General features: G+C 70.9%; 35 protein-coding genes and 1 pseudogene. 8 read left to right on the top strand and 28 right to left on the bottom strand.

Annotated features, from left to right (window positions below):
* Positions 1-165: 165 nt before the first annotated feature.
* A complete protein-coding gene (locus ACTOQ2_RS33845; RefSeq protein ID WP_440104889.1) occupies positions 166-1701 on the bottom strand; it encodes an MFS transporter in 1536 nt (511 codons plus the stop codon).
* An 87-nt stretch (positions 1702-1788) separates the two neighbouring features.
* Here ACTOQ2_RS33845 and ACTOQ2_RS33850 point away from each other — a divergent pair, with 87 nt between their 5' ends.
* The gene (locus tag ACTOQ2_RS33850; RefSeq protein ID WP_440104890.1) at positions 1789-2289 is read left to right on the top strand and encodes a MarR family winged helix-turn-helix transcriptional regulator; all 501 of its coding nucleotides are present in this window, start codon (positions 1789-1791) and stop codon (positions 2287-2289) included.
* 68 nt (positions 2290-2357) lie between these two features.
* Here ACTOQ2_RS33850 and ACTOQ2_RS33855 read toward each other — a convergent pair whose 3' ends face one another.
* The 7 genes from ACTOQ2_RS33855 to ACTOQ2_RS33885 form a co-directional block, all read right to left on the bottom strand.
* On the bottom strand, positions 2358-3638 hold the full coding sequence (locus ACTOQ2_RS33855) for a thymidine phosphorylase (protein WP_440072581.1): 1281 nt from the start codon (positions 3636-3638) through the stop codon (positions 2358-2360).
* Positions 3639-3640: 2 nt separating this feature from the next.
* Positions 3641-4060: a cytidine deaminase gene (locus ACTOQ2_RS33860; protein ID WP_440104913.1), complete on the bottom strand. Its 420-nt coding sequence runs from the start codon at positions 4058-4060 to the stop codon at positions 3641-3643.
* A 95-nt stretch (positions 4061-4155) separates the two neighbouring features.
* Positions 4156-5436 carry an ABC transporter permease gene (locus tag ACTOQ2_RS33865; RefSeq protein WP_440072580.1) on the bottom strand — a complete coding sequence of 427 codons (1281 nt, stop codon included), beginning with the start codon at positions 5434-5436 and terminating at the stop codon, positions 4156-4158.
* Positions 5433-6581 (bottom strand): ABC transporter permease, encoded by a 1149-nt coding sequence (locus ACTOQ2_RS33870; protein ID WP_440104891.1) that lies wholly within the window; start codon positions 6579-6581, stop codon positions 5433-5435. The genes ACTOQ2_RS33865 and ACTOQ2_RS33870 overlap by 4 nt, the downstream gene beginning before the upstream one ends.
* Before the next feature lie 121 nt (positions 6582-6702).
* On the bottom strand, positions 6703-8226 hold the full coding sequence (locus ACTOQ2_RS33875; RefSeq protein WP_440104914.1) for an ABC transporter ATP-binding protein: 1524 nt from the start codon (positions 8224-8226) through the stop codon (positions 6703-6705).
* A 100-nt stretch (positions 8227-8326) separates the two neighbouring features.
* Entirely contained in the window at positions 8327-9406 is a 1080-nt protein-coding gene (locus ACTOQ2_RS33880; protein ID WP_440104892.1) for a BMP family lipoprotein, read from the bottom strand.
* Between the two features lie 300 nt (positions 9407-9706).
* The gene (locus tag ACTOQ2_RS33885) at positions 9707-10948 is read right to left on the bottom strand and encodes a M20 family metallopeptidase (RefSeq protein ID WP_440072577.1); all 1242 of its coding nucleotides are present in this window, start codon (positions 10946-10948) and stop codon (positions 9707-9709) included.
* A 536-nt stretch (positions 10949-11484) separates the two neighbouring features.
* On the opposite strand from ACTOQ2_RS33885, the gene ACTOQ2_RS33890 reads away from it, so the two are divergent.
* Positions 11485-12909, top strand: a complete 1425-nt coding sequence (locus tag ACTOQ2_RS33890) for a peptide ligase PGM1-related protein (RefSeq protein WP_440104893.1) — start codon at positions 11485-11487, stop codon at positions 12907-12909.
* Here ACTOQ2_RS33890 and ACTOQ2_RS33895 read toward each other — a convergent pair.
* The gene (locus ACTOQ2_RS33895) at positions 12868-13068 is read right to left on the bottom strand and encodes an SCO4848 family membrane protein (protein ID WP_440104894.1); all 201 of its coding nucleotides are present in this window, start codon (positions 13066-13068) and stop codon (positions 12868-12870) included. The two genes, ACTOQ2_RS33890 and ACTOQ2_RS33895, sit on opposite strands and share 42 nt — an antisense overlap.
* Before the next feature lie 105 nt (positions 13069-13173).
* Between ACTOQ2_RS33895 and ACTOQ2_RS33900 the strand changes: the two genes are divergently transcribed.
* Positions 13174-14445: a D-alanyl-D-alanine carboxypeptidase family protein gene (locus ACTOQ2_RS33900; RefSeq protein ID WP_440104895.1), complete on the top strand. Its 1272-nt coding sequence runs from the start codon at positions 13174-13176 to the stop codon at positions 14443-14445.
* 87 nt (positions 14446-14532) lie between these two features.
* Here ACTOQ2_RS33900 and ACTOQ2_RS33905 read toward each other — a convergent pair whose 3' ends face one another.
* The 5 genes from ACTOQ2_RS33905 to ACTOQ2_RS33925 all read right to left on the bottom strand — a co-directional run bounded on the left by ACTOQ2_RS33905 (position 14533) and on the right by ACTOQ2_RS33925 (position 19676).
* Positions 14533-15585 carry a hypothetical protein gene (locus ACTOQ2_RS33905; protein WP_440104896.1) on the bottom strand — a complete coding sequence of 351 codons (1053 nt, stop codon included), beginning with the start codon at positions 15583-15585 and terminating at the stop codon, positions 14533-14535.
* Positions 15586-15670: 85 nt separating this feature from the next.
* Positions 15671-16024 (bottom strand): PadR family transcriptional regulator, encoded by a 354-nt coding sequence (locus tag ACTOQ2_RS33910; protein ID WP_440104898.1) that lies wholly within the window; start codon positions 16022-16024, stop codon positions 15671-15673.
* Between the two features lie 64 nt (positions 16025-16088).
* Positions 16089-17021, bottom strand: a complete 933-nt coding sequence (locus tag ACTOQ2_RS33915) for a YihY/virulence factor BrkB family protein (protein ID WP_440104900.1) — start codon at positions 17019-17021, stop codon at positions 16089-16091.
* A gap of 184 nt (positions 17022-17205) precedes the next feature.
* On the bottom strand, positions 17206-18210 hold the full coding sequence (gene trpS / locus ACTOQ2_RS33920) for a tryptophan--tRNA ligase (RefSeq protein ID WP_440072571.1): 1005 nt from the start codon (positions 18208-18210) through the stop codon (positions 17206-17208).
* A 152-nt stretch (positions 18211-18362) separates the two neighbouring features.
* Entirely contained in the window at positions 18363-19676 is a 1314-nt protein-coding gene (locus ACTOQ2_RS33925; RefSeq protein WP_440104901.1) for a hemolysin family protein, read from the bottom strand.
* A gap of 122 nt (positions 19677-19798) precedes the next feature.
* On the opposite strand from ACTOQ2_RS33925, the gene galE reads away from it, so the two are divergent.
* Positions 19799-20758, top strand: coding sequence for a UDP-glucose 4-epimerase GalE (gene galE, locus ACTOQ2_RS33930; protein WP_440072569.1), 960 nt, complete (start codon positions 19799-19801; stop codon positions 20756-20758).
* 87 nt (positions 20759-20845) lie between these two features.
* Here galE and ACTOQ2_RS33935 read toward each other — a convergent pair whose 3' ends face one another.
* The 3 genes from ACTOQ2_RS33935 to ACTOQ2_RS33945 all read right to left on the bottom strand — a co-directional run bounded on the left by ACTOQ2_RS33935 (position 20846) and on the right by ACTOQ2_RS33945 (position 25677).
* Positions 20846-21685, bottom strand: coding sequence for a hypothetical protein (locus ACTOQ2_RS33935; protein ID WP_440104902.1), 840 nt, complete (start codon positions 21683-21685; stop codon positions 20846-20848).
* A gap of 306 nt (positions 21686-21991) precedes the next feature.
* Entirely contained in the window at positions 21992-22969 is a 978-nt protein-coding gene (locus ACTOQ2_RS33940) for a malate dehydrogenase (RefSeq protein WP_440087904.1), read from the bottom strand.
* 230 nt (positions 22970-23199) lie between these two features.
* Complete coding sequence (locus ACTOQ2_RS33945; RefSeq protein ID WP_440104903.1) at positions 23200-25677, bottom strand: protein kinase domain-containing protein; 2478 nt, start codon at positions 25675-25677, stop codon at positions 23200-23202.
* 275 nt (positions 25678-25952) lie between these two features.
* On the opposite strand from ACTOQ2_RS33945, the gene ACTOQ2_RS33950 reads away from it, so the two are divergent.
* Positions 25953-27503, top strand: a complete 1551-nt coding sequence (locus ACTOQ2_RS33950) for an RNA polymerase sigma factor (protein ID WP_440104904.1) — start codon at positions 25953-25955, stop codon at positions 27501-27503.
* 639 nt (positions 27504-28142) lie between these two features.
* Positions 28143-28925: a class I SAM-dependent methyltransferase gene (locus tag ACTOQ2_RS33955; RefSeq protein WP_440104905.1), complete on the top strand. Its 783-nt coding sequence runs from the start codon at positions 28143-28145 to the stop codon at positions 28923-28925.
* 128 nt (positions 28926-29053) lie between these two features.
* Here the strand turns inward: ACTOQ2_RS33955 and ACTOQ2_RS33960 are convergent, their stop codons facing one another.
* The 3 genes from ACTOQ2_RS33960 to ACTOQ2_RS33970 form a co-directional block, all read right to left on the bottom strand.
* Positions 29054-30271 carry an NADP-dependent isocitrate dehydrogenase gene (locus tag ACTOQ2_RS33960; protein ID WP_440072565.1) on the bottom strand — a complete coding sequence of 406 codons (1218 nt, stop codon included), beginning with the start codon at positions 30269-30271 and terminating at the stop codon, positions 29054-29056.
* A gap of 116 nt (positions 30272-30387) precedes the next feature.
* Positions 30388-30675 carry a hypothetical protein gene (locus ACTOQ2_RS33965; RefSeq protein WP_440104906.1) on the bottom strand — a complete coding sequence of 96 codons (288 nt, stop codon included), beginning with the start codon at positions 30673-30675 and terminating at the stop codon, positions 30388-30390.
* Positions 30676-30709: 34 nt separating this feature from the next.
* Positions 30710-31831: a citrate/2-methylcitrate synthase gene (locus tag ACTOQ2_RS33970; protein ID WP_440072563.1), complete on the bottom strand. Its 1122-nt coding sequence runs from the start codon at positions 31829-31831 to the stop codon at positions 30710-30712.
* Positions 31832-32012: 181 nt separating this feature from the next.
* Here ACTOQ2_RS33970 and ACTOQ2_RS33975 point away from each other — a divergent pair, with 181 nt between their 5' ends.
* Entirely contained in the window at positions 32013-32669 is a 657-nt protein-coding gene (locus tag ACTOQ2_RS33975; RefSeq protein WP_344749230.1) for an FHA domain-containing protein, read from the top strand.
* Between the two features lie 26 nt (positions 32670-32695).
* Here ACTOQ2_RS33975 and ACTOQ2_RS33980 read toward each other — a convergent pair whose 3' ends face one another.
* From ACTOQ2_RS33980 to purN, 4 genes are all read right to left on the bottom strand, one after another.
* Entirely contained in the window at positions 32696-33556 is an 861-nt protein-coding gene (locus ACTOQ2_RS33980; protein WP_440104907.1) for a bifunctional methylenetetrahydrofolate dehydrogenase/methenyltetrahydrofolate cyclohydrolase, read from the bottom strand.
* A gap of 58 nt (positions 33557-33614) precedes the next feature.
* Positions 33615-33797, bottom strand: a complete 183-nt coding sequence (locus tag ACTOQ2_RS33985; RefSeq protein WP_362678706.1) for a hypothetical protein — start codon at positions 33795-33797, stop codon at positions 33615-33617.
* A gap of 150 nt (positions 33798-33947) precedes the next feature.
* Positions 33948-35492 carry a bifunctional phosphoribosylaminoimidazolecarboxamide formyltransferase/IMP cyclohydrolase gene (purH, locus tag ACTOQ2_RS33990; protein WP_440072561.1) on the bottom strand — a complete coding sequence of 515 codons (1545 nt, stop codon included), beginning with the start codon at positions 35490-35492 and terminating at the stop codon, positions 33948-33950.
* A gap of 46 nt (positions 35493-35538) precedes the next feature.
* Positions 35539-36159: a phosphoribosylglycinamide formyltransferase gene (gene purN, locus ACTOQ2_RS33995; RefSeq protein WP_440104908.1), complete on the bottom strand. Its 621-nt coding sequence runs from the start codon at positions 36157-36159 to the stop codon at positions 35539-35541.
* Between the two features lie 79 nt (positions 36160-36238).
* On the opposite strand from purN, the gene ACTOQ2_RS34000 reads away from it, so the two are divergent.
* Complete coding sequence (locus tag ACTOQ2_RS34000) at positions 36239-36649, top strand: hypothetical protein (RefSeq protein WP_440072559.1); 411 nt, start codon at positions 36239-36241, stop codon at positions 36647-36649.
* Positions 36650-36867: 218 nt separating this feature from the next.
* On the opposite strand, the gene ACTOQ2_RS34005 is transcribed toward ACTOQ2_RS34000, so the two are convergent.
* The 4 genes and pseudogenes from ACTOQ2_RS34005 to ACTOQ2_RS34020 all read right to left on the bottom strand — a co-directional run.
* Positions 36868-38283 (bottom strand): hypothetical protein, encoded by a 1416-nt coding sequence (locus tag ACTOQ2_RS34005; protein WP_440104910.1) that lies wholly within the window; start codon positions 38281-38283, stop codon positions 36868-36870.
* Entirely contained in the window at positions 38270-38788 is a 519-nt protein-coding gene (locus ACTOQ2_RS34010; protein ID WP_440104911.1) for a SigE family RNA polymerase sigma factor, read from the bottom strand. The genes ACTOQ2_RS34005 and ACTOQ2_RS34010 overlap by 14 nt, the downstream gene beginning before the upstream one ends.
* A 210-nt stretch (positions 38789-38998) precedes the next feature.
* Positions 38999-40660 (bottom strand): cell division protein PerM, encoded by a 1662-nt coding sequence (locus ACTOQ2_RS34015; RefSeq protein WP_440104912.1) that lies wholly within the window; start codon positions 40658-40660, stop codon positions 38999-39001.
* A gap of 256 nt (positions 40661-40916) precedes the next feature.
* Positions 40917-41015 (bottom strand): annotated as a pseudogene (locus ACTOQ2_RS34020) (succinate--CoA ligase subunit alpha); the annotation flags it as partial.

Below are 41015 nucleotides of genomic sequence, written 5' to 3' on the forward strand. Positions count from 1 at the left end.
GAGGGGAGAGTCAAGCACCCCGGTCGTGGCGGGGAGTGCCGCGGGTCGCGAGGAGGGCCGCCGCCGGGCCCCGGTATCCGGCGGCGGCACCTCCTCGCGTCCCGCGGGGCTCGCGTCCCCGTCCCCGTCCCCGTGCGGGACGGTGACGCGAGCGGCACGCCGGACCTAGACGGTCTCCAGCGCCTTCTCCCTCTCCCTCTCCCCCTCGGCCGCGGCGGACGTGCGGCGGGCACGGAGGCCGGTGAGGGCGATCAGCAGGCCGACCACGGCGAGGATCCCCGAGACCGTGATCGCGGCACGGAAGGTGCCGATCGGGTCGGCGCCCGTACCCGAGGTGAGGACGGCCGTCACGACGGCCAGCACGACCGCCCCGCCGACCTGTCCGGAGGTGTTGAGCAGCCCCGAGGCCAGGCCCTGCTCGTCGTCGGCCACCCCGTTGGTGGCCTGGATGTTCAGCGAGGGGAAGGACAGGGCGAACGCGATGCCCAGCAGGACCATGCCGGGGATGATCAGCGTGGCCAGGCTGGGCTCGCCGTTGATCCGGAGGAAGAACGCGTACCCGGCGGCCAGCGCGGCCGAGCCGATCACGATCAGCCGGGCGGTGCCGAACCGGTCGGCCAGCTTGCCCATCCTGGTGGAGGTCACCGCCACCAGGAGTCCGGCGGGCAGGAAGGCCAGCGCGGTCTCCAGGGCCGACCAGTGCAGGAAGTTCTGGAAGTACTGCATGGCGACGAACTGGAAGCCGACGTAGGAGCCGAACAGGATCACGAGTCCCAGGTTGGCGCGGACGATCGGGCCGGAGCGCAGGATGCCGAGGCGTACCAGCGGGTGCTTGACGCGCTGCTCGGTGAGGACGAAGACGGCCAGCAGCAGAGCGGCTCCCAGCAGCGAGGCGATCGTGCGCGGCGAGCCCCAGCCCGCGTCGGGTGCCTCCACCACGGCGTAGACGAGCAGCAGCATGGAGCCGGTGATGGTGACGGCGCCGATGAGGTCGTGGCCGCCCTCGGCGCGCTCCTCCCGATGCTTGGGGAGGAACTTCAGGGCCGCGACCAGCGCGATGATCGCGACGGGGACGGGCATGAGGAACGTCCAGCGCCAGCCGAGCTCGGTCAGGAATCCGGAGATGACCAGGCCCAGGGAGAACCCGCTGGCGCCGGAGGCGGTGAAGACGCTGAGAGCCCTGTTGCGGGCAGGTCCCTCGGCGAAGGTCGTGGTGATGATGGAGAGCGCGGCGGGCGCGGTGAAGGCGGCGCTGACGCCCTTGACGAAGCGGGCCGCGATCAGCAGCGTGCCGTCGTTGACGAGACCGCCGAGGAGCGAGGCCACGGCGAAGACCGCGAGGGCGACCAGGAAGACCCTGCGACGCCCGAGCAGGTCGGCGGTCCGGCCGCCGAGGAGGAGCAGCCCGCCGTAGCCGAGCACGTAGCCGCTGACCACCCACTGCAGGGAGGACGTGGACAGTCCCAGGTCCGCCTGGATGGACGGCAGGGCGACCCCCACCATCGAGACGTCGAGCGCGTCGAGGAAGATCACGGCGCAGAGCACGGTGAGCGCGGCCCACAGGCCCGCGCCCCAGCGCTCGTCGGGCGGCGAAACCGGCGGAACCGGCGGAACCCGGGGAACAGAAGCGGCAGGTGAAGCGGTTGGAACGGGTGCGACCGACGGATCGGGTGGAGCCGTCGAGGTCGATGAAGAGGTCATGTCGTCCGACAATACATGCAAGCGCATCTAATGCAAAGGCATTTAATGCCTGTGCATTTAATGTTCACGCATGGTACGATCCGCGGCATGAACGAGGAGGACCCCGTCCGAGCGTGGCGTGAGGCGCTCGCCAAGTACGCCACGACCGCCTGCGCGCTGGAACGCGAGCTCTCCGAACGGCACCGGCTCGGCATGAGCGAGTTCGAGGTCCTGGAGCGGATGGTCGAGGGCGGCCAGGGCAAATACCGGGTCCAGGAGATCGCCGACGCGGTCCATCTGAGCCAGAGCGCCTGCTCCCGGCTGATCGCCCGCCTGGAGAAGGCGGGCCTGGTGACCCGCCGCATCTGCGAGGACGACCGGCGCGGCATCTTCGTCGGCATCACCGAGGACGGCCGCGAGCGCCACGCGACCGCCCTGCCCACCCACCGCGCCGTGATCGGCGAGATCTTCGGCTCACCTGCCCGCCACGCGGAACAAAAGAGTGTCCCGGCCCGCGAGACGGACCGGGAGGGCGTCGCGGCCCGCCACGCGGAGCAAAAGGGCGTCCCGGCCCGCGAGACGGACAAGGAGAGCGTCCCGGTCCGCTAGTCCGCCAGGCGAAGCGGAAGGTGCCCCGGCCCGCGAGACGGGCCGGGAGAGCGTCCCGGCCGCCGGTGTCAGGCGGTGACGCGGTCGATCACCAGGGGCAGCAGGTCCGGGTCGGCGGCCTCGCCGACGGTGTAGGCACCTTCCAGGGCGGCGAGCGCCCGCTCGAAGCGCGCGGTCTCGTCGGCGTGCAGCGTCATCAACGGCTGCCCCGCGCGGACCAGGTCCCCCGGCTTGGCGTGCAGCACGATGCCCGCCCCGAACGACACCGGGTCCTCCTTGCGCTCCCGGCCCGCGCCGAGCCGCCAGGCCGCCAGTCCCACGCCGTACGCGTCGAGCCTGGACAGCACGCCGGACGAGGGCACGGTGATCTCCATCGTCTCGGCGGCCCTGGGCAGCAGGGCGTCGGGGTCGCCGCCCTGGGCGGCGATCATCCGGCGCCAGGCGTCCATCGCCGAGCCGTCCTCGAGGGCGCGCTCGGGGTCCTTGCCCCCCGACAGGCCCGCCGCCTGGAGCATCTCCCGCGCCAGCCGCACGGTCAGCTCGACCACGTCGGCGGGCCCGCCTCCGGCGAGCACCTCGACCGACTCGGTGACCTCCAGGGCGTTGCCCACGGCCCGGCCCAGCGGCCGGTCCATCGCGGTCAGCAGCGCGACGGTGTTGACCCCGGCGTCGGTGCCGAGCTCGACCATGGTCGTGGCCAGCTCGCGGGCCTGCTCCACGTTCTTCATGAAGGCCCCGGAGCCGACCTTGACGTCCAGGACGAGCGCGCCGGTGCCCTCCGCGATCTTCTTCGACATGATCGAGGATGCGATCAGCGGGATCGCCTCGACGGTGCCGGTGACGTCGCGGAGCGCGTACAGCTTCTTGTCGGCGGGGGCGAGGCCGTCGCCGGCCGCGCAGATGACCGCTCCGGCCTTGCCGAGCACGTCGAGCATCCCGTCGTTGGACAGGGACGCCCGCCAGCCGGGGATGGACTCCAGCTTGTCCAGGGTGCCGCCGGTGTGGCCGAGCCCCCTGCCGGACAGCTGGGGCACGTACCCCCCGCACGCGGCGACCAGCGGCGCCAGCGGCAGCGTGATCTTGTCACCGACACCGCCGGTGGAGTGCTTGTCGGTGGTGGCCCCCGGCAGCGACGACCAGTCCATCCTGGACCCGGACCGGATCATGGCCTGGGTCCACTCGGCGATCTCCCGCCGGTTCATGCCGTTGAGCAGGATCGCCATCGCGAGCGCGGACATCTGCTCGTCGGCGACGACACCCCTGGTGTAGGCGTCGATCACCCAGTCGATCTGCTCCGCCGACAGCTCCCTGCCGTCCCTCTTGGTGACGATGACGTCGATCGCGTCCATGCTCAGGCCCCCCGGCTCAGGTCGTCGGGCCCGAAGGCGTAGGGAAGGATCTCCGCCATCGGCTTCGGGCCGTCGATGGTCTCCAGCAGCAGCTCCGGGCCGCCGAACTCGTACAGGAGCTGGCGGCACCTGCCGCACGGCATGAGGAGCTCCTCGTGCCCGTCGACGCAGGTGAACGCGACGAGACGGCCGCCGCCGGTGGTCTGCAGCGAGGACACCAGCCCGCACTCGGCGCACAGCCCGATGCCGTAGGAGGCGTTCTCGACGTTGCAGCCGGACACGATCCGCCCGTCGTCCACCAGCGCGGCGGCACCGACCGGGAACTTGGAGTAGGGGGCGTAGGCGTGGCCCATGGCCCGCACGGCCTCGGCCTTCAGCGCCGCCCAGTCGATGCCCGTCCCGATGCCCGTCCCGGTGCTCATCTCACTACCCGTCTCGGCACCCGCTTCGGCGCCCGTCTCATTGCCCGTCTCGGTACCCATCGAATCAGATCCGCTCGTGAGGTGCCGCGTGATGGTCACTTACCCTGTCCCCTGCGGTACGGCACGCCGTCGGCGGCCGGCGGGCGGAGCCGCTGCGCCGCCAGCGACAGCACCAGCAGCGTGGTGATGTGCGGGGTGACGGAGGTGAACTCCGAGGGGATGGAGTCGGTCAGCGCGAACACCACGAACACGGCGACCGCCGCGACCCCGGTGATCAGCGCGGCCCGTGTCCGGTTCTGCCGTACGAGCTGGTAGACGGCGACCGCGGCGAGCAGGATCGTCACCACGAGCAGCAGTGCGTGCACCGACTCGCCACCCCTGCGCAGCTGGAGCGCGTCGGTGTAGCCGAACAGCACGGCGCCCCCGGCCAGCCCTCCCGGCCGCCAGTTACCGAAGATCATGGCGGCGAGGCCGATGAAGCCGCGCCCGCCGGTCTGTCCCTCGCGGTAGGCGCTGGAGGCCACCTGCGCCAGGAACGCGCCGCCCAGGCCCGCCAGGGCGCCGGAGACGAGCACCGCGATGTACTTGTAGGTGTAGACGTTGACGCCCAGCGACTCCGCGGCCACCGGGCTCTCCCCGCAGGAGCGCAGGCGCAGGCCGAACGCCGTACGCCACAGCAGGTAGTACGAGAGCGGGACGAGCAGGATCGCCAGGATCGTCAGCAGCGAGACGTTCGTGGTCAGGCCGCGCAGGATGCCCGCGACGTCCGACAGCAGGAACCACTGCTTGGCCTCCAGCGTCCTGAGCGGGTCCCCGATCCACGGCACGCTCACCACGCCGGGTTTGGGCACCGGGGGCGACTGGGAGTCGCCGCCGCCCGGCATCTCGGCGAAGGTGACCTTGGACAGGAACTGGGTGACGCCCAGGCCCAGGATGTTGATCGCGACACCGGAGATGATGTGGTCGACGCCGAACGTCACGGTGGCGATCGCGTGCAGCAGGCCACCCAGCGCCCCGCCGATCGCGCCCGCGACGACGCCCGCCCACGGGTTGCCGAACTGGATGGCGCCCCAGGCGCCGCACCAGGTGCCCAGGATCATCATGCCTTCGAGGCCGATGTTGACCACTCCGGCCCGCTCGGCCCACAGGCCGCCCAGACCGGCCAGGCCGATGGGGATGGCCAGTGCGACGGAGGCGTTGATCGCGCCCGCTGAGGTGAGGTCGACGGCGCCGGTGACGGTCCGCGCGAACGAGAGCAGCAGGACGAGCGCGCCGAGGGCGAGCAGCAGGACCCGCCAGGTGACCCTGAACCTGCGGGCGGGGGTCTTCGGCTCCACGAAGGGAGCCTCCGGCGTGGTGAGGGCGCCCTGGCTCATGCCGGCGTTCCTTCCCTGGTCGGGGTGGTGCCCGCCAGCTGGCGGCTCACCCGGCGCTGCTCGGCGGAGATCTGGTAGCGGTGGACCAGCTCGTAGGCGATGATCACCGAGAGCACGATCGTTCCCTGCATGATGGTGACGATGTCCGGGGAGATCTTCTGGATCTGCAGGATGCCCGCGGAGGTGTCGAGGAAGGCCCACAGCAGGGCGCCGAACGCGATGCCGACCGGGTGGTTGCGGCCGAGCAGCGCGATCGCGATGCCGGTGAAGCCGAGCCCGGTGGGGAAGTCCAGGCTGTAGCTGTAGGAGGCGCCGAGCAGCTGCGGCATGCCGACCAGGCCCGCCACCGCGCCGGACAGGATCATCGAGACGAGGACCATCCGCTTGACGTTGACGCCGCTGGCCACCGCGGCCGACTCCGAGCGGCCGGTGGCGCGCAGGTCGAAGCCGAAGCGGGTCCGGTTGATCACCACGTGGTAGAGGACGCCCATCACGACCGACAGGATGATCAGGCCGAACACCTTCGTCTGGGTGCCGGCGATGACCTCCAGCCCTGGCACCTGGCCGGAGGGGCCGATCGGCTTGGTGCCGATGTTGTTGCTGCCCGCGACCTCGACGGCGAGGCGCTCCTTGTTGAGCAGCCAGGCACCGAGCGCGGTGGCGATGGCGTTCAGCATGATCGTGGAGATGACCTCGCTCACCCCGCGCCGCACCTTGAGCAGCCCGGCGATCGCCGCCCATCCCGCGCCGACCAGCACGGCGACGAAGATGATCAGCGCGATGTGCAGCGGGGCAGGCAGGGTGACCGCGCCGCCGACGGCCGCGGCGGTGAGCGCCGCCAGGCGGTACTGGCCGTCGACGCCGATGTTGAAGAGGTTCATCCTGAACCCGATCGCCACCGCGAGCGCGGACAGGTAGTAGGTCGTCGCGGCGTTCAGGGTCAGCACGATCGAGCGCGGCCGGATGCCGTACTCGCCCATGATGACCAGCGTGTCGAGCGGCGGGGCGCCGGTGATCGACAGGATGACCATAGTGATCAGCGCCGCGAACACGATGGCGACGAGCGGGGCGGCGAGCGAGAGCAGCCCCGCCGGCGAGACCCGTCCGAGCAGCCGGTCGGCGAAGGTGGACTTTTCCCGGCTCATCCGCGCGTCCCGGTGGGCGTGTGCGCTACCTGGGTGTTCATGCCGCGCGTCCCGGTGGGCGTGTGCACTACGAGGGTGTTCATGCCGCGCGTCCCCGGGGGTGTGTGCGCTACGTGGGTGTTCATGCCGCCTCTCCAGCACCCGTCATGGCCGAACCGAGCTGCTCGGGTGTCACGTCCTTGGGATCCACCTCGGCGACGATCCGGCCGCGCAGGATCACCTTCAGGGTGTCCGACAGGCCGATGAGCTCGTCCAGGTCGGCCGAGATCAGCAGGACCGCCAGGCCCGCGGCGCGCGCCGCGCGCAGGTGGTCCCAGATCGCGGCCTGGGCGCCCACGTCGACGCCGCGCGTCGGGTGGGACGCGATCAGGAAGACCGGCTCCCCGCTCATCTCCCGGCCGACGATCAGTTTCTGCTGGTTGCCGCCGGACAGGGCCGAGGCGTCCACGTCGATGCCCGGGGTCCGCACGTCGTACTCCTCGACGATGCGCCGGGTGTCCTCGCGCGCTCCCGCGCGGTCGATCCAGGGGCCCTTGACGTTGGGCCGCCGGGTCTGGTGGCCGAGGATCCGGTTCTCCCAGAGCGGGGCCTCCAGCAGCAGGCCATGCCGGTGACGGTCCTCGGGGATGTAGCCGATGCCGGCCTCGCGGCGGCGCAGCGTCGTCCAGGCGGAGATGTCGTGCTCGCCGAGGCGGATCTCGCCCTCGGCCGCGCGCATGCCCATGATGGCCTCGACCAGCTCGGCCTGGCCGTTGCCCTCGACCCCGGCGATGCCGAGCACCTCGCCCTTGCGGATGTCGAAGGTGACGCCGTCCACGACGCAGCGGTCCTCGGCCGAGTGGACGTTCAGGCCGCGCACCGACAGCGCCACCACGTCGGTGACGGTGGACTCGCGGGTCTCCGGGCTGGGCAGCTCGCTGCCGACCATCAGCTCGGCCAGCTGCCTGGCGGTCACGTCCTTGGGATCCACGCTGGCCACGGTCGTGCCGCGCCGGATGACGGTGATGGCGTCGGCGACCGAGAGCACCTCGTCCAGCTTGTGCGAGATGAAGATGATCGTCAGTCCCTCGCGGACCAGCTCTCGCAGGTTGGCGAAGAGCTCGTCGACCTCCTGCGGCACGAGCACGGCGGTCGGCTCGTCCAGGATGAGGATCCGGGCGCCCCGGTAGAGGACCTTGAGGATCTCCACCCGCTGGCGGGCCCCGACGCCCAGGTCCTCGACGGTGACGTCGGGGTCGATGCCGAGGCCGTAGGATTCGGAGATCTCCCGGATCCTCTTCCGCGCGGCGCCGAAGTCGAGGGCGATCCCGCCCTTGCGGGGCTCGCTACCGAGGATCACGTTCTCCAGCACGGTCAGGTTGTCGGCCAGCATGAAGTGCTGGTGGACCATGCCGATGCCCACGGCGATCGCCTCCCCGGGGGAGCGGAAGCTCACGTCCTGGCCGTTGACGCGGATCCGTCCCTCGTCCGGGCGCTGCATGCCGTACAGGATCTTCATGAGGGTGGACTTGCCCGCGCCGTTCTCGCCGACGACGGCGTGCACGTGCCCCTGCCGTACGGATAGGGAGATGTCGCGGTTGGCGACGACGCCGGGGAATCGTTTGGTGATTCCCTCGAGCTCGACGGCCGGTGCCGAGGTGCTGATGACGGCCTCCTCCGTACGGATGCCCCGATACGGAACGTGGTGGTCAGAGAGGACAAAGGGCCCGGGGGAAATGTCCACCGGGCCCCTCATTAGTACCAGGTCAGGAGGTCTTGTCCGGAACGGTGATCTCGCCGGAGATGATCTTCTGCTTGTACTCGTCGAGCTTGGCCTTGATGTCGTCGACCTGGCCACCGGTGGTGGAGTAGTCGACGCCGTTGGCCTTGAGGTCGTAGATCGTGCTGCCCGACTTCACGGAGTTGGTGGTGAAGCTCTTCAGGAAGTCGAAGACGGCGACGTCGACCTTCTTGAGCATCGAGGTCGCGATGACGCTCTGCAGCTCGGGGGCGGCGGTCTTCGCCTGGTCGGAGTCGACGCCGATGGCCAGGCCCTTGGCGGCCTTGGCCGCCTCGAACACGCCGCCACCGGAGCCGCCCGCGGCCTGGTAGACCACGTCGGCACCCGCGTCGAACATGCCCTCGGCCGCGGTCTTGCCCTTGGCCGGGTCACTGAAGCCGGTGAAGTCCGGCGGCTGGGTGAGGTACTTGACCTCGATCTTCACGTCGGACTTGACCGCCTTGGCGCCCGCGGCGAATCCGGCCTCGAACTTGTTGATCAGCGGCACCTGGACGCCGCCGACGAAGCCCACGTGGTTCTTCTTGCTCTTCAGCGCCGCGGCGGCGCCGACCAGGAAGGAACCCTCGTGCTCGGCGAACAGCAGGTTCGAGATGTTGGGGGCGGCGGCCGCCGCGTCGTCGACGATCGCGAACTTGACGTCGGGGAACTCGGCCGCGACCTTCTTGACCGGGTTGGAGTACGCGAAGCCCACGGCGATGATCGGGTTGAAGCCGCCGTCGGCGAGCAGGCGCAGCCGCTCCTCCTTGGCCGCCTCGGTCTCGCCGTTACCGGCCTCCAGCTCGCTGACCTCGGCCAGGCCCAGCTCGGCCTTGGCCTTGTCGATGCCCGCCGCCGCGGAGTCGTTGAACGACTGGTCGCCACGCCCGCCGATGTCGTACGCGAGACCGACCTTCGGTCCCGTCGCGGCCGGCGCCGCACTGCTGGCGGCCTCGCTCGGCTGAGCCGACGTGGCCGGTTCCTCGCTTCCACCACACGCGGCAGCTCCCATGAGCATGCTGCCCGCCAGTGCGGTCGCGGCCAGCTTGCCGAATCGGTTCTGAAGCAAGATGGACTCCCTTCGCGTTTCAGTGCACGCGCGAAGAGACGCACGGCAACCCTGCACGGAAGATAGTTGGTCCATCAGGGTTGACCAAACCAGCACACAAGTCCGCAACAGGTCCGTTATCCAGCTCACGCCACCTTGTGACCCAGGAGGCGGGGCGGGACTACCCGCCGGTAGCCCTGGATGGCCGACGCGGCCTGGCGTTGGCACTCCTGTCCGGCGGTCGACGATCGTCTTCGGGGATCATCGACCGGTTCCTCAGGATATGTCCGGACTTTTCGGCTGACTAGATGTCAGGACTCACTAGTTGTCGGCGTTCAGGGCCATGAGCGGCTCGCCCGCGAGGGGACGCTGCCCCTCCCACAGGGCCGTCAGCGCGGTCGCCGCCAGGAAACGCACCCCGGCGCCGATGGCGGTCTCGTCCACGTCGAAGGTGCCCTGGTGGATGTCGGCCAGGTGCGTCGACCCCGGCTCGCGGGTGCCGAGCCTGGCGAAGGCGCCGGGAATGGACTCCAGGTACCAGCCGAAGTCCTCGCCGCCCAGGCTCTGCTCCGTCGGCACCGGAGCGCCCTCGCCGAGCACGCCCTCCGCGGCCTCGGCCAGCATCTGCACGCTGACCTTGTCGTTGACCACCGGCGGCACGCCGCGCACGTACTCCATCTCGGCCTCGACGCCGTACGCGCCGGCGACCGACTCCAGGAGCGACTTGATCATGTCGGGGGCCGCGTGCCAGGCCGCCTCGTCCAGGCAGCGCACGGTGCCCTCGGCGACGCCGTCGTCCGGGATGGCGTTGGCCACCGAGCCCGCCTCGACCCGGCCCCAGACCAGGCTGAGCGAGGAGCGGGGGTCGATCCGGCGCGAGAGCGCGGCGGGCAGCTCGGTGAGGATCTTGGCGAGCGCGAAGACGAGGTCGGCGGTGAGGTGCGGCCGGGCGGTGTGCCCGCCGGGACCGCTCACCCTGATCGTGACCCTGTCGCAGGCCGAGGTGATGGGACCGGCCTTGAGGCCGACCTTGCCGACGTCCAGCCGCGGGTCGCAGTGCAGGCCGAAGATGCGGTCGACACCGCTGATGCCGCCCGAGGCCATCACCTCCAGCGCGCCGCCGGGAAGCTCCTCGGCGGGCTGGAAGATCAGCCGGACCCGGCCGGGCAGCAGACCGGCCTCGGCCTGCTGGGCGAGGAAGAGCGAGGTGCCGAGCAGGATCGCGGTGTGCACGTCATGGCCGCAGGCATGGCACACGCCGGGGACCGTCGAGCTGTAGGAGACGTCCTTCTCGTCCGGCACGGGCAGCGCGTCGATGTCGGCCCGCAGCGCCACGGTCGGGCCGTCGCCGCTGCCGACGTCACAGAGCAGGCCGGTGCCGCGCGGCAGCACCGAGGGGACCAGCCCCGCGGCGGTCAGGCGCTCGGCGACGCGCTGCGTCGTGCGGTATTCGGCGAACGCGAGCTCGGGATGCATGTGCAGGTCTCGACGGAAATTGATCAGTTCCTGCTCGCGACCGGCGAGGAACGTGTCGAGTTCTCCCCGCAAATTACGCCCCCGCATTGCTCACCGTCCCATCCGCGCCGGCGGGCCTGGATCCTCGACGCACCGTGCCACTGCCCAGGATCTCGAAACCCATGAGGCAGTCTCGAAAAAAAGCGATCGCCGCACCGACGGGCCGGAGTGGGGTCTCACGGGCCGCATCAGCGCGGGCTGGTCGGTCGCCGACGCGAAAACGGCAGGCCGGTGACCCGGCGAAGCCGTCGCGTTGGCGATGACAACGACTTTATCTCTCCCCCCGAGCAGCTCGCCGACATCCAGGCCAAATGTTTTGTCACCCCATGCCCCACTCGTACACCTTCCGACCCGGGAGGACCAGGAAAGATAGCCCAAATTGACTATGAGACGATGGTTAGGTAGGGGGGCGGACGATCCGGTAGACGGTAGCCGCCGGGCCATTTCCAAACGTCGCCGACCTGGCAATTTACGTGACCTCAGGTGCCGGTCATCGAACCCGGCGGAGTGATGCAAACGGGAGGAATGCGTGTTTCACTCCTCACATGATCACTAACATCCCATTCGGGGAGAGGCAGTCGCGTTTGAGCATATTTGAACCGGACGAGGGCACCCTGGTGGTCCTCCCCTCGTTGTCGCTTCCCCAGGATGAGCTGCGCAGGATCACCGGCCCCCTCTGCTACGAGGAGCGTCTGCTGTTTCTCCTCCTCACCCTGAGGAAGCCGAAAGTCGAGGTCGTCTACCTCACCTCGACGCCGGTGGACAGTGCGGTCGTGGACTACTACCTGGGCTTCCTCGACGATCCCGACGAGGCCCGTACGCGCCTGCAAATGATCAGTTTGGATGATCCCGACACGCACCCGCTCACCGAGGCGCTCCTGCGCCGCCCGGACGCGATCGCGCGCATCCGCGCCGCCCTCGGCGGCCACCGGGAGGGCGACGCCACCGCCGGGGACGGCGGGGACAGCGGCAACGGCAGGGCCGCCTGGATGGTGCCGTTCGTGGTGAGCGAGTACGAGGAGCGCCTCGCCGGGATCCTCTCCCTGCCGGTGTACGGCCCCGCCACCTCCCTGGCCCACCTGGGTTCCAAGAGCGGCGGACGCACGGTCGGCGACGAGGCCGGGGTGCCGCTGGTCAGGGGCTTCGGCGACCTGCGCTCGCTGATCGAGGTGGAGCACGCCGCCCGCGCGATGGGCCCCACGGGCAAGCTGATGGTCAAGCTCAACAACAGCTACTCGGGACTCGGCAACGCCGTCGTGACCAAGGACGACCGGCCGCTCGCCTCCTGCCCCACGAGCTTCTCCGCGTCCGGCGAGAACTGGACGACGTTCGCCGAGAAGGTCGCCGAGCGGGGAGCGGTGATCGAGGAGTTCATCGAGGACCGGCCCCTGTACTCCCCCAGCGCGCTGGCACGGATCACCCCCGGCGGCGTGTACGACGTGGTCGCCACCCACGAGCAGATCCTCGGCGGCCCCAACGGCGACGTCTACCAGGGCTGCACCTTCCCCGCCCGGCAGGAGTACCGGGCCGAGCTGGGCGCGCACGCGGAGCGGATCGCCAGGATCCTCGCGGGCCGCGGCGTGGTGGGGCTGTTCGGCATCGACTTCTTCGCCGTCAAGACCGACGGCGGCTACCGCACGCTGATGTGCGAGATCAACCTGCGCATCGGCGGCACCACCCACCCGTTCGGCGCCGCGGTCCTGACCACCGGCGCGTCGTACGACCCGGAGACCGGCACGCTCGTGCACGCGGGCCGGCCGAAGTACTACGTGGCGACGGACAACTGCGCCGCGCCCGCCCTGCGGGGCCGTACTCCCGGGGAGGTGGTCAAGCTGGTCCACGACGAGGGCCTCGGCTTCGACCGCGAGCGCCGTACCGGGAACGTGCTGCACATGCTGGGCGGGATCCCGAAGTACGGCAAGCTCGGCTTCACCAGCATCGGCGACTCCGCGGAGGAGGCCGCCGAGCTACACCGGAGGACGCTGGCCACGCTGCGCCAGACAGCGTAGGCCGATCACGCCGAGCACGGCCGCCAGCACGAGGTTGACGGCGATCAGGATTCCGTGGACCACGTAGAAGGCCGTCGGGTGGCCGTCCGCGAGATTGAAGCCAAGGGTGATCCATTCGAAGATCATGAAAGCGGCAAGGCCGATCAGAAAAACGGCCATCTTTCGCGTTATTTGCATGATGTCAGTATTCCGCCGAGTGGTTCGTACCTGGTCAGGGCACCTGTAACTCCATGCGAACCGGTACGAAGCTACCCTGAGATCATCATGGGGATCAAACATGTCGCGCCCGTCGGGGTGCTGCTCGCGGCGACCGCCCTTCTCGGCGCGCCCGCACAGGCCCGGGTCGCGAACGTGCCCGCGCACGGTGGGCTCGACCTGCGCGCGGGCGCCGGTCCGCTGGACGCGGGCACGGGGGCCGGTATACCGGATTCGCGCACCGGCGCCGGTTCGGCGGACGCGCGCACGGATGCCGGTTCCGCGGCGGGCCCGCGCACGCGCCGCGAGCGGGAGCCGGTCGGCGGCACCCGGCTCGGGGGGCGGGGCCTCGTCGTCCCCGCGGGTGTGAAGGCCCCTCCCAAGACGGCCGCGAAGGCGTACGTGATCGCCGACGCCGAGAGCGGCGAGGTGCTCGCCGCCAAGGACGCCCACGGGCGCTACCTTCCCGCGAGCACGCTGAAGGCGCTGACCGCCCTCACCCTGATCCCGAAGCTGGACAAGGACCGGAAGGTCACGCCGAGCAGGCGCGCCGTGAACGAGGAGGGCAGCGCGGTCGGCCTGGTTCCCAAGCCCCTCTACACCGTCGAGGACCTGTTCAAGGCGCTGATGCTCGTCTCGGGCAACGACTGCGCGATGGCGCTGGCCGAGGCCAACGGCGGGCTGGCCACGACCCTGGCGGACATGAACGCCGAGGCCAAGCGCCTGCAGGCGTTCGACACGGTGGCCAAGACCCCGAGCGGGCTGGACAAGCCGGGCCAGAGCAGCTCGGCCTACGACCTGGCGCTGATCGCCCGCGCCGGCCTGGCCAACGCCGATTTCCGGCGATATATCAGCACGAAGACTGACAAATTCCCGGCTCCCAAGGGCTACTACGAGATCGGCAACCACAACAAGCTGCTCTGGCGCTACAAGGGCATGATCGGCGTCAAGAACGGCTGGACGTCCAAGGCCCTGGGCAGCTTCGTCGGCGCGGCCAAGCGCGGCGGTCACACCGTCATCGTGTCGATCATGCGTCACGACGGCTACTTCTGGGAGGAGGTCGCCGACCTGCTCGACTGGGGCTTCGCCAACCGCGGCAAGGTCCTCCCGGTCGGAAAGCTGGTCGACCCGGTCCCCGAGCCCGCCCCGCTGCCCACCGGGCCCGCCGCCTCGGCGACCCCCGCCGCCCCGGCCCCCGTCTCCGCACAGGACCCGGCCGCGGCCGCCAGGCCCGCCGACGAGGGCGCCCCGATCGGCTACTACTCCCTCGGCGCCGCCCTGCTCGGCGGCCTGACCTGGCTGGCGTACGGCCTGCGCAGGCGCTCCCGCCGGGAGCGGTGATCCGGGCACCCTCGCCGTGCCCGGGGCGCCCGCCCCGGGCCGGGTGGACGCCCCGCCGCGACGGCTCGCCCGCCCCCGGCGACTCGGTCACCCCCCGGCCGGTCCCCCGCGGCTCCTGGCCGGTGCGGCCGGGAGTGTCCTGACCCCCAGGACGGCGCTCCAGGCGGCGAAGGCCAGGAGCAGAGCCGCCTGGCCGAACATGCCGAGCGTGATGATCCGGCTCGTCTCGTCGGCGAGGTCGGCGCCGTGGTTCAGCCCGGCCAGACGGACGCACAGCACCGGCAGCGCCAGGATCGCCAGGGCCAGCGGCCACGACGGGGTGCGCCGCGCGGGCGCGTACACGTGCACGCAGGCGTACGCGACGCCCGCACCCAGGATGAGCCCGCTCGCCAGGCCGGGATCGTCCAGCCACGGCCATATCCAGGCGGCGGTCGTGGGAGAGGCGACCGCCTCGTACAGCGCGACGAGAGCGGCACCGGCGGCGAGGGGAGGCAGCAGGAGCCACAGCGGCCGGCGCACGGGCCGCGCGTCCCGGTGGAAACCGGCCCACAGGGCCAGCACCGTGACCAGGGGCGGCAGCAGGCCGACCGGCGCGGGGCCGGGGAACGCGGTCAGGAACACCTGGACCAGGCCCGGCAACTCCGGCACGAGCGCGAGGAGCGCGAGCGCCCTGGCGGCGCGCGGACGCCCGGCGAGGAGCGCCGCGAGCGGGGCGAACCAGAGGGCGCCCGCGAGGCCTCCCAGGATGGCCGCGAGCCGCTCGGGCGATCCCGGGGGCCCGGCCGCCTGGGCGAGCAGGGGCGCGGCCTCGCCGATCACCCCGTACGCGCGCAGGGTGCTCGTGACGGCCAGGGCTCCGAGGAACGCCTGCAGGCCCACCCCCAGCAGGGCCGCGAGGCGGACCGTCTCCCCCCACGCGAGGAACCTCGGCGCCGTGTGCCCCGCTCCCCCGAGACGGACCCGGACCGCCAGCGCGACGACGCTGGCGATCTCCGACCAGCGAGGCCGGGGCCCGTCGGCGTCGGAGACGCCCGGCGAGCCCTCCAGGAACACGGAGACCATCTCCTCCTCTCGCTCGGCGCGGTAGGAGGCGGGCAGCAGGCGCAGCCAGTGGCGGTAGCGCTCCTCCAGCAGGCTCATCGGCGCGCCGCCCTCCCGCTCGTCCCCTCACTCGCCATCACGTGGAACCTCACGCCCACCCTCACGCGGGACTTCACATCCGCCCTCACGCGGTGCCTCCGGCGGCGGCCGTCCGGCCATGCCGGGCGCGGAGCCGGTCGACGGCGGTCCTGGCGTTCTCCGCGAGCCGGACGGCCTCGGCCTCCAGCGTCCGCGAACCGGAGTCGGTGAGCCGGTAGTAGCGGCGCAGCCGCCCCTGCTGGACCTCCTCGCGGTCGAGGGTCACCAGCCCGTCGCCCGCCAGCCGGTCGAGCACGCCGTAGAGTGTGCCGACCTTGAGCTGGACCCGCCCGCCGGACAGCCGCTCGACCTCCCGCACGATGCCGTAGCCGTGACACGGCTCGTCGACCAGCGCGGTGAGGATGAGGAACGCGGGCTCCGTCATCGTCCTTGGAGTCATGCTTTGCAGCATATATCGGAAAGCAAGATATGCCGAGGGGTGGATCTCGCGTGACGCCGGGCGTTCAGGCGCGGATGGCGGTCGCCGGGACCGGGGTGGGGTCGGGCGGAGGGCCCAGGGAGGCGGTCGCGGTCCAGGCGGCGGCGTACATGATCACCCGGGCCGAGAAGTTGATCCAGACCAGCAGGCCGACCACCACGGCGAACACCCCGTAGACGGGGTTGTTCAGGGTGCCCGAGAGGATCAGTGCGGCGAGCTGCTTGAGCAGGGCGAAACCGGCCGCGCCGAGCAGGGCTCCGCGCAGCAGCACCCGCCACGGCTGCCTGGACCGGCCCAGCCCGCGCAGGATGACCAGGAAGACGACGACGTCGGTGAGCACGCTGACCGCCAGCCCGGCCAGCCAGATCGTGGCGGTGGCCACCGCCGACCCCGACAGGCCGAGCCATCCGGCCACGACCCCGCTGGCCTGGGTGGCGAAACCGGCGACCAGCGCCGAGGCCACCATCGTCGTGCCGACGGTCACGAGTGCGGCCAGGTCTCTCAGCTTGGCCAGGGCGAAGTTGAGCGGCGCCTCGGTCGTCATGGAGATCTCGCGCAGCGCGCCGCGCAGGGCGTCGATCGCGCCGAGCCCGGCGTAGAGGAGCCCGAGCAGGCCGATGATCCCGACGCTGGTCCGGGAGTCGGCGATCTGCTTGATCGGCAGCTTGTCGGCGAGGCCGGGCAGGTACTGGTTGATCGCCGTCTGCAGGGCCTGGGTGGCTTCGGGCCTGGTGGAGAGGAAGTAGCCGAAGACCGCGAAGGCCAGCGCGATGATCGGGAAGAACGACAGGAAGGCGAAGTAGCTGACCGCTCCGGCGAGCCGGTCGCCGGACTGGATCTGGTAGCGCTGGAAGGTCCTGACCAGGTGATCGAGCCAGTGCCACCTGACCCGGGCCGTGCCGAGTGTCCTTCCGAACCGCTCACGGGCCGCTTGGATACGTTCCAGCACGCTTGTCACGTGCGCCCCCTACCCAATCGCCGCCGTCCCGACCGTGGACGGCGGCGGAAAAGCAGCCGTGCGCGCACGGGGGACCACGGAGCGGACGGAAGGCCGCCGGAACCCTACCGCGAAGGAGACTCCGGCCGTACGGGAGAACGTCGCGGCCCGGGCGGGAACCCCGCCCGGGCCGCGCGAAGGAGGATCACGGGGTGGGCAGGAACCCCACCCGGTCGCGCACCCTGGCCATGGTCTCGGCGGCCACCGCGCGGGCCCGGGTGGCCCCGACGGCGAGCATCCGGTCGAGCTCGGCCTCGTTGGCGAGCAGCTTCTCGGTGCGCTCGCGGATCGGGGTGAAGGTGTCGACCACGAGCTCGGCCACGTCCTTCTTGAACGTGCCGTACCCCTGCCCGGCGTAGCGGGCCTCCAGCTCGGGGATCGGGACGCCGCTCAGCGCGGACTGGATGCGCAGCAGGTTGGTGACGCCGGGCTTGTTCTCGTCGTCGGCGAGAACCTCGGAGCCGGTGTCGGTGACCGCGCGCATGATCTTCTTGCGGAGCGGCCCCGGCTGCTCCAGCAGGTCGATGATCCCCGTGGGCGAGGAGGAGGACTTCGACATCTTCGCCGTGGGCTCCTGGAGGTCGGTGATCTTCTCGACCCCCTTGACGATGTGCGGCTCCGGCAGCGTGAAGGTCTCGCCGAAGCGGTGGTTGAAGCGCTGCGCGAGGTCGCGGGTGAGCTCCAGGTGCTGCTTCTGGTCCGCGCCGACCGGAACCCGGTTGGCCTGGTAGAGCAGGATGTCGGCCGCCTGCAGGATCGGGTAGGTGAACAGCCCGACACTTGCCGAGCTCTCACCGGCCTTGGCCGCCTTGTCCTTGAACTGGGTCATCCGCCCGGCCTCGCCCATGCCGGTGAGGCAGATCAGCACCCAGGCCAGCTCGGTGTGCTCACGGACGTGGCTCTGCACGAAGACCGTGGAGAGCTCGGGGTCGAGACCGGCGGCGAAGAGCTGGGCCGCGGCGACCCTGGAGCGCCTGCGCAGCACGTCCGGCTGGTAGTCCACGGTGATCGCGTGCAGGTCGACGACGCAGTAGAAGGCGTCGTACCCCTCCTGCAGTGCGACGTACTGCCTGATGGCACCGAGGTAGTTTCCCAGGTGGAAGGAGTCTGCGGTGGGCTGGATTCCCGACAGGACACGAGGACTGGCCATAGCAGCCAATTCTGTCAGCTACCGGGAGTGGTTGGCGCGCCGATCACGGCACCTCGCCCGCGGACCTCGCCCGCGGCCCCGCTCACGGTCTCGCTCGCGGTCTCGCCGAAGAACCCCGCTCACGGCATCCCGCTCACGCGGGGCGCTCCCCGTCAGCTCTCGGGCGCGGGCGGCGCCTCCGGCCGCGACGTGCTCCGTTTGATCCTCACCCGGGCGACCCTGCGCCCGTCCATCTCGGTGACCGTCAGGTCGAACCCTGGGATCTCCACCCGCTCCCCCAGCGCGGGAAGGTGGCCGAGCGCCCACATGACGAACCCCCCGAGGGTCTCGTACGGGCCGTCGGCCAGGCGGATCCCGCTCTCGGTCGCCACCTCGTCGAGGTTGGCCAGCCCGTCGAGCTCGACCTCCCCGGCGGGCAGCGCGACGTGCTCGTCCGCCACGTCGTGCTCGTCGCGGATGTCGCCGATCAGCTCCTCGACGAGATCCTCCAGGGTGACGATGCCCGCCGTGCCGCCGTACTCGTCGACCACGATCGCCAGGTGGTGGCCCTCCCTGCGCATCTCCGACAGCGTGGCCATCAGCCGCTTGCTGGTGGGGACCAGCTTGACCGGGCGGATCGGCACCAGCTCGCTGATCGGCTCGATGGACCCGGTCAGCACCGGGTCGAGCAGGTCGCGAATGTGGACGAAGCCCACGACGTCGTCGTAGGAGTCGCGGTAGACGGGGAAACGGGAGTGCGGCATGGCCGCGGCCAGGATCGCCGCCTCGGCCAGCCGCGTGTCGGCGGACATGAACTCCACCTCGGTGCGCGGCAGCATCACCTCGCGGAGTTGCCGCTTGCCCGCCGCGAACACCTCCCCGATCAGGTGGCGCTCGTCGGCGGTGAGCTCCTGGTGGCCCACCACCATGTCGCGCAGCTCCTCGGTGGAGATCTCCTCGCGGTCGGCGTCCGGGTCGCCGCCGAGCAGCTTGACGACCCCGTCGGTGGACTTGGACAGCGCCCAGATGATCGGCCGCGACAGCGCGGCCATCCGGTCGAGGAACGGCGCGACCAGCAGGGAGATCCCCTCGGCGCGCTGCCTGGCGATCCGCTTGGGGGCCAGCTCGCCGAAGACCAGCGAGGCGTACGAGATCGCCAGCGTCACCAGCACCAGGGAGAGCGGGGCCGTCACGGCCTCCGGCACCCCCCAGCCGGTCACCACGGGGACGAGGTCCTGGGCGAGGGTGTCGGCGCCGAAGGCGGCCGAGAGCATCGTCGCCACGGTGACGCCGATCTGCACCGCGGACAGGAAACGGTTGGGGTCGCGGGCGAGCTTGGCCGCCCTCGCCCCCCTGCGACCCTGGGTGCTCAGCCGCGCGACCTGGCTCTCCCTGAGGGAGACCATGGCCATCTCGGCCGCGGCGAAGAACCCCCCGATCAGTACGAAGAGCATGACCAAGGCGATGTTCGCCAGGACGCTGTTCACGAGATCGTCTCCGTCATGGCGGTCGCCTGTTCCGGCGGTGGCCGATATTTGATGTACCAGCATATGCTGGCGATAGACTTACAAAAGTAAACAAGTACAAACATCATCAAACAGGAGGCTCCGTGAAGCTGCTCGTCACCGGAGGCGCCGGATACATCGGCGGGGTCGTGGCGGCGCAACTCGTCGAGGCGGGCCACGAGGTCACCGTGCTGGACGACCTCTCCACCGGCCACGCCGACGCGGTGCCGCCGGGTGCCCGCTTCGTCGAGGGGTCGATCACCGAGGCCGCCGGCCTGCTGCCCGGCACGGACGCCGTGCTCCACTTCGCGGCGAAGTCCCTGGTCGGCGAGTCCGTGGAGCGGCCCGGCCTCTACTGGACGCACAACCTCGGCGGCACCCTGGCCCTGCTCGACGCCATGCGGGGCGCCGGGGTGGGCCGGATCGTCTTCTCCTCCACCGCCGCGACGTACGGCGAGCCGGAGCGCTCCCCGATCGAGGAGACCGACCCGACCCGGCCGACCAACCCCTACGGCGCGTCCAAGCTCGCCGTCGACACCGCGCTGAGCGCGTTCGCCGGGCTGTACGGCCTCGCCGCGGTGAGCCTGCGCTACTTCAACGTGGGCGGCGCCTACACCGCCGGAGACGGCAGGGTCTACCGCGAACGTCACACCGTGGAGACCCACCTGATCCCTAACATCCTCGCCGTCGCGCTCGGCGGTCGCGAGTCGGTCAGCGTGTTCGGCACGGACTACCCCACTCCCGACGGCACATGCGTGCGCGACTACATCCACGTGGCCGACCTCGCCAGAGCCCACCTGCTGGCGCTGGACGCCTGCTCGCCGGGCGAACACAAGATCTACAACCTGGGCAACGGGACGGGCTTCTCGGTCCAGGAGGTGCTGTCGGTCTGCCGCGAGGTGACCGGCCACGAGATCCCCGCGGTCGTGCGCGAGCGCCGCGCCGGTGACCCGGCCGTGCTGGTGGCCTCGTCGGACAAGATCCAGCGCGAGCTCGGCTGGAAGCCCGAGCACCCGTCGGTCCGCGACGTCGTCGCCGACGCCTGGGCCGCCATGCTCGGCTGACACCACCCGCTCCGCTCCGCCGCCCCGGCCGCGCCACCGGTCTCGGAAACCTGCGACCGGGGCCGGGCGCGGACCGGCCGGCCGCGCCTACCCCAGGCTGAAGCGGGCCGTGTTGTTTGCCGGGTGGCGGTCGCCCAGCCGGAGGGAGTAGACGGTCGCCTCGGCCCGTGGCGCGTGCGCGCGGGCCACGAAGGCGAGCATGAAGCTCACCCGCCGGCCCGCGCCGACCGTACGAAGCCTGCACCCGACGTAGGCGGGATGGGAGTCGCACCGCGCGCCCCTCGCCGACACGAGACGCGCCCCGCCGGTGTCGAAGAGGACCCCGGCGTCGTGGACGCGCCGCGGCCCGCGGTTGCGTACCACGGCGGCCACCGTGACCAGGCGGCCCGCACGCGTCGCGCGCGACAGCCTGACGGCCAGGTCCGCACCCTCGTCCACCTCGGTGAGCGTCTCGGAGAAGTTGTCCGTCTCGTCGTCGTCCACGACCTCGGAGGAGAGCGTGGCGCTCGCCCTCAACGGGCCCCGCGCGTCGGACCCCACCATCCCGGTGATCGTCACCCCGCCGGTCTGCCCGGCCAGGACGTCCGTCGGCGAGGGGCAGACCACCTCTCCGGCCGCGGCGCCGGGAAGGCACTCGGCGACGTTGACGCCGGCCACCGCCACCTTCTCGGGCAGTCGTACGGTGAGCAGCGGGAGCACCGCGTCGCCGGGACCGTCGTTGCGCACCTCGGCCCGGTAGGTCAGCGGCCGCCCGGGCTGCGCGCGCTTCGGGGAGACCGTCAGCCGCACCGACAGGTCGGCGCCGCCCCAGCCGTCGTCGTCGGGGGAGGCGAGCGCCCCCCGGGGGGTCGCCACGAGCGCGAGACAGATCATCCCGGCGACGATCCGCACCGCGGCGTACTCCCTGAACACCGATCCCCCGACCACAAGTGATCATTGAACGCCGGGTCGCGCCGCTCCGCGATGATCGACACGCCGCCTTTTCCTCCGCCTTCCCCCCGCCGCCCACGCGGCGAGAGGCCCGGGGAGCCGCGAAAGACCGGGAGGCCAGTAGGCCGGGGGGGTCGGGGGGGTCGGGAGGGCCGGAACCCGGGAACCCGAACGAGCCGGAACCCGGGAGGCCGGGAACGCGAAAGGGGCTCCGGCACGCCGGAGCCCCTTTCGCGTGGCGACCCAGATCAGAACGGCTCAGATCAGAACGGCTCGGATCGGGACGGCTCGGATCGGGACGGCTCAGATAAGACCGAGCTCGCGCACCGCGGCACGCTCCTCCTCCAGCTCGCGCACCGTGGCGTCGATGCGCTCGCGGGAGAAGGCGTCGATCTCCAGGCCCTGGATGATCTCCCACTTGCCGTCGCGCGAGGTGACCGGGAAGGACGAGATGAGCCCCTCCGGCACGCCGTACGAACCGTCGGAGGGAATCGCGGCCGAGGTCCAGGCGGTGCCGTTGACCCAGTCGAAGACGTGGTCGACCGCCGCGTTGGCGGCGGAGGCGGCCGAGGACGCGCCCCGGGCCTCGATGATCGCGGCGCCGCGCTTGGCGACGGTGGGGATGAAGGTGTCGCGCAGCCAGGCCTCGTCGACCAGCTCGGCGGCGATCTTGCCACCGACCTCGGCGTGGAAGAGGTCGGGGTACTGAGTGGCGGAGTGGTTGCCCCAGATCGTCATCTTCTTGATCTCGGTGACCGGGACCTGCAGCTTGGCGGCGAGCTGGGACAGCGCGCGGTTGTGGTCGAGGCGGGTCATCGCGGTGAAGCGCTCGGCCGGGACGTCCGGGGCGTGCTGCTGGGCGATGAGCGCGTTGGTGTTGGCCGGGTTGCCGACCGCCAGCACGCGGATGTCGTCGGCCGCGTTGTCGTTGATCGCCTTGCCCTGCGGGCCGAAGATGCCGCCGTTGGCCTGGAGGAGGTCGCCGCGCTCCATGCCCTTGCTCCGGGGACGGGCACCGACCAGCAGCGCGACGTTGGCGCCGTTGAACGCCACGTTCGGGTCGTCGGTGATCTCGATGCCGCTCAGCAGCGGGAACGCGCAGTCGTCGAGCTCCATCGCGGTGCCCTCGGCGGCCTTCACGGCCTGCGGGATCTCCAGGAGGCTCAGCGTGACCGGGACGTCGGCGCCCAGCAACTGGCCCGAGGCGATGCGGAAAAGCAGCGCGTAGCCGATCTGACCGGCGGCGCCGGTGACGGTGACCTTTACGGGAGTCTGGGCCATGACCTTCCCCCACTCGAAGGATGAATTGTGACGCTCGGATGCTACCCGTCCACGGTGGACGACCGTCCGGCGAGTGCCCCGATCCACGCTCCGGGCGGCGGGACCGGCAGTCGGCCGGCAGTCGGCCGGCAGGGCGAGCAGGACGAACGCCCCGCGACGGCGAGGCACGGCCCTGACACCGGCCCCGTGCCAGGATCCCGGCGGAGGTCTCCGCGGAGGCCCTGGCACGGTCAGGTGCAGGCGGCCATGGTGGGGGCGTCGTTCTCCCGCCCCGGGAACTCGACCCTGGAGAAGTGCTTGTCGAGCAGCGTGCGGATCGTGCCGCTCCGGTAGAGGTCGGCGATCGCCCCCTTGACGGCCTCGCAGGTGCGCACGTCGCCCCTCTTGAGGGCCACCGCGTAGCGCTCGTCGGTGAGCTTCAGGCCGAGCAGCTTGTAGCGGATGCTCTCCCGGTTGGCGAAACCGGCCAGCAGCAGGTCGTCGCCCGGGATCGCGTCGACCTCGCCGGCCTGCAGCATGTTGACGCACTCGGAGTATGTCTCGGCGGCGACCAGCCTGAGCTGTTCGACCGCGCCCTGCAGGACGGCCACGGCCGCGCTGGAGGCAGGCTGGCACATCCGGCCGCCCTCCAGGCCTTTCAGGTCCACGATCGGCGAACCGTCCTTGACGAGGGCGTCGACGTGGGCGAGGTAGTACGGTCCGGCGAAGGTGACGTCGTCGGTGTCGTTGATCGAGTACGTCGCCAGGACGAGGTCGACGTCTCCGTCCGCCAGCAGTTTCGGCCGTTCGGGGCGGCCGGTGCCCCGGAAGGTGACACCGCTCGCCGGCACTCCCAGCGCCTTGGCGATCTCCAGGGCGAGATCGATCTCGAAGCCGCTCCACCTGCTCTGGTTCTGCAGGGCGATACCGGGCAGGAAGTCGCGCACGCCGACGACGAGCCTGCCCGTTTTGGCGGCCTTGTCCACCACGGAGGTGAACGCGGTGGGGACGGGTTCCCCCGGCCCGCTCTCCGGGTCGGCCCCCGGCCACCAGCGGACCGCGGCGGCCCCGCCGGCGATCAGCAGCAGCACGGCCACGGCGGCGGCGATCCAGCGCCCCCCGCGCGGGCGCGGCGGCGTTTCCGGGGCCCCGACGAGGGTCGTGGACGCCTGCCAGCTGGGCGGCGGCACCTCGCCCCCGTGCTCCGCGTACCCCGTGCCGTCGCCGTACGCGGGAGGCGGAGGGTGGTCCCAGTAGTCCGGCGACGACGGGTGGCCGCGATGCACCGGTGAGCGGCGATCCGGAGAGAGGTGATCCGGTGGACTCTGCCGCGGGAGGCGACGCTCCTCAGGGCGCGACTCGGGAAAGCGCTGGTCCGGGAAACGCTGGTCGGGGAAGCGCTGGCCGGGGAAGGACGGATGCTCCGCGGGAGGAGGGGCGGGGGTGTGCGACGGCCCGCCATGGGCGGCGGGTGCGCGACGCTCGCCCTGGCCCGGCCCGGTCTCCCGATGAACCCCCTGACCGCTCCGGCCGCTCTGATCGCCGTGCCCGGGGTGGGAGCCCTGGTCGTGGACGGGGTGGGGGTGCTGGTCGTGGACGGGGTGGAAGCCCTGGTCGTGCCCGGGGTGGGAGTCCTGGCCGCGCCCGGGGTGGGAGCCCTGGTCGTGGACGGGGTGCCGGGCCTGGAATCCCGTGGACGGGAGGGGCAGCTCGCCCGAGACGCCGCCCGTCCGGGGCTTCGGGGTGCGCATGGGACTGGTGGCGTCGTTGTCGCGGCCCTGATCGCCGTCGTCGGCGTGTCCCCGGTCACGGCCCTGCTCACGGCCCTGCTCACGGGATCGGGATTCGTCGCGGGGCGGCTCGGGGACGGCGACCTTGGCGCCCTGGGTGAGGATCGCGGGCGAGGCGTTCACCGTCTCCGGGTGGCCGAGCAGCCGGAGCAGGAGCTGGTCGGCCGAGGGACGCGTGGCGGGCGACTTGGCCAGCGCCGAGCCGACCACGCCGCGCAACGGCTCCGGCAGCGTGCCGAGCTCGACCTCGTGGTTGAGGATGCGGTTGAGCACCACGGCGATCGAGCTTCCGGCGAAGATCGTCTCGCCGGTCGCGGCGAACGCGATGGTCGCCCCCCAGGCGAAGACGTCGGTGTGCGGTCCGACCTCGGAGCCGGAGATCTGCTCCGGCGCCATGTACGCGGGGGTGCCGATGGCCCGGCTGGTGATCGTGCCGGTGGAGTCGAGGATGCGGGCGATGCCGAAGTCGACGACCCTCGGGCCGTCGGCCGCGATGAGCACGTTGTCCGGCTTGAAGTCGCGATGCACGATCGAGGCGTGGTGGATCGCGGTGAGCGCGGTGGCCGTGCCGATCGCCAGCCGCTGCAGCGGGGCGCCCTTGAGGGGGCCGTCGGTCTCCACGACCTCGCGCAGCGACCTGCCCTCGATGTACTCGCTCGCGATGTAGGGGGTGTCGCCTTCGAGGTCGGCGTCCATCACGCCCGCCGTGCAGAACGAGGCGACCCGCTGGGCCGCCCTCGCCTCCCTGGCGAACCGGGACCTGGCGACGGCGTCGCCGGAGAACTTCACGTGCAGCAGCTTGATCGCCGCCCGCTCCCCCGCGGCGTTGATCCCCAGGTAGACGATGCCCTGCCCGCCCTCGCCGACCCGCCCGACGACGCGGAACGGCCCGAGCTGGCGCGGCTCTCCCGCTTCCAGTGGCGCGATCTCCGGCATCATCGTCCCCACGGTCTCGTAATCTTCGACGTGGCAAACTTTACGGCGCCATGACCCGCCCTCTCCCCCTGTTATCCCGACGTGACCTCACATCTCTCATGACAACGACCCGCCTCCCGCCCGTATCGCGATGAGAAACGGCAGACGCTCTCACCCCCCAATCTCCGACATTCACCCCAATCTGGCGCTCCAGCCGCTTAGATCGCTACCGTTGTACGTCCCTCAGGCAAGCCGGAGCTAAAACTTCCATGCGCCGATATATCGGTTATCGCGAGTTCGTGCAGCGCGATCAGCGTTCCCTCGTCGGCACCGCCCTTCTCCTCACCGGCAGCCACGAGCAGGCCATCCGCCTCACCCTGCGCTCCTTCCACACCGTCGCCCTCTCCTGGCCGCCACCGCTGTGGGAGAACCCCACCACGCACGCCCAGATCGCGCTCTACCGCCGCTTCCTCCAGCGGCCGAGCGCCGCCGGCCCGACGGCCCTGGTACGGATCCCGCCCCGGCAGCGGCTCCTCGTGGTCGCCTGCCTGCACGACGGCAGGTCCCGCGCGGAGATGGCCTCCCTTCTCGGGCTCCCGGAGGAGACCGTGAAGTCGGAGATCGCCGAGGCGGTCGACACCCTCACCAAGGGCAGCGAGAGCCGTCTGGTCACCAGGATGGCCACGGCCGCGGGTGAGGCCTCGGTCCCCGATCTCACCGTCCGGTCCATGCGCACGCTCAGGCGGCGTCGCGCCAGAGGTGCCCTCCTGGCCGTGGCGGCGGCGCTCGTGCCGGTCGGCCTGATCGCCGCCTTCGTTGTTTCCCAGCAGGGCGAGGTGTGGAACTCGGCGCTGGGCGAGCGCAGCCGGCCGCACGCGGCCGAGGCCCAGGAGCCCGTACGAGCGGTCTCCAGCCCGGAACCGGGCGGCTCGGGGCCGGGCGGCGAGGAACCCGGCGCCGTCCCGGCACCGTGGCAGGCCCCGCGGACATCCTCGGTGATCCGCTACGCGGTCCCCGGGCCGTGTCCCGACGCCCCCGTCGGGACACCTCCCGCGCGCGCCGGAGACGTCACCTGCGCGGGCTGGACGCTGACGATGGTCTCCGGCGGCCCCGAGCGCCCCGCTCCCGGCCTCGCCGGGTGCGAGGGCCGCGAACCCTGCGAGGCGACACTGCGCGTCCCCGACGCCGCCCAGCGCCTCGCGCACGGCGATGGGAGGGAGCGCCCGCGGCTCGCCCCCGCCATCAGCCGCGACGGGCGCCGCATCGCCTACCTGAGCGCGGCAGAGCGACGGTACGTGGCCCACGACCTCGGCAGCGGCGTGAAGCGCTACCTGTCACCGGTCCTCGCCCCCGCCGACACCGAGAACGGCACGCTGGTGAGCGTCTCCGCCAACGGCCGCCACTTCACCGTCGCCCTCGGCGAGCGGCGGCTGCGGACCGACTTCACGACCGGCGCCCTGACATCTGTGCCCGCAGGACAGATGCCTCCGGCGCAGCGGATCGCCACCTGGCTCCAGAAGAGGTATGGGACCTGGTCCGACTCTCCCGGCGGACGGCACTCCGCCGCGGTCGTCGCCGGGAAGGGCGAGGACCTCCACAGCCTCCACGTCATCGACGCCGCGTCGCGACGGGTCTTCAGGCGGCTCCCGCTCCCCGAGACGAGGCGGCCCGCCACGGCCGAGGTCGTGAGCTGGCTGAACAACCGCGAGGTGGTCGTGCGGATGAACGCCAGGGCCGGGGGCGGCCTTCTCGGCTTCTACCGGGTGGACGCCGTCACTGGGCGGTCGCACCGCGTGCCCGGCCTCCCGGCGGACGCCCCCCTCGTCCTGGGGGCCGTGGCGGCACCGTGACCGGCCGCCCGGCGCCGTGACGACGACCCCGAAGCGGGCCGGCCGCGGCCGGTCCGGTCAGGGGCCTCCACCGGCGCGGTGGGGAACCGCTCGCCTTCCGCGCGAGCGAGATCGCACCGCGCCTCCCCACCTCCGGTCACCACCTATGGTCATCGGCCGGTCACCGGCTCTGATCATCGGCGGAATGTGCGGGGCGCCTCCCTTCCGCGGCTTTCCCGCGAGACATTCAATGGCGGATCGTCGGCGAATTGACGTCCGGAATCGCGTACCGTCGCCACGCATGTTCACACCGTGTCAGCTGGACGGGAGAAAGCGTTTGCGGGCGCGAGGTCTTCGGCTTTCCCCTGCCGCCCATTCCGCCCGTTCGCCCAGGTCACGAGCCCTTTCCGCGCCCGACGCATCCGCCGCACACATCTCATCACATGTCCTTACCTCCACTCTTGACACTCGAATCACAATATAGGCATACTTTCTTTTGGCGCGCCTGAAAATACATTTCAGGCGAAACCGCATTTCCGCTGTGAAGCGTTGACCTCTTGGGGAGGGGGAAAAATGCGCGACCTCATCTGGACTTAGGAGAACCTCCGCGGCGAGCTGGTGCTCCACAGTGTCAGCTCGCCGCGCGTCCGATGGACTTTCTTGCTGGTCGACGAATTCTGGACGGCGATGAACTCCGGTCACCCGTATCCCGAGGGCCCTCGCATCGGTGACGCGTTCGGCGAGCTCTATTTCAGGTCCGTCATGGGCGAGAGCGCCATGGAGATCTACGAGCGGGACGACGGGTATCTCATAGTCAGCGACGTCGCCAAATACGTCGCGCCCCCCGGCGACTGGCCTCAGGTGGAGCAGTGGGCGTTGGAAAGGGTGAGCGGGCGTATTCTCGACGTCGGCTGCGGCGCGGGCCGAGCGGCGGTGCCCTTGCAGGAGCGCGGCGAATTCGTCGTCGGCCTCGATATCTCCCCCGGTGCCGTCGAAGCGGCCCGCAAGCGCGGCGTACGGAGGCTTTTCAAGGGAACGGTGCGCGAACACGCGGCCGGATCGCCCCGCTACGACACGTTTCTCCTGCTCGGCGGCAATCTAGGGTTGCTGGAAAGCGCGGAAAAAGCCCCCGAGTTCCTCTCCGCCCTCAGCGCGATGTCAGCGCCCGGCGCCCGGATCATCGGGATAGGCACCGACCCCTACGGATCGACCAATCCGCTCGCGACGAGCTACAACGAGCGTAATCGGCGTCTTGGCCGCATGGCCGGCCAGCTTCGGGCCCGGATCAGATTCGAGGATCTGGCCACCCCCTGGTTCGACTACCTCAGGTGTTCCCTGGACGAACTGAACGAACTCCTGACCGGCAGCGACTGGCGGCTCGGCGACGTGAACACGGATTGGCATCCGCACTACTGCGTCGAACTTCATCTGCGACGGGCATGACGCCGAACATTCGAAAGCCCGTGGCCGCCGCGCATTCCTCCGTTCCACGCTCGCCGGAAGCCGTGACGGCCCGGAAAGAGGAAAAGGCCGCTACCCGGCACGGTGAGTGCGGGTAGCGGCCGTTTCGACTACAGGCTCATCTTCTTCTTCAGGTTCTCGTCCAGGGCCGCCAGGAAGTCCTGGGTGGTCAGCCACTTGGCGTCGCCGCCGACCAGCAGGGCGAGGTCCTTGGTCATCTGGCCGCCCTCGACGGTCTCGACGCAGACCTGCTCCAGCTTGTCGGCGAAGTCGATCAGCGCGGGGGTGTTGTCGAGCTTGCCGCGGTGCTGCAGGCCCCGGGTCCACGCGAAGATCGAGGCGATCGGGTTCGTGGAGGTGGGGTTGCCCTTCTGGTGCTCGCGGTAGTGGCGGGTCACCGTGCCGTGGGCGGCCTCGGCCTCGACGGTCCGGCCGTCGGGGGTGAGCAGGACCGAGGTCATCAGGCCGAGCGAGCCGAAGCCCTGCGCGACGGTGTCGGACTGGACGTCGCCGTCGTAGTTCTTGGCGGCCCAGACGTATCCGCCCTCCCACTTGAGCGCCGCGGCGACCATGTCGTCGATGAGACGGTGCTCGTAGGTGATCCCGGCGGCGTCGAAGTCGGCCTTGAACTCGGTCTCGAAGACCTCCGCGAAGATGTCCTTGAAGCGGCCGTCGTAGACCTTCATGATCGTGTTCTTCGTGGAGAGGTAGACCGGGTAGCCGCGCGACAGGCCGTACCGCATGGAGGAGCGGGCGAAGTCGCGGATCGATTCGTCCAGGTTGTACATCGCCATCGCGACGCCGGGGCCGGGGAAGTCGTAGACGTCGAGCTCGATCGGCTCCGAGCCGTCCTTGGGGGTGTAGGTGAGGGTGAGGCTGCCCTCGCCGGGGATCTTCAGGTCGGTGGCGCGGTACTGATCGCCGAACGCGTGACGGCCGATGATGATCGGCTTGGTCCAGCCGGGGACGAGCCTCGGCACGTTGGACATGATGATCGGCTCGCGGAAGATGACGCCGCCGAGGATGTTACGGATGGTCCCGTTCGGGGACTTCCACATCTTCTTGAGGCCGAACTCCTCCACCCGAGCCTCGTCAGGGGTGATCGTGGCGCACTTGACGCCGACACCGTACTGCTTGATCGCGTTCGCGGCGTCGATCGTCACCTGGTCGTCGGTGGCGTCGCGGTGCTCGATCCCGAGGTCGTAGTACTTCAGGTCGACGTCGAGGTAGGGAAGGATCAGCTGGTCCTTGATGAACTGCCAGATGATCCGGGTCATCTCGTCGCCGTCAAGCTCGACGACGGGGCCCTCTACCTTGATCTTGGGCATGCGTGTGGTTCCCCTTCTGAACTAAATTGGCCAGACAGTCCTTTTTGAGGCTCACTGGCCGTTGAGGCTATCGGACGTGGTCGACCACCTCGCGGCGCACCCGGTCATCCGACCCGTCACATCGGTATGTGGTCCTTGAACTCAAGGATGATCCCGGCCACCGCCAGCACGACGCCGAGACCTCCCAGCGTGACGACGTCGGTGGCCTTGCGGCGGACGGCGAGCCGCCCGCCCCCGGCCAGCCGGGCGAGCGCCCCCAACATCATGACGGCGCCCATGGCGATTCCGCCCCAGTAGGGCAGGCCAAGCATCACGGCGAGGACCAGCGCGACGAGCGCGCCGCCCACCACCAGGGGGTAGGCCCCCCAACGTTCCCTGTTCGCCTCGACCGCTCGCGCGTTCACCGGCCCACCACCCGCTCTCGCCCCTGACGTCGGCTCATCGCTCGGAGATCGGCTTCCACTTCTGGTCGCGCTCGCCGATGTACTCGCTGTCCGGGCGGATCAGCCGGTTGTCGGCGTGCTGCTCGATGACGTGTGCGGTCCATCCTGACATGCGGCTGACCGAGAAGACCGGAGTGAACAGATCCGTCGGGATGCCGAGATAGTGGTAGACGGTCGCCGCGTAGAAGTCGACGTTCGGGTAGAGGCCCTTCGTCTCGAAGACGACCTCCTCCATCTCCTTGGACATCCGGTAGTACGTGTCGTCGCCGGAGGCCTCGCCGAGTTCCTGCGACATCTTGCGCAGGTGCGTGGCGCGCGGGTCCTCGGTCTTGTAGACGCGGTGCCCGAAGCCCATGATCTTCTCGCCGGCGGCGAGCCTGTCCCGGACGGCCTGGGCCACCGAACCCGCGTCGAGCGACTCCAGGGTGCGCATGACCTGCTCGTTGGCACCGCCGTGCAGGGGGCCCTTGAGGGTGCCGATCGCCGCCACGACCGCCGAGTGCATGTCGGACAGGGTCGCGGCACAGACGCGGGCGGCGAACGTGGAGGCGTTCATCGTGTGGTCGGCGTGCAGGACCAGGCAGGCGTCGAAGATCTCGACCTCGCGCTCACCGGGGGTACGGCCGGTGATCTGGAGCAGGAAGTTCGCCGCCACGCTCAGCTCGGGGTCCGGATCGGGCACGGTGGCCCCGGTCCTGGCCGCGTGGTAGCGGGCCACGAGGATCGGCTGCTGCGCGGTCAGCCTGGCGGCCTTGCGCAGGTTCGCCTCGGGGGCGTTGGTGCCCTTGTCCGGATCGTCGCCCCCGGCCAGCGAGACCAGCGTGCGCAGCGCCTCCATGGGGGCCTGCTTCTCCGCGATCTCCTGGATGTTGGCCTCGGCGAGCGTGCCGAGCGTGCGCCCTCGGACCAGTTCCTCACCGTACGTCAGCAGTTGCTCTCGCGTGGGGAGGGTGCCGTACTGGAGCAGGTGGGCGGTCTCTTCGAAGGTGGTACGGCCGGCCAGATCGTGGATGTCGTAGCCACGATAGAAGAGGCGACCGGCCTGACCGTCGATGTCACTGAGCGCTGTGGACGCGGCTACGACATCGGCGAGACCTTTGGTGGGCTTGTCCGCCATGAGTGTTTCCTCCGCTTATCTGTGCCCGAAGTCTACCTGTGAGCAGCGGAAACCCCTCCGAGAGGTACAGACCAATTTCACGAAGGATTCTCCTTCTGGCAAAGGCGATTCCCCATCACCTCGTTTGGGTAAGCCGGAGCTGTAGGAATAGTTACGGCGGGCTACCTGGGGAGGAACTGCCGTGGAGGGGCCGTTCATACGCATCGAGGACACTGGCGAGGTGGTCCCGTTGCGCCCCGAGATCACGACGATCGGACGTGGCCGGGGAGTGGACATCCGGCTCACCGATCCGAGTGTTTCCCGGCTGCACGCGGAATTCGTCCGGCGCGGACCCTACCTGTACGTCGTTGACCTGGGCCTGTCCCGCAACGGCACTCGGGTCAACGGCCGGCCGATCGCCCGGAGGGTGCTTGACGACGGCGACGTGGTGTCCTTCGGCGCGGCACGAGGCAGGATCGGCGGAGTGCCTCGCGAGGACTTCGCACCGGAGGTCGAGCTCCGCCGCGCCGCGGCACCGGAGCTGACCAGGCGGGAGGTTGATGTCCTGACGTCGCTGTGCCGTCCGGCGCTGTCGGACGAGGCGTTCGTCGCACCGGCCACGGCCAGGGAGATAGCCGACGATCTGGTGGTGACGGAGGCGGCTGTCAAGCAGCATCTCCTGCGCCTTTACCAGAAGTTCCGCATCCCCGAGGGGACCAACCGGCGCACCAGGCTGGCGAACGAGGTCGTCGCCCTGGGGCTGGTCAGGCCCACCCCCGTGGTGCCACCGCAGCGCGCGGCCGGTTCCCCGGAGCCTCAGACGGCGTCGTCCACCACCGCCAACCGCAGGGCCTCGTAGAGGACCGCGGGCCCCCGCGAGCGGGATCAGCCCCGCTCGCGGGCGCGCCGCTCGGCGGCCTCGACCACGTTGGTGAGCAGCATGGCCCGGGTCATCGGGCCCACGCCGCCGGGGTTGGGGGTGAGGAAGCCCGCGACGTCCTCGACGCCCGGGGCCACGTCGCCGGCGATCTTCCCGTCGACCCGGGAGACGCCGACGTCGAGCACGGCGGCGCCCGGCTTCACCATGTCCGCGGTGATCAGGTGCGGCACCCCGGCCGCGGCGACGACGATGTCGGCGCGCCGGGTGTGGGCCGCGAGGTCCTGGGTGCCGGTATGGCAGAGGGTGACGGTGGCGTTCTCCGAGCGGCGGGTCAGCAGCAGGCCGAGCGAGCGGCCCACGGTGATGCCGCGGCCGACCACGACGACCTCGGCCCCCTTGATCGGCACCCCGTACGCCTGCAGGAGCGTGACGATGCCGTACGGCGTGCAGGGCAGCGGCGCGTCGACCATGTGGACCAGGCGGCCCAGGTTGACCGGGTGGAGGCCGTCGGCGTCCTTCGCCGGGTCCATCCGCTCGATCAGCGCCTGCGTGTCGAGGTGGCGGGGCAGCGGGAGCTGGACGATGTAGCCGGTGCACTCGGCGGAGGCGTCGAGCTCGTCGACGACCGCCTCGACGTCGGCCTGGGTGGCACTTTCCGGCAGGTCCCTGCGGATGGAGGAGATGCCCACCTCCGCGCAGTCGCGGTGCTTGCCGGCCACGTAGATCTGGCTGCCGGGATCACCGCCCACCAGGACGGTGCCGAGCCCGGGGACGACGCCCCGCTCCCTCAGCGCGGCCACCCGCGCCGTGAGGTCTGCCTTGATCTTCGCCGCCGTGGCCTTGCCGTCGAGAATCCGCGCGCTCATGCGGACAACCCTCTCACGGGATCGGCGGGAGCGACGGGTCCGCCGGAAGCAGCCAGGATCAGCCGCGCTCCGCCTCCCTCGCTTCCCTTCGCTCGATGATCCTGCGGGTGAAGGGAATCCACTCCATGGCCCGCCCGCTGAGGTAGGCCGCGCCGAGCGCGATGATGATCATCATCCAGGGGCTGATCCAGAAACCATGCATGATCACGAAGGCGTACAGGGCGTGGTCGAGCAGGGGCATAAGGGAGCTCCACGACTGGGACGAAAGGGATGCTTCAGACTAACCGCAGGTCAAACCTTTTTCACCCAGGGAGTCCTGTCTAATCCGCCACTTTCTTATCTCCCGTGTGCGGCCGCCACAGCCGTGCGGCGGCCGCACACCGGGAACGGGTCAGTGGAAGAAGTGACGGGTGCCGGTGAAGTAGAGGGTCACCCCGGCCGCCTCGGCCGCCGCGACGACCTCCTCGTCCCTGATCGAGCCGCCCGGCTCCACGATCGCCCTCACTCCCGCGTCGATGAGGATCTGCGGGCCGTCGGCGAAGGGGAAGAACGCGTCGGAGGCCGCCACGGCCCCTGAAGCGCGCTCGCCCGCCCGGGAGACCGCGAGCCGCGCCGAGTCGACCCGGTTGACCTGGCCCATGCCGACGCCCACGCTCGCGCCGTCCGAGGCCAGCAGGATCGCGTTGGACTTCACCGAGCGGCACGCCTTCCAGGCGAAGGCGAGGTCGGCGAGGACCTCGGCGGAGGCGGCGGGCCCGGCCTTCAGCTCCCAGGCGGACGGGTCGTCGCCCGGGGCGTCGACCCGGTCGGCGGTCTGCACCAGCAGGCCGCCGTCGATCCGGCGGAACTCCGCCGGGTTGGACGGCCCCGCGGGGCAGGACAGCAGTCGGATGTTCTTCTTGGCGGTGAGCACCTCCAGCGCCTCCTCCGTGAAGGAGGGGGCCACCACGACCTCGGTGAACACCTCGGCGATCTGCCGGGCCAGCTCCCCGGTCACCTCCGCGTTGACCGCGATCACGCCGCCGTACGCCGAGACGGGGTCGCAGGCGTGTGCCTTGCGGTGCGCCTCGGCGACGTCGGCGCCGACCGCGATGCCGCACGGGTTCTGGTGCTTGATGATCGCCACGGCGGGCCCGTCGAAGTCCCAGGCGGCCCGCCAGGCGGCGTCGGCGTCGAGGTAGTTGTTGTAGGACATCTCCTTGCCGTGCAGCTGCTCGGCGTTGGCCAGGCCGTCCTTCTGCCCCGAGTACAGGGCGGCGCCCTGGTGCGGGTTCTCGCCGTAGCGCAGCGGCGCCCGCAGCTCCCAGGCCGCGCCCATGTAACGCGGCCACGCGCCGTCCTCGGCGGCGTAGACGCTCGCGAACCAGGAGGCCACCGCGGTGTCGTACGAGGCGGTGTGGGCGTACGCGGCGGCGGCCAGGCGGCGGCGCTCGACGAGGGTGAAGCCGCCCGCGGCGACCGCGGCGAGCACGTCGCCGTAGGAGGCGGGGTCGACCACGACCGCGGCGGTGCCGTGGTTCTTGGCACCGGCCCGGATCATGGCGGGGCCGCCGATGTCGATCTGCTCCACGCACTCGGCGTCGGAGGCGCCGGAGGCCACGGTCTCCTGGAACGGGTAGAGGTTGACCACCACCAGCTCGAACGCTTCGATCTCCAGCTCTTCGAGCTGCTTGACGTGGGACGGGTTGCCGCTGTCGGCCAGCAGCCCGGCGTGCACGCGCGGGTGCAGCGTCTTGACCCGGCCGTCGAGGCACTCGGGGAAGCCGGTCAGCGACTCGACAGGAGTGACGGGGACGCCGAAGGAGGCGATCTTCGCGGCGGTGCCCCCCGTGGAGACGATCTCCACGCCCGCGGCGTCGAGCCCGCGGGCCAGTTCCTCCAGCCCGCTCTTGTCATACACCGCGATCAACGCGCGCCGGATGGCGATGCGGGTCACTTCGTGCTCCTCCTGGTTGGTTCCGGTTTTCTCCGAGGCGCCCGGCTCATCCACCGGGTCGTCCGAATCGGACAGTCCTGCCGGTCACGGTCCAGCCCTCGCGGGCCATCCGGCCGACGGTGTCGACGAGCAGGTGACGCTCGACGGTCTTGATGCGCTCGTGCAGGGCCGCCTCGTCGTCGCCGTCCAGCACGGGCACGGCCTCCTGGGCGATGATCGGCCCGGTGTCGACACCCGCGTCGGCGAGCATCACGGTGCAGCCGGTGACGCGCACGCCGTACGCGAGCGCGTCGCGGACGCCGTGCGCGCCGGGGAAGGAGGGCAGCAGGGCGGGGTGGGTGTTGAGGACCGGGAAGGCCTCCAGCGTCGGCGCGCCGAGGATCTTCATGAACCCCGCGCAGACCACGAGATCCGGCCGGTGCTCGGCGATGCGGGCGGCGAGCCTGTCGTCCCACTCCTCGCGGGTGGGGTGGTCGGCGAGCCTCTCCACGAATGTCGGCACCCCCGCGCGCTGCGCGCGCACCAGGCCCTCGACACCGGCGCGGTCGGCACCCACGGCCACGATCCGGGCACCGTAGGTTTCGTCTGCCACAGCGTCCAGCAGGGCCTGTAGGTTGGTTCCAGAACCGGACACGAGAACCACAAGCCGAACGGCCTGGGATGACACCGACGCACTCCATTCGGACGGGGACTCACGCCGCTGCAAGGGTATCGGCCTGTCCGTACGAACGATGCAAGGAGGTCAGGTGACACTACCGGTCGAGGTCCGGCCCGCTGAGAGCGCCGGTCGGAGGGCGCTGTGGCTCGCGGTCGCCGCGGCGGTGATGACGCTGGTGCTCCCCCTCGCGGGAATCGTCATGGCGATCTTCGCCCTCATCACCTCGATCCGCGCGATCCGGACGCTCCGCGCCATCCCCAAGCCGGCCGGCACCGCCGTGGTGGGCGTCGTGCTGTCGGCCGGGGCGTTGCTGATCTCGATCGCGGTGACGGCGCTGCAGTTCTACTTCGGTGACGAGCTGGCCGCCTACACCGAGTGCGGCAGGGGCGCGGGCACCATCGCGTCGCAGAACGAGTGCGTGGAGCAGCTCGAACGGGCCATGGAGCAGAAGATGCCCTTCCTCCAGCCGGGCCAGGTGCAGTTCCCCTTCCCGCCCTGAGCGATCTCTGAGTGGCCCCTGAGCGGCTTATGCGCGGCCTCTGCGCGGTTGTCGGCGGACGGGCACGGCCCGCACTCCCGGAAGAGCGCGGGCAGGTCCTGCCTCCCTGATCGGTCTTGATCGGTGCCCGTGGGGTCTACAGCCCGTGAGGCTTGTGGCCTGTGAGATCTACGGCCTCGTAAGAGCCGCGGCCTCGTAAGAGCCGCGGCCGGCGGGAGCTACGGCCTGTAGGACGGGGGCGGGACGCGGATCTTCGCGGCGATCCTGTCCAGTTCGCCGGCCAGGGCGGGATCGACCTTGACATGGACGGCGACCTCCGTGCTCTCGAAGAAGATCCCCCGGCGACCGTCCGGATCGGTGGTCCGTATGCCCATGAGCGGCATTTCCGTGCGTCCGGGCTCCCGCTTCTCCCCGCGCAGGATTTCGTCCACCCACTGGCTGCTGTGCAGGACCGCGCCGCGTACCACGGTGACCTCGACGTCGCGCGAGCCGTCCGACCAGCGTCCGGCCTTCGCGCTCCAGCCTTTGCCGAGCCGCGTCGTCTCCCCGGCGACCCGTCGCAGGCCGGGGGGCAGGTAGGCGACGGCGACGTGGTCGACCGCGTTACCCGGGCCGGAAGGCTTGCCGGAGGTGGACGGCGGCTCGGTGGGGACGAGGCCCTTCACGATCCTGTCCAGTGTGGTCGCGAGGCCCTCGTTCACCTCCACGACGTATCCGAGACCGGGCTTCTCCAGCCACAGGCGTAGCCGCGAGTACGAGGCGCCTCTGCCGCCCCCGTCCGCCCGGTACCCGGGTTTGCCCCGGACCTTCTCCGGGGTGGCGGTGTACAGGTTCTGGCGGACCCTGGCCCAGGTGAGCAACGTCTCCGGGTCCGCGGCGCTCAGCCCGCGCACCGCCAGGATCCGGACCGAGGCGCCGTCGTCCCCGCTCAATCGGATCTCGGTCCACCCGGTCTGGTCGACCACGGAGGAGAGGTCCGCCAGGTGCAGGCCGGGGGGAATGTAAGTGACACGCAGTCCCTGGAAGACTCCGCCGGTCGGATCCTTGGGGACGAGACCACCGGCGATCCTCCGCAGGGCGTCCCGGTGCAGGGCGCCCACCGTGACGCGCAGGACCAGGCCGGGCCGCTCCTCCCAGACCAGGTCGTCCCCCTCGGCCCGGGTGAACGCCCCGCGTCCGCGCACCTTCGCGACGAGGACTCCCGGCAGCGTCTCGGGCGTGCCCCTGATCCCGCCGAGCACGCGCTCGGCTCCCCCGAAGGCCGGGTCCCGGTAGACCGTGACGCGGACGAGGTCGTCCCCCGCCCCCCAGGTCGCGGCGGTGCCGCGCAGACCTCCGGCGTCGGCTCTCTCCAGTACGGGGGCGCCGAGACCCGCGGGCAGGTAACCGACCTTCACCCCGTCCACGCCCACCGCCTGGGTGGGAGAGGCGACGCCGCTCCGGTCCGTCACGGTCAGGTAGCCGGGTACGGCCGCCGCCAGCACGGCCGCGGCGACCATGGCCACCGCCGTCGTACGAGCCCTCCTCTCCCGTTTCGCGCCCTGTACGACCCGGTGGGCGAGGCCGGGAGGTGCGCCGAGCGCGGAGGTCTCCTCGACCATGGCCAGCCGGAGTTCGTGCTCAACGTTCGGCATGGGGAAACTCCTCCTCGTGAAGATCGGCGCCGATCAGGGCGCGCAAACGGGCCAGTCCCTTGGACGACTGGCTCTTGACCGCCCCGATCGAGCAGCGGAGGACCTCGGCGGTCTGGGCTTCGGTCAGATCCTCGAAGAAGCGCAGGACCAGTACGGCGCGCTGGTGGGGCGGCAGGCTCCGCAGACCGGCGATCAGGATTTGACGAAGCTCGACGCCGCTCAGGGAGTCGGGCGCCGGAGTGTCCGGGGGCGAGCCGGTCAGGAAGATCCGCAGGATCGCGCGACGGCGGGCACGGCTGATGGCGGTGTTGACGATGATGCGGCGCACGTAGGGTTCGGGGTCGCTTCCCGCGTGCAGGCGGCCCCAGCTACGGTAAGCCTTCTCCAGGGCGCTCTGCAGGACGTCCTCGGCCTCGTCGCGGGACCCGCAGGTGAGGTGGGCGATCCTGAACAGGCTCGCTCCCCGCGCCGCGACGAATTCGGTGAACCCCTCGTGACCGCTCACGCGACCGTCTTAGGTCTCATACCCGTCCATACGCCCGGCCCCGTGCGAAGGGTTTCCAGGCATGACCGGATTTCCGGCCACCGGATTTCCGGCCACGGTCCCAGGCGGTCACCGGTCCTGGGCGGCACGGTCCCAGGTGGCCCTGTCCCAAGTGGCCACGCTTCCCGGCCGCCACGACCTCAGGTGTGACGGAACACAGAGGCCCGGTTCTCAGTCGCGGTCCCAGGCGTAGGGGTCGACGTAGATGACGTGGCCGCCCTTGTCGTCGGTCTCGTCGACGATGTCGCGCCGGGGCGGGCGCGGCGGGTCGGGGCGGCGGGCCTTCTGCGAGCTCTCCGCCGCGGCCGAGGCGTGCTCGTCCTCCCAGTCGTCCCTGATGACCGGGATCGGCTGGGTGTCGCACTCCGTGGCGTCCAGCCAGTAGCCGGGGAGCTTCTGGAGCTCCTCCGGCTCGGCGAAGCCGACCTTGCCGGCCGCCGAGGCCGCCGCCTTGGCGATCTTGACGCCCGCCTTGCGCACCGGCGCGGTGGCCGTGCCGACCTTGGCCGCCGCCTTGGTGACGGCCGTGTTGTGTCCACGGAAGATCAGCCACCAGTTGGCCAGCCCGGCGGAGATCCCCGCCGCGACACCCACCTCCAGGGTCACCGAGAGCATCACCTCCCACCCCGCGGGGCCCAGCGCGGACAGCCGCGCGCCGCCGAGCGAGCCGCCGGAGAGCGCCGCGAGCAGGCCGGCCGTCGCCCCGGTCGCCAGCCCGCAGACGAACCCCCACAGCGGCGCCCCCTCGTACGAGGGGGAGGGCGAGATCCGGACGACCAGGATGCCCGCCACGGCCCCGGCCACGAACGGCACCGCGATCACGATCATCACCCAGGCCGGGGTCGGGCCCGCCTCGGGCAGCGCGCCCAGGATCGGCAGGCTCGGCACCGTACCCAGTTGCACGCCCGTCGGCGCGACCAGCGTGCCGGTGCCGACCGCGAAACCGGGACCCGCGATGTAGGCCAGCCCCCAGATGACGGCGTTGAGCAGGTAGAGCCCCTGGACCAGCAGGAGCAGCATCCCGCCGACGAACCCCGGTGCCAGGATCCCGGACAGCTCCTGGACCTGCCCGAAGTTGACCACGACGGCCCCGAGCACCATGACGGCACCCGCCATGAGCATGATCGCCAGTGCGGCGGACGTCCCGACCACGACCGAGCGCAGCCGTTCGGGCAGCAGGCGCAGCATCGACCGCCAGGGCCCGATCGTCCTGGCGACGGCCACTGAGCCCGCGATGAAGGCCAGCGCCAGATGGCTGACCAGCACGTCGCCGAGGAAGGGCTGGGTGATCTCGTTCCTGGTGACCAGCGCGATCAGCCCGGCCAGCAGCGCGTACGGCGCCGCCAGCGAGATGCCCGCCTGCGCGATCAGGACCAGCTGCGCCCTGCGGCGGGCGTTGGACACCTCCCTCGGGGTGTTCTTGGGCAGCCGGGCGGGCAGCCGGAGCCGCAGGTCCGCGTCGCGGGCCATCCACATCCCGGCGCGGTACAGCAGGAAGGCGGGCAGGACCGTCAGCCCGAGCGGGAGCAGCCCCACCGAGCCGCCGGGTATCGCGAAGCCCGCGTGGTGCGCGGCCAGCCAGAGCTGCGACGCGGTGCGGAACACCGCGGGCAGGCCCGCGCCGAGCGCACCGCGGGGAGCGGCGATCCAGCCGACCAGGGTGAGCGTGGTGAGCACCGCCAGCCCCACGCCGAGGGTCCACGCGGCGGCGAGCATCCCGGAGACGGGAAGCGGCCTGCGGACGTCATCGTCGTCACCCGTGAGGCCGGGCAGGGGGATACGGCTGAGGACGTTGCGGGGAGCCGTCCGTAGCTGATCGAAAAGGGCCGTCACAGTAGTCGATGGTCTCAGGATCTTCGGTGCGGAAGGGACTCCCGCGCCCGCGTGTCGCGCACCGTGTGACAGGAGTCCCCTGTGGTATCCGGGCCGCGCCGGCACGGGAACCGCTTGCGTCCCCTCCCCGGAGAGGGATGCGCGACAATCAGACGATCACCGGTGGGAAACCGCGGCGGCGCGTCACCCCGGAGCATGCTCCGGAGTGACGCGCCGCGTTCGCCCGTTCCCGGGGCCATGGCCCCGGGGCCGTGCGCTAGAGCGACTTCACGACCTCGCGCATCAGGCGGGCGGTCTCGCTCGGGGTCCTGCCGACGCGGACGCCGACCTTCTCCAGGGCGTCCTTCTTGGCCTG

It is taken from the genome of Streptosporangium sp. H16 (genome assembly GCF_051918855.1).
GTDB lineage: Bacteria > Actinomycetota > Actinomycetes > Streptosporangiales > Streptosporangiaceae > Streptosporangium.

Coding starts and splice junctions, on each gene's coding strand:
- ACTOQ2_RS33850 (WP_440104890.1), top strand. CDS start 1,789: ATGAACGAGGAGGACCCCGTCCGAGCGTGGCGTGAGGCGCTCGCCAAG.
- trpS (WP_440072571.1), bottom strand. CDS start 18,210: ATGGCCAGTCCTCGTGTCCTGTCGGGAATCCAGCCCACCGCAGACTCC.
- ACTOQ2_RS33970 (WP_440072563.1), bottom strand. CDS start 31,831: ATGGCGGACAAGCCCACCAAAGGTCTCGCCGATGTCGTAGCCGCGTCC.
- ACTOQ2_RS33900 (WP_440104895.1), top strand. CDS start 13,174: ATGGGGATCAAACATGTCGCGCCCGTCGGGGTGCTGCTCGCGGCGACC.
- ACTOQ2_RS33960 (WP_440072565.1), bottom strand. CDS start 30,271: ATGCCCAAGATCAAGGTAGAGGGCCCCGTCGTCGAGCTTGACGGCGAC.
- ACTOQ2_RS33985 (WP_362678706.1), bottom strand. CDS start 33,797: ATGCCCCTGCTCGACCACGCCCTGTACGCCTTCGTGATCATGCATGGT.
- ACTOQ2_RS33845 (WP_440104889.1), bottom strand. CDS start 1,701: ATGACCTCTTCATCGACCTCGACGGCTCCACCCGATCCGTCGGTCGCA.
- ACTOQ2_RS33895 (WP_440104894.1), bottom strand. CDS start 13,068: ATGGCCGTTTTTCTGATCGGCCTTGCCGCTTTCATGATCTTCGAATGG.
- ACTOQ2_RS33905 (WP_440104896.1), bottom strand. CDS start 15,585: ATGAGCCTGCTGGAGGAGCGCTACCGCCACTGGCTGCGCCTGCTGCCC.
- ACTOQ2_RS33910 (WP_440104898.1), bottom strand. CDS start 16,024: ATGACTCCAAGGACGATGACGGAGCCCGCGTTCCTCATCCTCACCGCG.
- ACTOQ2_RS33855 (WP_440072581.1), bottom strand. CDS start 3,638: ATGGACGCGATCGACGTCATCGTCACCAAGAGGGACGGCAGGGAGCTG.
- ACTOQ2_RS33860 (WP_440104913.1), bottom strand. CDS start 4,060: ATGAGCACCGGGACGGGCATCGGGACGGGCATCGACTGGGCGGCGCTG.
- ACTOQ2_RS33940 (WP_440087904.1), bottom strand. CDS start 22,969: ATGGCCCAGACTCCCGTAAAGGTCACCGTCACCGGCGCCGCCGGTCAG.
- ACTOQ2_RS33870 (WP_440104891.1), bottom strand. CDS start 6,581: ATGAGCCGGGAAAAGTCCACCTTCGCCGACCGGCTGCTCGGACGGGTC.
- ACTOQ2_RS34005 (WP_440104910.1), bottom strand. CDS start 38,283: ATGCCGAACGTTGAGCACGAACTCCGGCTGGCCATGGTCGAGGAGACC.
- ACTOQ2_RS33865 (WP_440072580.1), bottom strand. CDS start 5,436: ATGAGCCAGGGCGCCCTCACCACGCCGGAGGCTCCCTTCGTGGAGCCG.
- ACTOQ2_RS33945 (WP_440104903.1), bottom strand. CDS start 25,677: ATGATGCCGGAGATCGCGCCACTGGAAGCGGGAGAGCCGCGCCAGCTC.
- ACTOQ2_RS33885 (WP_440072577.1), bottom strand. CDS start 10,948: ATGCGGGGGCGTAATTTGCGGGGAGAACTCGACACGTTCCTCGCCGGT.
- ACTOQ2_RS33980 (WP_440104907.1), bottom strand. CDS start 33,556: ATGAGCGCGCGGATTCTCGACGGCAAGGCCACGGCGGCGAAGATCAAG.